Source organism: Pantoea sp. SGAir0430 (assembly GCF_043549295.1).
The window spans coordinates 745,241-801,115 of record NZ_CP039427.1 but is presented as its reverse complement, the minus strand read 5'-3'; the positions used below and the strand labels follow the sequence as shown (position 1 = coordinate 801,115).

The following is a 55,875-nucleotide window of genomic DNA, read 5'->3' as shown; positions in this document are numbered from 1 at the left end:
AAACGAACTAACTATGGGACTGTCTGCTTATCAGACCGGAGATGTATTAACGCACGTCTGGCGGGTAAACACAAGCGCTAATAAAATTTAATGGCCAATTAAAGGCGTAACGAAACGGTGAATGCTCTGCGTTTAAAGTTTTAAGTGGATAGAATCAGTCACTATTTTAATCTCTGAAAGCCTCAGGCATTTAAAATAATTATTTTGCTGCGGCCACGACTGTCATTTTATCTGATAAAGAGCAGATGTCCATGACGTTCAGAGTTTTACTGTGGTGATGATGTCTCGGAGCACCGTGGTGTGCATCTCGATCCACTGATTGGCAGCCCGCAGTGTTTAATGCCAGCTCAGGCGGTCAAGTTCTTTGATGAGGTTGAAGGTGCTGATGCTATAGCGACCGGCAACGTCGCGTTTCACCGCTTGCCTGAAAGCAATTTTGAATTGCAACAATCGCTTAGCACAGAAATAATGTAGCTTGAGACAATAAAAAACTTACTTCAATGCAATCTTTCATGCCATGCTTTACCCGGAGCATTACAGAAGTATCGCGCTGCTGTGTCCGCGCGGCATTGACCCGTTTTATCTTTAAGTTGCAGGAACCGTTGCCTGATGAAATGAACCGGAAGACGCTTAAGGAGCTGTACGACTTTTACATCAGGATGATAAATATACAACGAAATTATGAAGCTAAGAAAAACACAGAATCTGCACACCAACCCGATTTATCATAAGGATGCGTATAAATGAGCATAATTTTTGTTCCCCCGCTTATCACGCTTCTGCTTAGCAGGGAGAGTAAGAAAGGCAGCCCACTGACTGAGGATGAAGTAAATAGCATCAGAGACGATGCGACAGCTCTCAGTCTGGATAGTGAAACTGCGTTGGCGATGGCGGAGAGCCGCGGCTATCGGGATATAGACCCTAAAAATTGCTGGGCAGAATGGTTGGCATTCAGGAGCGATAAGTAGCGTTTAAAAGTCTGGTGCCAGTAAAATACATGCCGCTTATACGCAGCGGAGAATTAGGGAAATTTTGCGCAAAGGTTGCCAGGCTATAAGAACATGTCCAGGACCAAAAAGTATCGGGATTGACGCGGTCAGGAATACGTGATGATTTAACCTGAGTATGAATATTTCGGAAAATTTTCGGACATCTTCGCACAGGCCTGAAAAATATCCTTTAATAACATATAGATAAAAAAAGACCCAATACGATTCCTGTATCGGGTCCAGGGAAATGGCTCGTTGAGAGCCGTGCGCTAAAAGTTGGCATTTTTGCAGGCGAGGACGCCTTGCCTTTTAAAGGTAGACCAGCATCGGTGATTTTCCAGCCAGCGGGCTACGCCGCCGGCAAAAGCTGCCAACTCTGTGATCGCGCTGGCACTAACGGCTGGCAGGCGCAGCGGCAAAAATGTGCGCTACGCCTGAAAATGCAGGGATTATTTACCGCACAGTTGCTGGGCGCGATCGACGATCGGCTGCAGGCTCATTTTTTGTCCCGGATGCGCTTTATCGGCGGCGAGGATGGTATCGATGGACTGCAATGTGCCCTGCCCTGCATTGCCGCGCGCCAGCGCTTTATCATTGAGCGGATACTGCAGCAGTGTGCTGGGGTTGATGGCAAACAGCGCGCCATCTTTCTCGCAGGTCAGCATCACCTCTTCACGGGTGAACGGCCACTTATCTTTGCCAATTTCAAAACGGCTGACGGTGATAATCTGCCCGGCGAACGCCTGGCTACACAACGCCATCAGTAACCCAGCTGGAATCAGTTTCTTCAGCAAAATCTCGACCTCATCTCATCTTTTAACAGATTCAGGCCGGCGAAAGCGTGGCAAACACGCTTACCAGCCCGATAACAATCAACGCCAGCAGCAGCTCGAGCTGCGTCAGACGGATAAAAAGTTTCGGTGCCCGGCTGGCGGCCAGGCGAAAACGCGGCACCAGCAGATAGCGATTAAGCAGCGCAATCAGCACCATCAGTGCCACCAGCAACGCTTTGCTCACCAGCAGCTCGCTCCACAGCGTGGCGGTCCAGTTGAGCGGCGTACCGGCAATCAGCAGACTGTTGACCGTGCCGGTAACAATCGCCAGCGCCACGGCCAGATGACCATAGCGTGAAAAGCGCATCATGCTGCGAATGGCATCGGTGCGCCAGGCAATGTTACGCGCCTCGCGCATCAATAGCAGTAGCGGCAGCAGACCACCGGCCCAGAAGGCGGCCGCGATCAGGTGCAGCGCATGATTCCCCTGCTGCAGCAGTCCCGGCATGCCATCGCGCATCGCCGCATGGCCGACGCCCGCCAGTGCCACCAGCTGCAACAGCGCAGTCGCCAGTAACGCCTGCTGGCGCAGATTACCACGCAGGCGCAGCGCCAGCGTGCTGAGCAGGGCAAACAGGATAACCCAGCGCCACACCGCGCCGAAGCGCGTGCCCAGCACCGCCAGCCAGACGTCGATGCTGGTGATGCTGCGCCAGTCGCCGCTCATCAGCCCGGTCTGCGCCGCCAGCATCAACAGCGCACTGAGTAAACTCAGCACGGCGCTGTATCCCATTAGCCGCCGCCAGCGCTGTGTCAGCACCGGTCGGTAGCGCGCCGGCGCCAGCAGCGCGGTATAAAATGCACTGCCGGTCAGCAGAAACAGCGCCAGAAAATGCAGCGCCCGCAGGCCGATCCAGAACGCGTTAAGACTCATTACTTCACGCTGAAGCTGTAGCTACCTTTGGTTTTGTGGCCGTCCACTGACAGCACGTGCCAGTTGACCTGATAATGGCCCGACGCCAGCGGCTGGGCGATCGGCACAATCAGCTGATCGTGCTGCTGCGGATTCAGCTGGGCTTTCTCCAGCGCCACCGGTTGCTGCTGCGCGTTGATCATTTCCACGCCGCTGAATGCCGGTTCAATATCTTCGGTGAATGTCAGGGTGAGTTGCTGCGGCGCGCGCTCCACCACGGCGTTGTCCGCCGGCACCGGGGCTTTCAGGTGGGCATGTGCCAGAGCCAGCTGGCTGAAGCCCAGCGTCGCGCCCGCCAGCAGTAGCGCGATAACGCGCCTGGATGCAGTTTTCATCATCACGTCTTCCCTTTTAACTGCGGCACTGCGCCGCAAATGTGGCAGCAGGATACGCCGCTGCTTTTAGGCTGTCGAGACTTGCGGTGCGATCCAATTCCCTTGATCCAGCAGGGCGAAACCATTATTTTTGCCCCTGTTTATCAGGAGAAAAGCATGAGCCAAAACCTTGCCCTGCTGTCGCAGGAAGAGAAAGACAAAGTAAACGTCGATCTCGCCGCCGCTGGCGTGGCGTTTAAAGAGCGCTATAACATGCCGGTGATCGCCGAGATGGTGGAGCGCGAGCAGCCGGAAGCGCTGCGCGACTGGTTCCGTCAGCGCCTGATGGCCTATCGACAGGCATCGCTCAGCCTCTCCCGCCTGCCCTACGAACCTAAGCAGAAATAATTTATGTTACGCGTAATCGATACGGAAACCTGTGGCCTGCAGGGCGGCGTGGTGGAAGTGGCGTCGGTGGATGTCATTGACGGCCAGATCGTCAATCCGATGAGCGATCTGATCTGCCCGGACCGGCCCATCAGTCGTCAGGCGATGGCGGTGCACCGCATCACTGAAGCCATGGTGGTGGGCAAGCCGACCATCGAAGAGGCGATTGGCCGCTATCACGGTAGCCCGCACTATGTGGCGCATAACGCCAGCTTTGACCGGCGCATGCTGCCGACGATGCCGGGCGAATGGATCTGCACCATGACGCTGGCGCGCCAGCTGTGGCCGGGCATTAAATACGGTAATCAGGCGCTGCGCCACAGCCTCAAACTTGAGGTGTCGCCGCCGGATGATCTGCACGCGCACCGCGCGCTGTACGATTGCTACGTCACCGCCGCGCTACTGATCCGCATTATGGAAACCTCCGGCTGGAGCGCCAGCGAGATGGTGAGTCGCTGCCAGCCGGCGCCGGTCAGCGACGAAGTGTTCCCGTTTGGTAAATATCGTGGTCAGAGCATCGGCAGCATCGCGCGTAAAGATCCGGGCTATCTGCGCTGGGTACTGGAAAATGTACGTGATTTGCGCGCGCCGCTGCGGCAGACGCTGCGCAAATACGTTAAGGACTCTCAGTAATCGCTGCGCGGCGGCAGCGTACCCTGCGCCAGGGCGATCAGGAAAGTGAACTCCTGCGCCACGCCTTCATAGGATTTATAACGTCCTGATTTGCCGCCGTGGCCGGAATCCATATCGGTGCAGAGTAACAGCAGCGCATCGTTGGTGCGCAGCTCACGCAGCTTTGCCACCCACTTCGCCGGTTCCCAGTACTGTACCTGCGAATCGTGCAGCCCGGTGGTCACCAGCAGGTGCGGATACGCCTGCGCTGTCACGTTGTCATACGGGCTGTACTGGCGGATGTAGCGATAGAATTCCGCCTGCTCCGGATTGCCCCACTCATCATATTCACCGGTAGTCAGCGGAATCGACGGATCGAGCATGGTCGTGACCACATCGACAAACGGCACCTGAGCGATCACGCCGTGAAACAGCTGCGGCGCCATATTCAGCACACCGCCCATCAGCAAGCCCCCGGCACTGCCGCCCATGGCGTACAGCTGCTGCGGGTTACCGTAGCCTTTCGCTACCAGCGCTTCAGTGACATCAATGAAGTCGGTGAAGCTGTTCATTTTATGTTGCAGCCGGCCATCGTCATACCACTGCTGGCCCAGCTCGCCGCCGCCGCGCACGTGGATAATCGCGTAGATGAAACCGCGCTCCAGCAAACTGATGCGGCTGGTGCCGAAGCTGGCCTCCATGCTGCTGCCATACGCGCCGTAGCCGTACGCCAGCAGCGGATTGGCGCCGCGCTGAAAGTGTTTACGGTGATAAACCAGTGAGACCGGCACTTCCGTGCCGTCGCGCACCGTGATCCACAGGTGTTCACTTTTGTAGTCGGCAGAGTCAAAGCCCGGCACCGGGGTTTGCTTGAGAATGCGCCGCTCGCCGGTCTCCATGTTCAGTTCGAACAGTGTAGTCGGCGTCGTCATCGACGAGTAGCCGTAACGCAGCGTGTCACTTTCCGGCGTGGGGTTGTAGGCCAGCCAGGTGACATAGGCCGGATCGTCAAAGGCAATACCGTAACTCTCGCCGCTGGCCCAGTTAATCTGGCGCAGAGTATTTACTCCGCGCTGGCGCTCTTCGACCACCAGCCAGTTACGAAACAGCTGGAAATCTTCCATCACTACGTGGTCGCGCGGCGGAATCAGGGTTTGCCAGCGATCTTCAGCCAGCCACGCGCTGCGGTACAGGCCGAAATTTTTGCCGTCGCGGTTGGAGCGAATGAAGAATTGGTGATCATAGTGATCGATGCTGTATTCATGATCGCGCCGCCGCGGACAAAACACCTGTGGCTGTGCGTCCGGATATTCCGCGTCAATCAGCAGAATTTCACTGGTAGTTGTGCTGAACAGCGCGATCAGGATGAAGTGTTCCGAGGTGGTTTTATGCACGCTGAGGTGGAAAGACTCATCCTGCTCTTCATACACTAGCTGATCTTCCGACTGCGGATGCCCCAGTTCGTGACGCCACACCTGATAAGCCAGCAGCGTTTTCGGATGCTTGCGTACGTAGTAGAGGGTGCGTGAGTCGTTGGCCCACGCCACGCTGGAGGACGCGTCGCGCAGCACCTCCGGATACCAGCTGCCGCTGTTGAGGTTACGAAAGCGGATGCCGTACTGGCGGCGCGATAAAAAATCTTCCGCCAGCGCCATCACCTGGTTATCCGGGCTGATATCCAGCGTGCCCATGGTGTAAAAGTCACTGTGCGCGGCGCGCTGGTTGCCATCTAACAGCAGCTGCCACGGCTGGTCGGCGGGCGCATCCACCGGCTGGCGGAAATAGGCCGCGTACTCATTGCCAGCTTCGTAACGGCTTTGATAGCGATAGCCGCGTTTAACGTACGGTACCGAATGGTCCTGCGCCGGCAGCCGATCGATGATCTCTTTCAGTACCCGATCCTGCAGCGCATCCTGAGAAGCCATCATCGCTTTACCGTAGCGGTTTTCCGCCTCCAGATAAGCCAGTACCTCGGGGTTTTGCCGGTCATCATCACGCAGCCAGAAATAGTTATCGGTGCGCGTTTCGCCGTGTAACGTCATGTGGTGGGGGATTTTTTTCGCTTGCGGCTGATTCATTACAGAGTTTCTCCCTGAAAGACGACATCCTGCAAGCGTGGCACTTCTGGCAGAGGAAGCCAAGCCGGAAACGCACGCGAAGTGTAACCGGAGGCCGCCGCAACCGCCTCCGGCGTGACTCAGGCCGCTTTTTCCGCCGCGATGTCGCGCTGAATACCGTCGCGCACGTCCTGCGGAATTTTTAGCGCATCGCCGAGCGCGGAGAGGTAACTGCGTTCCATGAAATGATCAACATCGATCGCCGCGCAGCTGAGGAAATAGAGCTCCAGCGCTTCCTCTTCGTTTTTCACGTCGGCGGCCAGCCACTGCGGATCGAGTGGACGGTTCATTGCCTGCTGAATCAGCGCTTCCGCCTGCGCACCGTAACCGGCCTGATGGATATTCTGCTCGATGGCCGTGCGCTCGCGATCGTCAATGTGCCCGTCGCTTTTCGCAGCAAACACCAGCGCGGTTACCAGTCGCTCCGCGCGCTGGTCGAGCGGCGTCTGCAGCTGGCCAAACGCAGGTTCATCCTGATGGGTTTCCCGCACGCGCTGCTTGTATTTATTCCACAGCACCGCGCCTGCCGCCGCCCCGCCGCCGACCAGCAGCGCGGTGCCGCCGTATTTGGTTAACAGCTTGCGCGACGATTTGCTGGCAACCAGTAAACCCGCCAGGCCACCCAGCGCGCCGGGTGCCAGCATATCGCTCAGGCCGCCTGATGTGCCGTCACCGCCCTTCTTTGCCAGAACCGATTGAATTTGCTGCAGCCAGTTACTCATCGTTTAACTCCTGTTTAAGTTTCCGCTCACTATGCTGCCGCACGCTGTGTCAGTTAACGTCAGAGCCGGCAAAGTATGGCAAAGCCAGACGTGCGCAATGCGTGAGTACGCAAACGTTTTCGTTTATACTGCGCGCGCATTTTGACTGCTAAGGTGAAATTATGACGACTCTCGGAACCGCGCTGCGACCTGCCGCAACGCGTGTCATGCTGTTAGGTTCAGGTGAATTGGGCAAAGAGGTGGCGCTGGAGTGTCAGCGTCTCGGGGTGGAAGTGATCGCTGTCGATCGCTATGCCGATGCCCCGGCGATGCACGTTGCGCATCGCAGCCACGTCATTAACATGCTGGACGGTGACGCACTGGCGGCGCTGATTGCGCAGGAGCAGCCCCACTTTGTGGTGCCGGAAATTGAAGCCATCGCCACCGAAAAACTGCTGGAGCTGGAAGCGCAGGGGCAAAAAGTGGTGCCGACGGCCCGTGCTGCACGTCTGACCATGAACCGCGAAGGCATTCGCCGTCTGGCGGCAGAAGAGCTGGCGTTACCGACCTCAACCTATCAGTTTGCGGATAGCAAAGCGCGTTTCGTCGCGGCCGCGCACGAGATCGGTTTTCCCTGCATCGTGAAACCGGTAATGAGCTCCTCCGGTAAAGGCCAGAGCTTCATTCGCGAAGCCAGCCAGCTGGATCACGCCTGGGATTACGCGCAGCAAGGCGGACGCGCGGGCGCGGGCCGGGTGATCGTCGAGGGCGTCGTGAAGTTCGATTTTGAAATCACCCTGCTGACCATCAGCGCGGTGGACGGCATCCACTTCTGCGCGCCAATTGGTCACCGTCAGGAAGACGGTGATTATCGTGAATCCTGGCAGCCACAGCAGATGAGCGAACTGGCCCTGCAGCGCGCGCAGGACATCGCCGCTAACGTGGTGAAAGCGCTCGGCGGTTACGGCCTGTTTGGCGTGGAGCTGTTTGTGTGCGGCGACGAGGTGGTGTTCAGCGAAGTCTCTCCGCGTCCGCACGATACCGGTATGGTGACGCTGATTTCGCAGGATCTCTCTGAGTTTGCGCTGCACGTGCGCGCGTTCCTCGGCCTGCCGATTGGCGGCATTCGCCAGTATGGACCGGCTGCTTCGGCGGTGATCCTGCCACAGCTCGATAGCCACAACGTGCAGTTTGTGAATGTGGAAGCCGCACTCGGTGCGGGTCTGCAGCTGCGCCTGTTTGGTAAGCCGGAAATTGCCGGGCAGCGCCGTCTGGGTGTCGCGCTGGCGACCGGTGACAGCACCGATGATGCCGTGGCTCGCGCCATTGCCAGCGCCGCGGCGGTGCAGGTTCAGGGCTGATTGCCCGGGTGGTGAAGCGTTGTCATCACCACCCGTAAAGATGGATTGCTGCCGCGTAGCCTCTGTGCGGCAGCGTTATTACCGATCAGCGGGGGAAGCCGCGCCCGCCACTGCCTCACGCGCCAGCTGCGTAATGCGATCCCAGTCGCCGCTCTCCAGCGCATCGTTTGGCACCAGCCACGAACCGCCAATACACAGCACGCTTTTCAGCGCCAGATAGTCACGATAGTTGGCTGGTGAAATGCCGCCGGTCGGGCAGAAACGCACCTGCGGGAATGGACCACCAATCGCCGCCAGCGCTTTGACGCCGCCGTTCGCCTCTGCCGGGAAGAACTTGAACTCGCGCAAACCATAATCCATACCAACCATCAGTTCCGACACGGTGCTGATGCCAGGAATCAGTGGCACCGGTCCTTCCACCGCCGCCTTGAGCAGCGGTTCGGTGAGCCCCGGGCTAATGACAAACTGCGCACCGGCGTCGGTCACTTCTTTCAGCTGCTGGGTATTGATCACCGTGCCGGCACCCACAATCGCTTCCGGAACTTCTTTGATCATTGCCCGCAGCGCATCCATTGCTACCGGCGTGCGCAGCGTCACTTCCAGCACGCGTACGCCACCTGCGACCAGCGCTTTGGCCATCGGCACCGCATGTTCCAGCTTGTTGACGACAATCACCGGCACAACCGGGCCGGTAGTCAGAATCTGTTCCGCACTCGTTTTCCAGTTCTTCATTACGTTTCCTCAGGAGAGACAGCCCAACGCGCGGTCCGGCTGTCAGAAAGAGAGCCCTACCATACAAGATCGGCCGGACGGACGTCTATTGGATATCATCAATTTTTGAAACCGCGGTTCATTTTTGAATGATTGCCTGGTGCGCATCATTTCGCATCGGTCTGCAGAGTCGCCATTAATGGCGACCAGGATAAACCCTACTGACTGAAAACAAAACGCCCCTGGCGAACAGCGCAGGGGCGTAAATATAAACTTCTCAGTCAGCGATGCAGGAGCGGTTATTCAAACTCGTTCCACGAACGGCCGTCGCGGGTGATCATCGCCACCGAGGCGACCGGGCCCCATGTGCCGGCCTGATACGGTTTGGAGGCGTCGCCATCCGCATTCCACGCTTCAATAATCGAATCGACATAAGTCCACGCCGCTTCGACCTCATCGCGGCGCACAAACAGTGCCTGAATGCCGCGCATGGTTTCCAGCAGCAGACGCTCATAGGCATCCGCCAGATGCGACTGATTGAAGGTTTCGGAGTAGCTCAGATCCAGCTTGGTGGTCTGCAGCTTGTGCTTGTGATCAAGACCCGGCACCTTGTTGAGGATTTCAATATCCACGCCCTCGTCCGGCTGCAGACGAATCGTCAGCTTGTTCTGCGGCAGTTCGGCGTAAGAGTCCTTAAACAGGTTCATTTCCGGGTTTTTGAAGTACACCACCACTTCTGAGCACTTGGTCGGCAGACGCTTACCGGTGCGCAGGTAGAAAGGCACGCCCGCCCAGCGCCAGTTATCGATATCCACGCGGATGGCGACGAAGGTTTCGGTGCTGCTCTGCTTGTTGGCGCCCTCTTCTTCCAGGTAGCCCGGCACTTTTTTGCCCTGCACAAAACCGGCAGTGTACTGACCGCGTACGGTTTTCTCGCGCACGTTGGTCTGGTCGATGCGGCGCAGCGAGCGCAGCACTTTCACCTTCTCATCACGAATCGCGTCAGCACTGAGATCGGACGGCGGCGACATGGCGATCATGGTCAGGATCTGCAGCAGGTGGTTCTGGATCATGTCACGCATCTGGCCGGCTTTGTCGAAGTAACCCCAGCGGCCTTCGATACCCACCTCTTCCGCCACGGTAATCTGCACGTGGTCGATGGTGCGGTTGTCCCAGTTATTGACGAAAATCGAGTTGGCAAAACGCAGCGCCAGCAGGTTGAGCACCGTCTCTTTACCGAGATAATGGTCGATACGGAACACCTGGCTTTCATCAAAGAATTTACCGACGCTGTCGTTAATCTCCTGCGAAGTCTCCAGCGAGGTGCCGAGCGGCTTCTCCATCACCACGCGCGCCGGTTTGGCGTTGAGTTTAGCGGCGCCCAGGCCTTCACAGATGGCGCCAAAGGTGCTCGGCGGCATGGCAAAGTAGTTGATGGTGACGCGGTTTTTCTGATCCAGCATCTTGCCCAGTTTCGAGAAGTGCGAGGTGTCGTTAACGTCGAGGTTGCAGAAGTCGAGACGGCCGCTGAGTTTGTCCCACAGCGCTTCGTCAATCTTCTCCTTCATGAAGGTTTCCAGCGCTTCACGCACCACTTTGGTGTAGGCCTCTTTGTCCCACTCCGCGCGACCCACGCCGATAATGCGCGTAGTATCGTGAATCTGACCGGCTTTCTCCAGCTGATACAGTGAAGGCAACAGTTTCCGGCGTGCAAGATCGCCTTTGGCACCGAAAATCACCAGATCGCATGCCTGGGCTGTTTGTGTTACCGCCATTTTCCTCTCCTCGTTGCAGGATATACCCGGCCTGAGCGTCCTCATCCTGCCGGGTCCTTATTGTAATTTTCTTACAGCACAATGTACTTTTTTCACCGCGCCAGGACAACCCGGCTGCGGTCGGTTACAGGTGATTATCCTGCACCGCCGGGGCGCATTTAACGTGTTGCGAAGTGCGCTAACGCGCCTTTTTCTGTTTCGATGTTTGTCGGGCGAAAACCCGGCAGCGATCAAAGTATGACAAAAAAAGCGCGGTTACATTTGTCCGCCGCTGCGTACGTCAGGCTATTACACGGTATATTCCGCATAATTGGCAGCGATTTCACGCACGGGTGAACGCAAAAAAAGTGATTGATGGTCATCGGGTTAACAACATGCTGGAACAGATACAGGCGCAGCTGGCCGCGCTGAGTAAGTCAGAACGCAAGGTCGCAGAGCAGATTCTCGCCGCGCCGCAGCAGGCGATGCACTCCAGCATCGCTGCACTGGCTCAGGCGGCACAAGTCAGCGAACCGACGGTGAACCGCTTCTGTCACCGCATGGGCACGCGCGGCTTTCCCGATTTCAAGTTGCAGCTGGCGCAGAGTCTGGCGAAAGGCCCGAGCTGGGTAAGCCGCGACGTGGAAGACAGTGACAGCGTGGAACGTTACAGTCACAAAATCTTTGATTCCGCGCTGGCGGGTCTGAGCCGGGTGCGTCAGCAGCTGGATATGCAGGTGATCGATCAGGCAGTGCAGGCACTGTCGCAGGCGCACAAAATTGCCTTTTTCGGCCTCGGTGCTTCAGCAGTGGTGGCGCACGATGCCACCAATAAATTCCTGCGTTTTAATCTGCCGGTCATCTGGTCCGAGGATATTGTGATCCAGCGCATGAGTTGCATAAATAGTGGACCAAATGACGTGTTTGTTCTGATATCGCATACTGGCCGTACCAAAAATATGATAGAACTGGCTCGCCTGGCGCGTGTAAACGCTTCCACCGTACTGGCTATCACCTCGCCCGGATCGCCGCTGGCAGATGAAGCCACGCTGGCGCTGACGCTGGATGTACCGGAAGATACCGACATCTATCTGCCGATGGTTTCCCGCCTGGCCCAGCTCACCGTGGTTGACGTACTGGCAACCGGTTTTACCCTGGAGCGCGGTACCGCTTTCCGTGAGAATCTCAAGCGGGTAAAAGAGGCACTAAAAGCATCGCGCCTCGAAAAGCCGGCACCGGAATCACGTGCACAGCAAAATAATTAACATCACATTCACAATGTGAGTCGAATCACAGCCCCTCGATCATATAGAATGAGTGACCATTGCGTGTCACTTGTGATCGACACGATACTTTGTCAACGGAGTCCTTCATGTCCAGACGTCTCAGAAGAACCAAGATCGTTACAACCCTCGGCCCCGCCACCGATCGCGACAACAACCTCGAAAAAATCATCGCGGCGGGCGCTAACGTTGTGCGACTCAATTTCTCCCACGGCACCCCGGAAGATCATCAACTGCGCGCCGATAAAGTGCGGCAGATTGCGGCCAAACTCGGTCGTCACGTCGCCATTCTTGGCGATCTGCAAGGCCCTAAAATTCGCGTATCAACCTTCAAAGAAGGCAAAGTTTTCCTCAATGTCGGTGACCGCTTTCTGCTGGATGCCAACCTGAGCAAAGGCGAAGGCGACAAAGAGAAAGTCGGTATCGACTATAAAGGCCTGCCGGAAGATGTGGTGCCGGGCGATATCCTGCTGCTGGACGACGGTCGTGTGCAGCTGAAGGTGCTGGAAGTTCAGGGGGTGAAAGTGTTCACCGAAGTGACCGTCGGCGGCCCGCTCTCCAACAATAAAGGTATCAACAAGCTCGGCGGCGGCCTGTCGGCTGAAGCGCTGACCGAAAAAGATAAGCTGGATATCATTACCGCGGCGAAAATTGGCGTCGACTATCTGGCGGTCTCGTTCCCGCGTAACGGCGAAGACATGAACTACGCGCGCCGTCTGGCACGCGATGCCGGCTGCGACGCCAAACTGGTGGCGAAAGTGGAGCGCGCCGAAGCGGTGGCAACGCAGGAAGCGATGGATGACATCATCCTCGCCTCTGACGTGGTGATGGTGGCCCGTGGCGATCTCGGCGTGGAAATTGGCGATCCGGAGCTGGTGGGCATTCAGAAAGCATTGATTCGTCGTGCGCGTCAGCTGAACCGCACCATCATTACTGCTACCCAGATGATGGAATCGATGATCACCAATCCGATGCCGACCCGCGCGGAAGTGATGGATGTGGCAAACGCCGTGCTGGACGGCACCGATGCGGTGATGCTGTCGGCGGAAACGGCGGCCGGTCAGTATCCGGCGGAAACCGTGTCGGCGATGGCGAAGGTGTGTCTCGGCGCGGAAAAAATTCCAAGCGTGAACGTATCCAAACACCGCCTGGACGTGCAGTTCGACAATATCGAAGAAGCGATTGCCATGTCGGCGATGTACGCCGCTAACCATTTGCAGGGCGTGTCGGCCATCATTACCATGACCGAATCTGGCCGTACCGCACTGATGACGTCGCGCATCACTTCCGGTCTGCCGATCTTCGCAATGTCACGTCATGAACGTACCCTGAACCTGACCGCGCTGTACCGTGGCGTGACCCCGGTGTTCTTTGACAGCAACAACGATGGTGTCGCCGCCGCGCACGATGCAGTTAATCTGCTGCGCGACAAAGGGTTCCTCGTCTCCGGCGATCTGGTGATTGTCACCCAGGGCGACGTGATGGCGACCACCGGCACCACCAACACCAGCCGTGTCCTGCGCGTAGACTGAGTTTTACGCACCTCCTGACAGCGGCTGTAACAACATGGACAAACGCGACTGCCTGGCAGTCGCGTTTTATTTTTCACTGACAAGGAGGCCAGATGGCCCGCTATCAACCCATCAGTCAACTCACCGGGCGCGTGCTGCTGTTTCCGCTCGCGCTGGTGTTGTTTGAGTTTGCGACCTACATCGCCCATGACATGATTCAGCCCGGCATGCTGCTGGTCACCGCCGAGTTTAACGTCGGCCCGGAATGGGTATCCACCTCACTCACTGCCTATCTGATGGGCGGCGTGGTGCTGCAGTGGCTGCTCGGTCCGCTGTCGGATAAATATGGCCGACGTCCGGTGTTGCTGTTCGGCATTCTGTTCTTTGCCGTTGCCTGTGTTCTCACCACCTGGGTGAGCAACATCGAGCAGTTCGTCACGCTGCGCTTTATCCAGGGCATCAGCCTGTGCTTCATTGGCGCAGTAAGCTATGCCGCAGTGCAGGAGGCGTTTGACGAGGCGTTAGCTGTGCGCATGATGGCGCTGATGGCTAACGTGGCACTGCTGGCACCGCTGGCGGGTCCGCTGGCCGGTGCCGCCTGGCTCACGGTGGGCGAATGGCGCAGCATGTTCTGGCTGTTTGCGGTTTGCAGCCTGCTGGCGTTTGTGGTGCTGTGGCGCATCATGCCGGAAACCGCCGGCGATCGCAGCCACTCCATTGCATTACCGAACCTGGCGCGCGGCTACGGACGGCTGGCGCGCGATAAACAGGTGATGTACGGCTCCTTCGCTATCGGCCTGGTGTTCATCCCGATTCTTACCTGGGTGGCGCTGTCGCCGGTGATTCTGATGCATGAAGAGGGCTTATCCCGCCTGCAGTACGCATTGCTGCAATTACCGGTGTTTCTGGCAATGATCGCCGGTAACCTGACGCTGGGCAAACTGGCGGGACGCGTGGCCATCGAGCAACCGGTAAAATTTGCCGCCTGGCCGATTCTGCTCGGCCTGAGCATCGCGCTGGTGGCGAACCTGCTCAACAGCCACAGTTACCTGCTTCTCACCGCCGGCCTTAGCCTGTATGCGTTTGGTGCCGGGATGGTCAACGCCGGGCTGTACCGGCTGACGCTCTATTCCAGCAGCGAAGGTAAAGGCAGCATCGCCGCCATGCTGGGGATGATCAGCATTCTGACGCTGGCGGCGGGCATTGAAGTGGCGAAAAGCGGTTATTTCAGCGGCGGTACGCCGTGGTTCAGCGCAATCAACTTCGTCGCCGGCGTGTTGTGGTTTGGCCTGGTGACGCTGTTCCTGCGCGAGCGCAAGCGGCGCAGTCGCCTGACAAGCGTCGAATGAGTGATGACGAACCGTGCCGGGCGGCACGGTTCAGCACGCGTTAGCTATTTACGCGGGTACAAATCCTTTCGCGCGTAAGGCTCAATATCCCCTGCTTTACGCGTCTTCAGCAGCTTAAGAATCCACGTGTACTGCTCCGGATGCGGACGCACGAAGATTTCCACCTCTTCGTTCATGCGCCGCGCCAGCGTGGTGTCATCGGCATCCAGCAAATCGTCCATCGGCGGGCGCACATAAATCTCCAGCTTGTGCGTCGCGCTGTTATACACCGGGAACAGCGGCACTACGCGCGCACGGCACACTTTCATCAGACGTCCGACCGCCGGCAATGTCGCTTTATAGGTAGCAAAGAAATCGACAAACTCGCTGTGCTCAGCACCGTGATCCTGGTCCGGCAGATAGTAGCCGTAATAGCCCTGACGCACCGAGGCGATAAACGGTTTGATGCCGTCGTTGCGCGCGTGCATGCGGCCGCCGAAACGGCGACGCACGGTGTTCCAGATATAATCCATCAGCGGATCGCTTTGATTGTGGAACATCGCCGCCATCATCTGGCCTTCCGAGGCCAGCAGCATCGCCGGAATATCCACGCCCCAGCCGTGTGGCACGAGGAAAATCACGTTCTCATGATTCTCCTGCAGCGCCGTGATGATCTCGCGGCCGTGCCACTCAACGCGCTGGCGCACGCGTTCAGGATTACGCATCCCCAGCTCGGCCATCATCACCATCGCCTGCGGCGCGGTGGCAAACATACGATCAGCAATCTCTTCGCGCTGCGCTTCGCTGAGCTCCGGCAGGCAATAGTAGAGATTGATCAGCGCACGGCGGCGCGCACTTTTCGCCAGCTTGCCGGCAAACTTACCCAGCCCGCCCAGCACCGGATCGCGCACCTTTGCCGGCAGCATCGCCATACCGGCCAGCGCACCAATCGCCAGCCAGCTGCCCCAGTATTTCGGCTTTAAAAAAGAACGTTGAAAAACGGGAATAAACTCACTGTTATTTTTTTTTCGGGTTTCCATGCACTCGCCTCTGACAATGACGGCTCAATAATAGTGACGGCAGGTAATTTTGCAATCTTCACAGGCCAGATAGCAAAAAACCGACGAAGAATTCGTCGGTTTTTGCGCGTTTGCCCGGAAATTAACGTTATTTCAGCGTCAGCTGTGGCAGATAACTCTTCACCTGCGCCAGATAGGTGCTGCGATCTTTACCAGTCAGCCCTTCCATGCGCGGCAGCTTCGCCGTCAGCGGGTTGACCGCCTGGTTGTTGATCCACACTTCATAATGCAGATGCGGTCCGGTAGAGCGACCGGTGTTACCGGAAAGCGCGATGCGATCGCCGCGTTTCACTTTCTGTCCCGGTTTCACCAGCGCTTTGCTCAGATGCATGTAGCGGGTCATATACTGGCGACCGTGACGAATCGCGACGTAGTTACCGGCGGCTCCGCCGTTCTTCGCGATCACCACTTCGCCATCGCCGACGGCCAGCACCGGCGTACCAATCGGCAGCGCAAAATCGACGCCTTTATGCGGCGCGATGCGGCCGGTTACCGGATTGAGACGGCGCGGATTGAAGTTTGACGAGACGCGGTACTGTTTCACCGTCGGGAAGCGCATGAAGCCACGCGCAAGACCGGAGCCGTTGCGGTCGTAGAACTTGCCGTCTTCCGCGCGGAACGCGTAGTAATCTTTACCGCCGGTGCGCAGCCGCACGCCGAGCAGCTGGCTCTGCGCACTTTTACCGTCCAGCATCTCGCGCGACATCAGTACGCTAAAGTCATCGCCGGCGCGCAGTTTGCGGAAATCCATCTGCCACTGCATGGCTTTAATCACGCTGCTGGTTTCGGCGCTGGTCAGGCCGGCGCGCTGGGCGCTGGCGGCGAAACTGCCGCGCACTTCGCCTTTCAGGACGCTGTTCTGCCATTCACCCTTCTGCATCTCCTGCTGCATCTTAAAGCTGCCATTCGGCTGACGCGCATAGGTGCGGGTTTCACGCCGATCGATCTCCCAGGTGAAATCCTGCAGCGCGCCATCAGCATCCAGCGTCCAGCTCAGCTGCTGTCCCACGCGCAGATTACGCAAACTCTTGTCGCTGCTGACCAGCGCGTTGATGTCACCGAGATCGATACCGTACTGATTAAGCGCGCTGCTCAGCGTATCGCCTGAGGAAACGGTGTAGTCATGCTGATCGGGATTGACCGGCACGTCTTTGTCGATGTCATCCGACGGGATTTCGTCTTCCGGTTCCGCCGTGGTTTGATCGATCGGTTCACTGGCTTCCGGCAGCAGCGTGCGCAGCTCGTTTTTGTCCAGCGTGATGTCTTTCACGATGGGCGCAACATCGCGGGGATGATAGACGTAAGGCCGCCAGACAGCGACGGCCAGTGTAACAACGGTGAGTGACCCCAGCATAACGCGGTGGGGGCGCGGCAAATTATTAAATGCGAGGGCGACAGAGCGGGCTATCTGCTGCACTTTTACCTATTCCTCTATGCTCCATTCAGGCAGCTCGCATACTGGCTTGACAGCTGTGAGAGGAATTTCACGTAGCTGTCTTTGGTTAAGCTGATTCCCATGCCTAACGGGTCGAGGGTGCCTTTACGCACGCTGGTTCCGCGAGACACGGCATCGATGACCGCCGGCCTGAATTGTGGTTCAGCAAAAACGCAGACTGCTTTCTGCTCAACCAACTGTGTTCGTATTTGATGTAAACGCTGGGCGCCCGGCTGGATCTCAGGATTGACGGTAAAATGACCTAATGGTGATAAACCGTAATGTTTCTCAAAGTAGCTGTAAGCGTCGTGAAAAACGAAATAACCCTTGTTCCGTACCGGCGCGAGTTGTGCGCCAATCCGTTTGTCTGTGTCCGCCAATTGTGCCTCAAACTGCTGCAGGTTGGCGTCAAGTTTGGCTTTGCTTTGCGGCATAAGTTCCAATAATTTTCCGTGGATTGCAACAGCAGATTGTTTCGCAATCTCCGGCGACATCCACAGGTGCATATTAAACTCGCCGTGGTGGTGATGAGTATGAGACGGGTCCTGGTTCTCAGAATTGTCTGAGTCATGGTCGTGATCGTGACCGTGCTCATGTTCGTCCTCATCTTCACCACCGCTAATCAATAGCGGTTTTACGCCAGGCAAGGCGGCAATTTCAAGGTTTTTACTGGCCGGTAACTCCCCGGCGGGCTTCGTCAGAAAGGCTTCCATCTCCGGACCGGTCCATACTACTAAGTCAGCGTTTTTAATACGTTTTACATCGGATGGCCGTAAGGCATAATCGTGCTCTGAGGCACCATCCGGCAGCAATACTTCAACCGGCGTAATGCCATCGGCAATGGCGGCTGCGATAAATCCGAGAGGCTTGATTGAAGCCACCACCGCAGACTGCGCGGAAAACGTGGTGGCGAGGCCGATCGCCGCCGCAGAAAGGGTAAAAGCCAGGCGCTTTTTATTGTGTAACATAATGCGTCATTCCATCGTGACCAGGTGATGGAATGTGATATTATAACATTCGAAATTCAATGCAACCCGTAAATATCATGTCGTCACTTGTTACACTCGAAAACATTTCGGTGAAGTTTGGCCAGCGCGCGGTGCTGGCAGGCATCAGCCTGTCGCTGCAGCCGGGCAAAATTCTCACCCTGCTGGGTCCCAACGGAGCCGGCAAGTCCACGCTGGTGCGCACGGTACTCGGCCTGCTCACGCCAGATAGCGGCAGCGTCCGACGCGCGCCGGGGCTGCGTATTGGCTATGTGCCGCAAAAGCTGCACATCGATCCGACACTGCCTATCAGCGTTGAGCGCTTTATGCGTCTGACGCACGGCAGTCGCCGTGATGATATTCTGCCGGCGCTGAAGCGGGTGCAGGCCGGCCATCTGTTGCAGTCACCGCTGCAAAAACTGTCTGGTGGCGAAACGCAGCGCGTGCTGCTGGCGCGCGCCCTGCTCAACCAGCCGCAGCTGCTGGTACTGGACGAACCGACGCAGGGCGTGGATGTTAACGGCCAGGTGGCGCTCTACGACCTGATCGATCAACTGCGACGCGAGCTCAACTGCGGCGTGCTGATGGTGTCGCACGATCTTCACCTCGTGATGGCAAAGACCGACGAAGTGCTGTGCCTCAACCATCACATCTGCTGTTCCGGCACGCCGGAAGCCGTCTCGCAGCACCCGGAATTTATCGCCATGTTTGGCCCGCGCGGCGCACAGCAGCTGGCAATTTACCGTCATCACCATAATCACCGTCACGATTTACAGGGACGCATTGTTCTGCGCAAAGGAAACGGCCCGTCATGATTGAACTGTTATTACCCGGCTGGCTGGGCGGCGTATTGCTGGCCCTGGCGGCCGGTCCGCTCGGCTCTTTTGTCGTCTGGCGCCGCATGTCCTATTTCGGCGATACCCTTGCCCACGCCTCTCTGCTCGGCGTGGCGTTTGGTCTGCTGCTCAACGTCAACCCTTATTATGCGGTGATTCTGGTCACCGTCTGTCTGGCGCTCGGGCTGGTGTGGCTGGAGCGACGCCCGCATCTGGCGATCGACACACTGTTAGGGATTATGGCGCACAGCGCGCTGTCGCTGGGTCTGGTGGTGGTCAGTCTGATGCAGGGCGTACGCGTTGATTTGATGGCCTATCTGTTTGGCGATTTGCTGGCGATCACCCCGGACGATTTGTCGCTGATGGCGGGCGGCGTGGCAATCGTGCTGGTGGTGATGGCGTGGCAGTGGCGTTCGCTGCTGTCGATGACCATCAGTCCGGAGCTGGCGCAGGTGGATGGCGTAAACATTCAGCGTACCCGCCTGATGCTGATGCTGGTAACCGCGCTGACCATTGGTGTGGCGATGAAATTTGTTGGCGCGCTGATCATTACTTCACTGCTGATCATTCCGGCCGCCACGGCGCGACGCTTCTCGCGTTCGCCAGAACAGATGGCCGGCTTTGCGGTGCTCATCGGCATCATTGCCGTCACCGGTGGCCTGAGCTTCTCCGCCAGCTACGACACCCCGGCCGGTCCGTCGGTGGTGCTGTGTGCTGCGGTACTGTTCATTATCAGCATGGCAAAAAAACCGGCGGCGTGACGCCGGTTACTCTTCGCGGCTGATGCCGAAATGCTTATAGGCGTGCTGCGTGGCCATCCGGCCGCGCGGCGTGCGCTGAATAAAGCCCTGCTGGATCAGGAAGGGTTCGATAACGTCCTCGATGGTTTCACGCTCCTCACCAATCGCCGCCGCCAGATTATCCAGCCCCACCGGACCGCCCATGAACTTGTCGATGATCGCCAGCAGCAGCTTGCGGTCCATATAGTCGAAGCCCTGATTGTCCACATTGAGCATATCCAGCGCGCTGGCGGCCACTTCGCCACTCATGTTGCCGCTGGCGCGCACTTCGGCGAAGTCACGTACACGGCGCAGCAGGCGGTTGGCGATACGCGGTGTGCCGCGCGCGCGACGCGCCACTTCCAGCGCGCCCTCTTCGCTCAGCGTCAGGCCCAGGCAGGCGGCGCTGCGTCCGACGATGTGCTGCAGATCCGGCACATTGTAGAACTCCAGGCGCTGCACAATCCCAAAGCGATCGCGCAGCGGTGAGGTGAGCGAGCCTGCGCGGGTGGTGGCGCCAATCAGGGTAAACGGCGGCAAATCCAGTTTGATCGAGCGCGCTGCAGGTCCGTCACCGATCATGATATCCAGCTGATAATCTTCCATCGCCGGATACAGCACCTCTTCCACTACCGGCGACAGGCGATGAATTTCATCGATAAACAAGACGTCGTGCGGTTCAAGGTTGGTGAGCATCGCCGCCAGGTCACCGGCCTTTTCCAGCACCGGACCGGACGTGGTGCGCAGATTGACGCCCATCTCATTAGCCACGATGTTGGCCAGCGTGGTTTTGCCCAGCCCGGGCGGACCAAAGATCAGCAGGTGGTCCAGCGCATCGCCGCGCAGTTTGGCGGCCTGGATGAAAATCTCCATCTGCTCGCGCACCTGCGGCTGCCCGACATATTCCGTCAGTAGCTTGGGGCGAATAGCGCGGTCAAGGCCCTCTTCCTCCGTGAAAGAACTGCCCGAGACCAGACGATCGGCTTCAATCATGCATTACCTCAAATAGCTGCGCGCAGAGCTTCGCGAATCAGGGTTTCACAATCCGCATCCGGTTTGCCAACCTTGCTGATCATACGGCTGGCTTCCTGCGGTTTATAACCCAGCGCCACCAGCGCCGCAACGGCTTCAGCTTCGGCGTCGTTGTTATCCTGCTGTGCCGCTGGCGTAGTCAGGGTAAACGCCGAGTCGCCGCCGAACAGGTCACCGTGCATACCTTTGAAGCGGTCTTTCATCTCGACCACCAGACGCTCGGCAGTTTTCTTGCCCACGCCCGGCAATTTCACCAGCGAGGCAATCTCTTCACGCTCTACGGCGGTGACAAACTGCTGCGCCGACATCCCGGAGAGAATCGCCAGCGCCAGCTTGGGCCCAACACCGTTAACTTTTATCAGCTCGCGGAACAGTGCCCGCTCCTGCTTGCTGTTGAACCCGAACAGCAGCTGCGCATCTTCACGCACCACAAACTGGGTGAAGATAATCGCTTCCTGATTAATGTCCGGCAGCTCGTAAAAGCAGGTCATTGGCATGTGCACTTCGTAACCGACGCCGTGCGCCTCAATCAGCACCAGCGGCGGCTGTTTTTCCAGAATAAGGCCTCGTAAACGACCAATCACCTGAGCAGTTCCTTAATGTAGGGGTAAGCGTCCGGGTCATCTGCACCCTGCCATACCGCGATAACCAGCGACAAGCCGCGCGCCTGCCGGATGAAAATGTTGGCTATGTATACCATAAAAAAGGCTGGATGCATATCCAGCCTATTGAACTGCCACGATTTTGCTAACCGGATCGCAAACGTCCGCGCGTGAGCACCAGTTTGCTGTCGCTCATGCGCGCCGCGTTCTGGCTGACGTGGCAATGGGTGATGGCGATGGCCAGCGCATCGGCGGCATCCGCCTGCGGATTGGCCGGCAGTTTCAGCAGCGTGCGCACCATATGCTGCACCTGGCTTTTCTCTGCGCTGCCGATGCCGGTCACCGTCTGCTTCACCTGGCGGGCCGCGTATTCAAATACCGGCAGATCAAGATTAACCGCTGCGACAATTGCCGCGCCACGCGCCTGCCCCAGCTTGAGCGCCGAGTCCGCGTTCTTCGCCATAAACACCTGCTCAATGGCGAAGTAATCCGGCGCGAACTGGGTGATGATTTCGCTGACGCCAGCGTAAATCAGTTTGAGGCGGGAAGGCAGATCGGTGACGTTAGTGCGGATGCAGCCGCTGCCCAGATAGCTGAGCTGGCGGCCGGTCTGGCGGATGACACCGTAGCCGGTGACGCGCGAGCCGGGGTCAATCCCGAGTATTATCGCCATAGCGCGTCTCCGTATTGCAGGGGTTTGCGTAACGCCATTACAGCGTTTCCGCTACCTCATCAGAAATTTCACCGTTATGGTAAACTTCCTGCACATCATCACAATCTTCCAGCATGTCGATCAGACGCAGCAGTTTAGGAGCCGTCTCGGCATCCAGTTCCGCTTTGGTTGATGGAATCATCGACACTTCAGCACTGTCGGCTTTCAGACCAGTGGCTTCCAGTGCATCGCGCACGCTGCCCAGCTCTTCCCACGCGGTAAAGACGTCAATCGCGCCATCGTCATAGCTCACGACGTCTTCTGCACCGGCTTCCAGCGCCGCTTCCATCACGGCATCTTCGTCCTGGCCTGGCGCGAAGGAGATCACACCTTTCTTGCTGAACAGGTAAGAGACCGAACCGTCGGTGCCGAGGTTGCCACCGGTTTTGCTGAAGGCGTGACGCACTTCGCCCACGGTACGGTTACGGTTATCGCTCAGACACTCCACCATGACCGCAGAGCCGCCCGGACCGTAACCTTCATAGATGATGGTTTCCATGTTGCTGTCATCTTCACCGCCGACGCCGCGCGCGATAGCACGGTTCATGGTGTCACGCGTCATGTTGTTGGACAGGGCTTTGTCCATCGCTGCGCGCAAACGCGGGTTGGAGCCGGCATCGCCACCGCCCAGCTTAGCCGCTGTCACCAGCTCGCGAATGATTTTGGTGAAGATTTTACCGCGCTTGGCGTCCTGAGCCGCTTTGCGGTGCTTTGTATTCGCCCATTTACTATGTCCAGCCATCTTACATATTCTCCGATCTTTAACAGGGTGCAGGCTATCTTGCTGGCAATCTTGTTCCCCGGCAGTGCGCGCAATCCTCACGTACTCATGTACGCTCCGGTTGCTGTGCGCTGGCGGTGAACAACCTTGCTGCGCCGATGACGCCTGACTGTTCTATTTTAGCGGTGCAAATCTTTCGACTTACACCGTATGTCTGTAATTTAACGATAAAACCACCGGAAAAACGCGCGGTGGCGGGCATTCAGATAAATTCGTCGATTGCCTGACGATTACTCCACGAGCGGGTTAGTGCGGCGGCGGCGGCCGGTGTCAGCCACTGTGCGGCGAGGTGCTCGCTCAGCACTGGCTGGCGTTCGGCGGGCAGCGCCAGCCGGAACCAGTGTTCCCGGTTATGCGTGATGCCCGGCGCATAGCGATGGCGATAGTGCGGAAAGATCTCAAACTCAATCTGTTTGTGGCAATCTTCCAGCACCAGCCCCTCTGCGGCGATATCAATCGCCAGCTCTTCAGCCACTTCGCGCTGCGCCGTTTGCGCCGGCGTTTCGCCCGGCTCCAGGCTGCCGGTAACCGACTGCCAGAAGCTGGGGTCATCGCGCCGCTGCAGCATTAACACCCGGCCGGTATCTTGCGCAAAAATCACCACCAGCACCGATACCGGGTGTTTATAGCCCATTATTTCGTCTCTGGAGTGACTTTCTTCGGCGCGATCTGGATACCGAGGTCAGCCAGCGCCGCCGGGTTGGCTTCGCTTGGTGCTTCGGTCATCAGACAGGCCGCCGCGGTGGTTTTCGGGAACGCAATCACATCGCGGATATTGTCGGTGCCGGTCAGCAGCATGGTCAGACGGTCAAGACCGAATGCCAGACCTGCGTGCGGCGGGGTACCGAACTTCAGCGCATCCAGCAGGAAGCCAAACTTCTCACGCTGCTCTTCTTCGCTGATGCCCAGAATGCTAAACACCGTCTGCTGCATATTGCCGCTGTGGATACGCACCGAACCGCCGCCCACTTCATAACCGTTGATCACCATATCGTAGGCGTTCGCCACCGCCTGCGTCGGATCGGCCGCCAGCTGTTCCGCCGTCAGCGCTTTTGGCGAGGTGAACGGATGGTGCATCGCCGCCAGGCCGCCCTCGTCGTCCTCTTCGAACATCGGGAAGTCGACCACCCACAGCGGGGCCCAGGCTTTATCATTGGTGATTTGCAGATCACGGCCCACTTTCAGGCGCAGTGCACCCAGCGCATCCGCCACCACTTTGGCGCGGTCGGCGCCGAAGAAGATCAGGTCGCCGTCCTGCGCGTCGGTACGCTGCAGAATAGCTTCAACGATCTCCGGCGTCAGGAATTTGGCCACCGGGCTCTGTACGCCATCGAAACCGCTGGCGCGCGCATTGATCTTCATCCACGCCAGACCTTTGGCACCGTAAATGCCGACAAAGCTGCCGTATTCGTCGATTTGCTTACGCGTCAGCGCGGCACCGCCCGGCACGCGCAGCGCCGCAACGCGCCCTTTCGGGTCGTTTGCCGGGCCAGCGAATACCTGGAATTCAACGCTTTTCAGCAGGTCAGCAACGTCTACCAGCTCCATTGGGTTACGCAGGTCTGGCTTATCGGAGCCGTAACGATTCATCGCTTCGGCGAAGGTCATCTGCGGGAAGTCACCGAGGTCGACGCCTTTGATGTCCAGCCACAGTTCACGGATCATCTGCTCCATCACGCTGCGCACCTGCTCAGCGCTCATGAACGAGGTTTCCACGTCGATCTGGGTGAACTCCGGCTGACGGTCTGCACGCAGGTCTTCGTCACGGAAGCATTTGACGATCTGATAGTAGCGGTCAAAACCAGACATCATCAGCAGCTGTTTGAACAGCTGCGGTGATTGTGGCAGCGCGTAGAATTTACCTTTGTGCACCCGGCTCGGCACCAGGTAGTCACGCGCGCCTTCCGGCGTGGCTTTGGTCAGCATCGGGGTTTCGATGTCGAGGAAGCCTTCACCGTCCATAAAGCGGCGCACGAAGCTGGTAATTCTGGCACGGGTTTTCAGACGCTGCGCCATTTCCGGACGACGCAGGTCGAGGTAGCGATAGGTCAGACGCGCTTCTTCGCTGTTGGTCTGGTTAGAGTCCAGCGGCAGCGGTTCTGCGCGGTTGATGATGTTCAGCTCATGGGCGAACACTTCGATGTCACCGGTGGCCATGTCGCTGTTGCGGTTTTTCTCTTCACGCGCACGCACGGTACCGGTGATCTGGATACAGAATTCATTACGCAGTTCAGACGCCAGCTGGAAAGCCTGCTGATGATCGGCATCGAAAAACACCTGCGCGATGCCTTCGCGGTCACGCATATCGATAAAAATCAGGCTGCCGAGATCGCGACGGCGATTGACCCAGCCGCAGAGAGTAACTTGCTGACCCACATGAGACAGATTGAGCTGTCCGCAATATTCTGTACGCATAACGTATCCTTTTAACTTCGCCGCTGCTGCCAGACAGCATCAGGCCGCGTAACCTTCTGAGATGCTGCCGCAAAAAAGGCAGCTATTATAATGGAAAATGGCAGGCAGGATAAGCAGATCCCGCGCAAAGCGGACAAATCGTCAGCGTTTGCCGCGCGATCGGTTCCTGCCCGTGGCAAAACCACGTAACGTACGGCGCATTTTCCGCGCCACAGCAGGCAGGAGCAGTTTTGACACTTCGTATTGGATTACCACAATGGCAGCACGCCAACTGGAAAGTATTGGGTATCGAAACCCTGGCGGATTACGCCCGGCTGTTCGGCTGCGTTGAAGGCAACACCACGCTTTACGCGCTGCCTAAACCCGAAGTGGTGCAGCGCTGGTATGACATGACTGACGACGCCTTTCGCTTCTGCTTTAAATTTCCTGACACCATCAGCCACAAAGCGGCGCTGAAGAACTGCGATGAGCTGGTGAATGAATTTCTGCGCCTGCTGGATCCGCTCAGCCAGCGCATCGGTCAGTACTGGCTGCAGCTACCCGCCGCCTTTTCACCGGCGCAGCTGACAGATTTATGGGCGTTTCTCGATCGCCTGCCGCGCAGCTTTCACTATGGCGTTGAAGTGCGCCATGCGGCCTTTTTTGCCAAAGGCGAGGCCGAGCGCGCGCTGAATCGCGGCCTGCATCAGCGCGGGGTTAATCGGGTGATTCTCGACAGCCGTCCGGTGCACGCCTCTGCCTCGCTCAGCCCGGCCGCCGTGCATGCGCGCGCGCAAAAGCCGCGCGTGCCGACGCACGCGGTGCGCACTGCCGGTCAGCCGATGGTGCGCTTTATCGGCAGCGACAGCGTGGAGGAGAGCCTGCCGCTGTTTGATGTCTGGCAGCAAAAACTGGCGGACTGGCAGCACGACAGCGACCCGCTGCTGTTCATCCACACGCCGGATATGGGCGCGGTGTTTCCGCTGCTGCAGGCGCTGTGGCCGCAGCTGCAACAGCTGGAGCCGACGCTGCGCCCGCTCCCCGCCTGGCCACAGCAATCCAGCCTGTTCTAAACGCAGGGAAACGGGTGCAGCCTGCGGCAGTTTCTGCCAGAATAGCGCCCTTTCCGTTTTCTCTCCGGATAATTCATTATGTCTGACCGCGATACGCTATTCTCCGCGCCCATCGATAAACTGGGCGACTGGACCTTTGACGAGCGCGTGGCTGAAGTCTTTCCCGATATGATTCAGCGCTCGGTGCCGGGTTACTCCAACATCATTTCGATGATTGGCATGCTGGCAGAACGCTTTGTGCAGCCCAACAGCCAGGTTTACGATCTCGGCTGCTCGCTGGGCGCGGCCACGCTGGCGGTGCGCCGCAATATTCAGGCACCGGGTTGCCAGATTATTGCCGTCGATAATTCGCCGGCGATGGTGGAACGCTGCCGCCGTCACATCGACGCCTTCCGCGCCGCTACGCCGGTGCAGGTGCTGGAAGCGGATATCCGCGATATCCACATCGAAAACGCCTCACTGGTAGTGCTCAACTTTACCCTGCAGTTCCTTGAGCCGGACGCGCGCCTGACGCTACTGCAGAAAATCGCCGCCGGCCTCAATCCGGGCGGTGCGCTGGTGCTGTCGGAAAAGTTCAGCTTTGAGGATGCCGACGTCGGCGAACTGCTGTTCAACATGCACCACGACTTTAAGCGCGCCAACGGCTACAGCGAGCTGGAGATCAGCCAGAAGCGCAGCATGCTGGAGAACGTGATGCTGACGGACAGCGTGGAAACGCATAAGGCCCGCCTGAAAAGCGCCGGCTTTGCCCATGCCGAATTGTGGTTCCAGTGCTTTAACTTTGGCTCACTGGTGGCGTTGAAATGATTGATTTTGGCCGTTTTTATCAGCAAATCGCCACCGGCCCGCTCGCCAGCTGGCTGGAAGTGTTGCCGGCGCAGGTCGCCGCCTGGCAGCGTGAAAACCTGCACGGACATTTTCGCAACTGGGAGAAGTCGGTCGACAATCTGCCGCTGCTGGTGCCGCAGCAGCTCGATCTGCTGCACAGCGTCAGCGCGCAGCATGACGCGTTAACCGATCGCCAGCGCGCCGGCATCGAAAAGCTGCTGCGTAACCTGATGCCGTGGCGCAAAGGGCCGTTTTCGCTCTACGGCTGCGACATCGACACAGAATGGCGCTCCGACTGGAAGTGGGACCGCGTGCTGCCGCATATCTCTTCGCTGGCCGGTCGAACCGTACTGGATGTGGGCTGCGGCAGCGGTTATCACATGTGGCGTATGATTGGTGCCGGCGCGCAGCTGGTGGTCGGTATCGATCCGATGCAGCTGTTCCTGTGCCAGTTCGAAGCGGTGCGTAAGCTGCTGGGTGACGATCGCCGTGCACATCTGCTGCCGCTGGGCATTGAGCAGCTACCGGCGCTGCAGGCGTTCGATACCGTGTTCTCCATGGGCGTGCTCTATCACCGGCGTTCGCCGCTCGACCATCTGCTGCAGCTGAAAAATCAGCTGGTCAGCGACGGCGAACTGGTACTGGAAACGCTGGTGATTGAAGGCGATGAAAACGCGGTGCTGGTTCCGGGTGAACGCTATGCGCAGATGCGCAACGTTTACTTTATTCCGTCTGCAGCGGCGCTGAAAAACTGGCTGGAGAAGTGTGGTTTTGTCGATGTGCGCATCGCCGATTACGCCATCACCTCGGTGGAAGAGCAGCGTCGCACCGACTGGATGACCAGCGAATCGCTGGCGGAGTTCCTCGATTCGCACGACAGCAGCAAAACGATTGAAGGCTATCCCGCCCCGCTGCGTGCCGTGCTGGTGGCGCGCAAACCGTAACGCTTAACGCCGCGACAGCGCCAGCTTCGCGGCGAAACCAATAAACACGCAGCCGGTCAGGCGATCCATCACTTTTAACACTGCCGGACGGCGCAGATGACCAGCAAAGTACTGGCTGCCGCTAATCAATACCGCGTTCCACACTAAGCCAATCACCATGTGGGTGAGCGCCATCAGCGTGCACCACAGCGCCACCGAGCCGCCGGCCGGGATAAACTGTGGCAGGAAAGTGACGTAAAAAACTCCGACTTTGGGATTGAGCAGGTTACCGGTCAGGCCACGCGCGAAGCAGGTCAGATAGCGCTCTTCCCGCTTTTGCCCCTCCTGCCCGCTGGCCACCGTGCTGCGCGGGTTAAGCAGCAGTCTGACGCCGAGATACAGCAGGTACACGGCACCGATGCCTTTCAGCAGGTTATAAGCCATTTCCGAAGCCAGCAGCAGCGCGCCTAAGCCCAGCCCGACCGCCACGCCCCACACCAGACAGCCGAGCGTAACGCCCAATGCTGTCGCTGAGGCACGCTGCCAACCCTGCGCAGCCGCTGAACGCAGCACCAGCGCGGTATCGAAGCCGGGCGTCAGCGTAAGCAGGGTAATGGCGAAAAGGAATGAAATAATCAGTGTCATGATGGGCTCCCGGGTTGTGCACAGAACAGCATACGCGACGGCGCATCAATTGTCCGTCGCCGGACGATCCCAGTACTGATATTTGTAGGCCGAACTCAGATGCCGCTCAATGGTGCCTTTGGCAAACACTTCGGTCTCATGCAAATAGCTCAGCGTGCAATTGCCCACCTCGTCCCACAGCTGGCACTCATCCACCGATCGCAAAGTGCTGACCGGCGTGGTCGAGGTGCCGTGCAGCCGCAGTTCACGCCACTGATTATCGTAGCTATAGGTCTCTTTGCTGCGCGCGCTGGTGGATGCCACCACCAGCCCCTGCGGATTCCAGCGCCAGGTATTCTCGCCGTTAGTCAGTTCATCGCTGCCGCGCGCAATACTTTTTTCCAGCCGGAAGTGTTTATCGTAGCGGTAAGTGGTATCGGTAAAGCCCTCTTTCCCCATGCTGGTAAATTTGTCTGAGGCGCTGATGATGTTGCCGTGTTGCCCCATCTGCCAGCTGATGGTGCCCTGCCGGTTATCCACCACTTCCTCTTTACCCGCACGGGTCACTTTAACCAGATAAACATAGTCAGCCACCCAGCCGCGCTGCACGCGCGCGATATGCTGCTCCATGCTCAGCACCACGTTACCTTCGCTTTTGTCATAGGTGATGTCAGCCACCATCAGATCGCCGCACTGGTCAAACTGCCCGAGCACGCGCTTCTGCGAGTTGACGTCTTTACCAAACTCCCCGGCCACCACCTGGCGCACCGCGCCTTTGGCGTCGCCGCCCAGCATAATCCAGTTGTTGCTGCTGGTGATATTTTTGCTCAGCGGCGGGCAGGTGCTGCTGGCGGCCAGCGCCGCGCCGGCAACGGGGAACAGCAGAATCACAACAGCATAAGGGAGGGATTTCATCAGCGTTATCCGCGCGTTAAGCCATAGAGTAATCAAAGCATCTTTTTCACCAATGCGCTATTCATGGCGAAGCGGCAGACAAAAAGAACCCCAGCAAGGAACTGGGGTTTGGTACTTGCAAACATCACGTCAGGTTTTCGGCGTGCTGCGCGGCAAAATTGGTACGGGTCAGGCGACCCGGTCAACGCTCATCTGCATCATGCTCTTCATGGCTTCGACGACATCGCCATCGACACAGGAGCGGCTGAATTCATCGGTTTCCGCTTCAGAACACATCGAGACACCGGCTTTACGGTAGCGCATCGGTGACGCGACGGCACGGCTGGCGGAGCTGTGGACTTCCTGCAATCCGCTGTCGAGGAACTTTTGCAGATTGCTGAGGCGCACGCCTGCCCCTGCCATAATGATTGGACCGGTGCTGTATTCATTTAGTTCCCGTAATAATGCAATTCCGGTTTCAGCGCTCTGCTGCTGACCGGAAGTCAGAATGCGGGCGATCCCTAAATCAGTCAGCACCTCCAGCGAACGCTTCGGGCTGTGGCACAAATCAAAGGCGCGATGGAAAGTCACCGCCATGCCGTCGCACAGCGCCATAATCTGCTGCATGCGTACCGTGTCGACGTGCGCATCTTCGTCCAGCATGCCAATCACCAGGCCAGGAAAACCCAGCTCGCGGATGCGCGCCACGTCCGATTTCATCACCTCAAATTCGCGTGCGGTGTAACAAAAATCGCCGCCGCGCGGCCGCACGATCGGGTGGACCGGAATGGTCAGTTCACGTTGTGCGGCTTCCAGCATACCCGCCGAAGGTGTCAGTCCGCCTTCACGCGGAGCACTGCACAGCTCCACGCGATCGGCACCGGACGCCTGCGCAGTCATTGCGCAGTCGATGCCATAGCAACAAATTTCCAGTTTCGTCATACCTTGCTCCTTTTCATGACTGCTGGCTCGGGAGGAGTGCATCAGTTAGTCTGCTCATTCAGACAGTTTACGTGGAAAGCGCACTATGGCATTCGATTTTGATCAAGGGATAGACCGTCGTCACAGCGATAGTTTGAAATGGCACAAATATGGTGATCGCGATGTGCTGCCTTTGTGGGTTGCCGACACCGATTTTCGCTCGCCGCCGTGCATCATTGAGGCCATTAAACAGCGTGCCGACCACGGTGTTTTCGGCTACGGCGCGACGCCGCACGGTTTGATTGATATCACTATTTCCCGCTTAGCCCAGCGCTATGGCTGGCAGATTGAGCCGGAATGGATTGTGTTGCTGCCGGGCGTGGTGAGCGGACTGAATTTATCGGTCCGGGCATTTACCGAGTCGTCGCAAAGCACCGTGGCACCGACGCCGATTTATCCGCCGTTTCGCGCGGCGGCGCGGCTGGCGCAGCGCGCTCAGGTCAATCTGCCATTGCAGTTGCAGCAGGAACGCTGGGTGATGCAGCTGGATGACAGCCAGATGCAGGGCAACGAGCGCCTGCTCATGCTGTGCAATCCGCAGAATCCGGGCGGCACCGTCTACCGCCGTGATGAACTGGAGGCGCAGCTGGCCTTTGCCCAACGCCACGATTTGCTGGTGTGCTCCGATGAAATCCATTGTGACCTGCTGTTGACGCCTGGCGTACAGCACATTCCGTTTGCCTCGCTGAGCGAAGACGCCGCCCAGCGCAGCATTACCCTGATTTCGCCGTCTAAAACCTTCAACATCGCCGGGCTGGGTGCGTCCATGGCCATTATCCCTCATCCCGAACTGCGGAAACGCTTTAAGCAGGTGCGTGAAGGCATCGTACCGGGCGTGGATATTCTGGCGCTGGTAGCGGCGGAAGCCGCATGGCGCGGCGGTGATGCATGGCTGGCGGACCAGCTGGCTTACCTGCGCGCCAATCGCGACTGGCTGGTGCAGCAGGTGAATGCGCTGCCGGAACTCAGCATGGTTGCGCCAGAGGCCAGCTACCTCGGCTGGATTGACGCCAGCCAGCTGGATGTCGCCAGCCCGGCGCTGTATTTCGAAAAACACGGTCTCGGTTTCTCGCCGGGCCGTGATTTCGGCGACGATCGCTTCGTGCGCTTCAACTTTGGCTGCACGCACGCCACCCTGCAGCAGGCGGTATCGCGCCTGCTGCAGGCGGTGGCAGCACGGCGCTAAGCCTGTTCGCTGGCAACGATCTCCTCCAGCCGCCACGGATGAAACTTGATGGTAGTTTGCCCGTCCGTCACCGCTAAGGTCGGATTGGGCAGACGTTCATTTTCGCCCTGCGGCGTGCTGGTTTTAAACGCGATGCCCGGCTGCGTCAGCGCCTCGTCTGCCAGCAACGCCATCGCACGCATGCCCAGCGTTTCCGGCTCGCCGCGCAACACAATTTCCACATGCTCCCAGCCTTCATGGCGATACAGCTTCTCACCGGGCCACGGCAGCTCGATCACATCCACCTGCCAGCCCGCGATGCGCAGCGGCTGATGCAGCTTAAACAGGCAGATCGGCCGTCCATTAATCATCGCTTCGGAAAACTGCTCGCCGATTTGCAGTAACCCGGCTTTCCAGCGTTCTGCCGTGGCGAACTGGTGACAGCGCACCGCCACGTGGTCCGCCTCATGCTGCGTGAGGTCAAGGCCGAGGCGTGCCGCAAAGTGTTGCAAAGCCTGTTCAAATCGGGACAGGTCTTGTTTTAAGTCACTCAGTTCTGAAGGAAAATCCAGATTCATACGTTAAATACCTCAAACTCAGTTCAGATCTTTTAATCAATAAAAAAACAGGGCTGCCGCAGCTTTCGCTTGACAAAATGCTCGGATTCATCCGATTTCACGCCAGAAACCTTCAAAAACCGCATAAATCGCCCCTCTCTTTCGGATTAATCGCGTAATCAGGTCCACACGTTACTTTATAAAAGTGCCTTAACCAACTGTTATTATTAACAATAGTTAATACAATGAGATAACTCTTATTTACCCGTCAATCAATTGCAGTAGCTGACCCTTTCTTATAAATTTGGGTTTCACAACTACAAGGAATGGCCCTATGTCTATGCTCATTGTTGTCGCGGTCCTGATAGCCTTGATGGGATTTGCAATTTCCCGCCACTGGAAGGTGCGTGAAGACAAAAGCGTTAAAAATCCCCGTCGCCACCCGCGCCGCCGTTAACCGGCGCGCGGGCCTGCGTCCACCGGCAGCCATAACCGATTGCTGACGCACCCCAACATTTCACGTATACTTCCCCTCTTATTTTTTCCGTCCCGACACGCACGCGGGATGACGACATCGGCTCGCCCTCAGCTGGCGGGCCTTTTCAGCATATGAAGGTAACGCGGTGAATATTCAGGCTCTTCTTTCCGATAAAGTCAGTCAGGCGATGGTGGCGGCAGGCGCACCGGCCGATTGCGAACCGCAGGTTCGTCAGTCTGCAAAAGTGCAGTTCGGCGATTACCAGGCGAACGGTATCATGGCCGTGGCGAAAAAGCTCGGTCAGGTGCCGCGCCAGCTGGCTGAACAGGTAGTTCAGCATCTGGATCTGGCTGGCATCGCCAGCAAAGTCGACATCGCCGGTCCCGGCTTTATCAACATCTTCCTCGACCGCCAGTGGCTGGCACAGCAGGCCGCGCAGGCGCTACAGCTGCCACGCCTGGGCGTCAGCGAAGTGACACCTCAGACTATCGTGATTGACTACTCGGCGCCTAACGTGGCGAAAGAGATGCACGTCGGTCACGTGCGATCCACCATCATCGGTGATGCCGCAGTGCGCACCCAGGAGTTTCTCGGTCATCACGTCATCCGCGCTAACCACGTCGGTGACTGGGGCACACAGTTTGGCATGCTGATCGCCTATCTGGAGAAGCAGCAGAACGAGCATCATGAAGATATCGCGCTGGCCGACCTGGAAGCCTTCTACCGCGAAGCGAAACGCACCTATGACGAAGACGAAGCCTTCGCCGAGCGCGCCCGCGGTTACGTGGTGAAACTGCAGGGTGGCGACGAATATTGCCGCGCCATGTGGAAAAAGCTGGTGGATATCACCATGAGTCAGAACCAGCAGGTGTATGACCGCCTTAACGTCACCCTGACGCGTAAGGATGTGATGGGTGAAAGCCTGTATAACGACATGCTGCCGGGCATCGTCGCCGATCTGCGCGAAAAAGGGCTGGCAGTGACCAGCGAAGGCGCCACCGTGGTCTTCCTTGATGAGTTCAAAAACAAGGAAGGTGAACCGATGGGCGTGATCATCCAGAAGAAGGATGGCGGCTATCTCTACACCACCACCGATATCGCCTGCGCCAAATATCGCTACGAAACGCTGCATGCTGATCGCGTGCTGTACTACATCGATTCCCGCCAGCATCAGCATCTGCAGCAGGCGTGGACCATCGTGCGCAAAGCGGGCTACGTGCCGGAGTCAGTGCCGCTGGAGCACCATGCGTTCGGCATGATGCTGGGCAAAGATGGCCGTCCGTTCAAGACGCGCAGCGGTGGTACCATCAAACTCTCCGATCTGCTGGATGAAGCCGTTGAGCGCGCCCATGCGCTGGTCAGCGAGAAGAATCCGGAGATGAGCGCGGCAGAGCTGAAAGAGCTGGCGGAAGTGGTCGGCATTGGCGCGGTGAAATACGCCGACCTGTCGAAAAGCCGCACCACCGATTACATCTTCGACTGGGACAACATGCTGGCGTTTGAAGGCAACACCGCGCCGTACATGCAGTATGCCTACACGCGTGTGCTCTCGGTATTCCGTAAAGCGGGCATTGAGGCAGACAGCCTGCACGGTGATATCATCCTGACTGACGAGCGCGAAGCGCTGCTGGCGACCCGTCTGCTGCAGTTTGAAGAGACCATCACCCAGGTCGCGCGCGACGGCACGCCGCACGTGATGTGTGCTTATCTGTACGATCTGGCCGGTCTGTTCTCGGGCTTCTATGAGCACTGCCCGATTCTCTCCGCCGAAGAGGAAAACGTACGCAATAGCCGTCTGCAGCTGGCGGCGCTGACGGCGAAAACCCTGAAGCAGGGGCTGGATACGCTGGGCATCAAAACCGTCGAGCGAATGTAAGCTTAAAAAAACCCGCTGCGGCGGGTTTTTTATTGGCTATTGGCTATTTGCTATTGGTAATTGACCATCACTTCACTGCTCACCACCCGCAGGCCGGGCGGCAACGCGCCCTGCCCCTGAAAGCCGAAAGCCAGATGCAGCGTTTCATCGGCTGCCACGTTGGCGAGACCGCGTGTGCTGCCGCTGGCGCCGTCGAGCTCCACGCAGCGCTGGCTGGCGCACAGCCGCACCACCAGACCAGATGGCGCCGGGCGGCTCAGCGTGTAGCGCCAGTTCACCAGCGAAATAGTCCCTGGAGCCGCCGAGGGCGCTTTGAGCGCCGGCGACAGCAGCCAGTTGCCGCGCACGCCAAGGCTCGGGCCGCTGGCGCTGGCCTGCCACGCACCGCTGGCGGCTTTGCCCGTTAGCGGCAGCGCCAGCAGCGCTGCCAGCAGCCATGAGAGCGTCACGCCGCGCATTATTTGCCGCCTATGGTAGCAGTCATGCGGATCTGCCGGTTATCGGTCAGCTCCATATTGGACAGCACCACCAGCTGCGGCAGGTTGCGGCGCAGGAAGCGCGCCAGCAGCGCCCGCAGCGGATGGTTAACCAGCAGCACCGGCGGCGCACCGGTCATCTCCTGCTGCTGCAGCGCGGCCTGCGCCTGCATCAGCAGTCGATCGGCAAGACCCGGTTCCAGACCGCCACCACCCTGCAGCGCCTGCAATAGAAGACGTTCCAGTGTGGCATCCAGTCCAATCACCTGCACTTCGCCGTTGCCCGGGAACCACTGCTGGGTAATCGCGCGGCCCAGCGCGACGCGTACCACGCTGGTCAGTTCCTGCGGATCGTTCTGCACCGGCGCATGTTCGGCCAGCGTTTCGATAATGGTGCGCATGTCGCGGATCGAGACGCGCTCGGTCAGCAGATTTTGCAGCACTTTGTGCAGCGTGGTCAGGGTAATCACGCCCGGCACCAGATCTTCCGTCAGCTTTGGCATCTCCTGGGTGACGCGGTCCAGCAGCTGCTGCGCTTCCTGACGCCCAAACAGCTCGCTGGCGTACTGGCCGATCAGGTGATTAAGGTGGGTAGCCACCACGGTACTGGCTTCCACTACGGTGTAGCCCTGAATCTGTGCCTGCTCTTTCAGCGCGCTGTCGATCCAGATGGCCGCGAGGCCAAACGCCGGGTCAACCGTCGCTTCACCCGGCAGCGTGCCCGCCGCCGTGCCCGGGTTGATCGCCATCCAGCGTCCCGGATAAGCATCGCCGCTGCCAATCTCCACGCCCTTCATCAGGATGCGATAGCGCGCCGGCGGCAACTCCATGTTGTCACGAATGTGCACCACCGGCGGCAGGAAGCCGACCTCCTGCGCCACCTTTTTACGGATACTGCGGATACGCCCGAGCAGCTCGCCGTTTTGCAGATGATCGACCATCGGAATCAGGCGATAGCCCACTTCCATACCGAGCGAATCTTCCAGCTGGACGTCGGTCCACGAGGCTTCGACCGTGGCCGGCGTCTCCTGCGTTTTCACCACGCTGGAGGCTTCACTTTGCTTCTTCGGCTGCATTTCGCGACCGCGCAGCCACCAGGCCAGGCCGAGCAGCGCCGCGGTGAACAGCAGGAACACAAAGTTCGGCATGCCGGGCACCAGGCCCAGCAGGCCAATCACGCCGGCGCTCAGCATCAGCACGCGTGGATTGTTAAACAGCTGGCCCACCATCTGTTCGCCGACGTCCTGATCGGTGCTGACGCGGGTAACGATGACACCGGCAGCGGTAGAGATCACCAGCGCCGGGATCTGCGCCACCAGGCCGTCACCGATGGTCAGCAGCGTATAGGTTTCCCCGGCGTGGCCGAGATCCATACCGTGCTGCACCACGCCCACCAGCAGGCCGCCGATCACGTTGATCACCATGATCAGGATGCCGGCGATGGCGTCGCCGCGCACAAACTTACTGGCACCGTCCATTGAGCCGTAGAAGTCCGCTTCCTGGGTCACCTCGGTGCGCCGGCGTTTGGCTTCGTCTTCACCAATCAGGCCGGCGTTCAAATCGGCATCGATCGCCATCTGCTTGCCGGGCATACCATCCAGCACGAAACGCGCGCCCACTTCGGCGATACGTCCGGCACCTTTGGTGATGACCATGAAGTTGATGATCACGAGGATGATGAATACCACGATACCAATGGCGAAATTACCGCCGACGAGGAAGTGACCAAAGGCTTCAACCACACGCCCGGCGGCATCAGCACCCGTATGCCCTTCCAGCAGGATGATACGCGTTGAGGCGACGTTCAGCGCCAGACGCAGCAGCGTTGAGAACAGCAAAATGGTCGGGAAGGCAGCGAATTCCAGCGTGCGCTGGGTGAACATCGCCACCAGCAGCACCATGATGGACAGCGCAATGTTGAAGGTAAACAGCAGGTCAAGGATGAACGCCGGCAGCGGCAATACCATCATTGACAGAATCAGCATGATCAGCACCGGACCAGCCAGCACCTGCCATTGCGTGTCTTTAAAATTGCCCGGTAAACGCAGCTTTTCGGCCAGATTAGCCATGGTTGGTGTTCTCTCCTGCAAAGTCCATCTCTGCCGGGACCGGCAGATGTTTTGGTTTGTTTGGAATCAGGCCGCCTTCACGCTTCCAGCGTCGCAGCTGCCAGACCCACGCCAGCACTTCTGCCACGGCGGCATAGAGCGCGCCGGGAATAAACTGGCCAATTTCCGTATGACGATAGAGCGCACGCGCCAGCGGCGGCGCTTCCAGAATCGGTACGCGGTGCTCTTTTGCGATTTCACGAATGCGCAGGGCAATGTCACCGGCGCCTTTGGCAATCACTTTCGGCGCGCTCATCTTGCCTTCCTGATACTGCAGCGCCACCGAGTAGTGCGTCGGGTTAGTCACGATGACGTCCGCCTTCGGTACGTCGGCCATCATGCGGCGGCGGGCGGCGGCACGCATCGCCTGGCGGATACGCCCTTTAACGTGCGGGTCGCCTTCGTTCTGCTTGTGTTCATCGCGAATTTCCTGGCGCGTCATGCGCAGCTTTTTGAAGTAGCTGTAGAGCTGCCAGAACACATCAAAGCCAACCATCGGGATCAGACCCAGCATCACCAGCGCGCAGCTGATGGCGGTCATCGACAGGCCATGCTGCAGCGCATTCACAGGCGATTCGCTCATCAGGCGCAGCATCTCCTGCCAGTGACTCCACAGATACCAGCCAGCCACCAGCGCCACCAGCACCGCTTTGAGGATCGCCTTCACCAGTTCCGCCCACGTCTGACCGGAGAACATGCGCGCAATGCCCGGTAACGGGTTGAGCTTTTTGAAATCGAATTTGATGGATTTTCCGCTGATGTTGATTCCGCCCAGAATCATCGGCGCGGCGATGGCAACGATCACCAGCCCGGCCATCAGCGGCAGCAGCGCGATCACCGCCTGCATCACCAGGTTGCCGATGTGCGAGACGATAATTTTATCGTCGTTGACCATGCCGTGGTCGAAGCGGAAGCCGGTGGCCACCATGCTGGCCAGCCGTTGCGCCATATTGTGGCCGCCCAGCCAGATGATCAGCAGCCCGGCCAGCAGCATCAGTACCGAAGTCAGCTCGCGCGAACGCGGAATCTGCCCCTCCTGCCGTGCTTTCTCAAGTCGGTGGGGGGTGGGCGATTCTGTTTTGTCCTCGTTGCTCTCTTCAGCCACGACATACCTCAGCTGGCAGGAATTCTGAGCATAGGATGCCAAAACCCTTCGGGTCTAAAGCGCGGATTAAGCGAGAAAAAGATGGGTTTATTTAGCCATAAGTGAAATCAGGACCTGCGCTAACCTGGTGCGGGCCAATCACCAGCGAACGGTTCCGCGACCTTTGCTGCGTAATACGGTTAAGTGGTGGAGCAAGCAAAAGCCGTGCCGGACTGGCTGGGTTAAAGACGTGGCTGCGCCCGGAAATTCCGAAAATCATAAAATTGTTTCGCCGCGCAATCTTTTTTTATCTGAAAAAATAGATAAATCTTATTTACCAATTCCATTAAGCACCATCAGGGGGCAAATGTCGCGCCGCACACCAGCCGCGCTTGCTTACGCAAATAAATTAATGCAGCTTATCTATCGTCCCAGCCAGAACTATCGCGGCGTGCCGTTAAGGCGTTTTTTCGCCCGGTAGCACGGGATTTGCCGCGGTGCAATGGTTTGAATTCTCAAAAGTCTTAGGTAGACTTAAGTCAGCACTATCTTTCTGTAATTTGACTGTTTTTTAGTGGCCTTCTCACTGCATAATCTGCCCGCCCGCTGAGTGCGTGCCGGATACAACTCTGCAGCGACACTGATGAAAATTTGAGGATCATGGTGAATAAGAGTCTCTTGCTAACGCTGCTGGCGGCTTTAACGCTGGCGGGATGTAAAGCGCCTCCACCGCCCGTGACGGATGACACCCTGGTCACCAGCGAAGTGAACGGCGTAAAACTGGTTCATCGTCATGCAGTGGCAGCACCCGGTGAATTTACCCCGGTGAATGAGAGCTTTCGCGCGCTGTATGCCGCCTCTGTGATGACCCTGCCGGATTACGGCGGCAAAGTGGTCCGTTATCTGGATAACGCCCAAACCTTTGAGGTGCTGGGTCGCGTCGAGCACAACTGGCTGGCGATTGCAGAAGAACCCAGCGGTCAGCTGATTGGCTACGTGCCCCCCAAAGCTGGCGTGGAGAGCAGCCGCTATGATGCCACGCTGCGCAGCGACCGGCCGCGTCCCCGTCGTACTAAACAGGTCTGCGTGGTCGTGGGCGGCGCCAGTAAAGCATGCCGCACCAATGATACCGCGACCTGGATCTTAGACTGATGATGCAATCCGGCGCATATTGCCCGCAGCACACCGCTGCTTTGCGGGCTAACCGTTCCGTTATTGCCAGGATAATCGAGATTTAATGACTCAGGACTCCCTTGCCCGCGATGGCATTGTCGCGGGCAACGATAACCTTTTGCTGAATGCCGCAGCACCGATTCTGAATGCCGTCGTGCGTATACGGCAGGCGGCGACGCACGACGATCCCGCCGGCCTGCGTCAGCTGCTGATTGAAGAGATCCGCCAGTTCGAGCAACGCTGCAAGCAGGCGGGTTTGCCGTTTGAGATGATCATCGGCGCACGCTACTGCCTGTGTAGCGTGCTGGACGAAGCGGCGGCGCAAACCCCATGGGGCACGCGCGGCGTCTGGTCCGGCAATGGCATGCTGGTGACCTTTCATAACGAAAGCTGGGGCGGCGAAAAAGTGTTCCAGCTGCTGTCACGCGTGTCGCAAAGCCCGCAGCAGCATTTATGGCTGCTGGAAGTGATTCACTACTGCCTGCTGCTGGGCTACGAAGGGCGCTATCGCGGCAGCGACAGCGGACGCGCACAGTGTGAAGGCATCCGTAAACGGCTGGCGCAGCTGATTGCGGAAACCCGCCCGGCGGCACCACCGCGCGCGCCGCTGGTGGAAGTGCATCCGCTGGTCAGCACCCTGACGCGACCGATGGTGCCACTGTGGGCCTGCGTCACGCTGGCTACGCTGATTGCCTGTTTGATCTACAGCGGGCTCAACTGGCGGCTGGGCAATGCAGCCGAACCGCTGCTGCGCGCCATCTATCAAACCCCGCTGCCGCAAATCATGCCGGGGCGCCGCCCCACCTCACCGCAGGCACTGCTCGATCTGCATCAGCGTCTTAACGACGTGATTGCCGCAGGCCAGCTGGAAGTGAGCGACGGTGCCTTTGGCAGTAAAGTGATCATCCCTGCGGACAAGCTGTTTGCGCTGGACGGTACGGTGGTGAACCAGGTTGGCCGCGCGCTGCTGGCGCACGTAGCCAGCGCCATGAAGACGGTAAAAGGCACGGTGCTGGTATCGGTCTATACCGATAATCGTCCGGTGGATGGTCGGTTCGCCTCCAGCTATGAATTCTCTTTCGCCCGCGCCCGTGCCGTTACGCAACTGCTGAATACGCAGCTGGCGGACGGTCATAGCGTTAAAGCCGAAGGACGCGGCGACAGCAATCCGCTCTTACCCAATGACAGCAATGAAAACCGCGCCCGCAATCGCCGGGTGGAGATCACCCTGTTTGCGGCACCGGAAACCCTCGGCAACCATCAGGGAGGCCAGTGATGCGCGCATCACTCCAACATCTGTTAACCCATCGCCTGCTGTGGGGCCTGATTGGCGTCACGGCGCTGAGCTGCGTGCTGTGGATGCTCGGTCCGCTGTGGAGCTGGGGCGATACCCGTCCACTGGAGCCGGTATTCCCGCGCCAGCTGGCGGTCGGTCTGCTCTATTTCTGCTGGGTGCTGTTCCAGTTTATTCCCGCCATCTGGCGCGGCTGGTTTAACAGCAAGCTGCTCAATCGCCTGCAGGAGATGAGTCACGAAGAAGCGTCCGATCGCCAGGCGACCGAGACGCTGCTGACCCAGCGCTTCAGCGAAGCGGCGCTGCGGCTGAAACGCACCCAGTTTGGTCGCCGGCATCAGAAAAGCTGGCTGGCGCGTTTTCAGAGTCACTATCTGTATCAGTTGCCGTGGTACGTGATGATCGGCGCGCCCGGTGCCGGTAAAACCACCGCGCTGCTGAATGCTGGCCTGGAGTTTCCGTTAACCGACAGCCTCGGCAAAGAGGCGGTACGCGGCGTCGGCGGCACGCGTCACTGCGACTGGTGGTTCACCGACAGCGCCGTCTTAATCGACACCGCGGGCCGTTACGCACTGCAGGAGAGCCAGCGCGCGCGCGACGGCGCCGAGTGGCATAACTTCATTAAATTGCTAAAGCGCTACCGCACGCGCCAGCCGATCAACGGCGTGATCATGACCATCAGCGTGGCCGACCTGCTGACCGATTCCGCTGAGGCACGTCACGCCCAGGCCAGCGCGCTGCGCAGCCGCATGGTTGAGCTGCATCAGCAAACCGGCATTCATTTCCCGGTGTATGTGATGGTCACCAAAACCGACCTGCTGAAAGGATTTATGAGCTTTTACGGCAACCTGAGTAAGCCGCAGCGCGATGCCATCTGGGGCTTCACCTTCCCGTGGGAACCGGGCAAGCCGCATAAAGATGACTGGCACCGCAGCTTTAGCGAGCGCTTTCAGCAGCTGGAGCAGCGTCTGCAGCAGCAGCTGGCCGACGTGATGGCCGGTGAGCGCGATCTCACCCAGCGCGCCGACAGCTTCCTGTTCCCGCAGGAGTTCAGTTCGCTGCGTCCGTTACTCAACGAATATCTCGACGTGGTGTTTTCCCGCCATCAGGATGAGATTGCCTGGTCGGCGCGCGGCCTGTTCTTCACCAGCGGTACCCAGGAAGGCCTGCCGTTTGACCGCATCATGGGCGAACTCAACCGTAAGCTACAGCTGCCACACACCGGCGAGTCGAGCCTTGCCGCGTGGGACAGCGTTAACCGCAGCAATCCGATTCCGGGTACCAAAGGCCAGAGCTTCTTTATTCGCGACCTGCTGAGCGACCTGGTGTTCCGCGAAAGCGGCCTTGCCGGCAGCAACCGTCACTGGGAGTATCGTAACCGGCTGCTGCACTGGATCGGTTACGGCGCGCTCACCGGCGCGCTGGTGCTGCTCTCCGGTTTGTGGCTCACCAGCTACGTACAGAATCAGCGTTATCTCGATCAGGTCGCGGCGCGCATCGGGCCGATTACCGCGCAAAGTCAGCAGGTTATTCATCAGCCAGCCGATAATATTTTTGATCTGCTACCCTTTTTAAATAACCTGGTGAAACTGCCGCTGTCGGCGCATTTTTCTCTCGACAATCCACCGCTTACCATGCGCGCTGGACTGTATCGCGGTAACCAGGTGAGCGATGCCGCATGGGTGCTTTATCAAAATGCGCTTAAGTCTTTACTGCTGCCGCGTGTGGCCCAGCAAATTACCAACCTGCTGCGTGACGATCCCGGCACCGACAATGACTACAGCCGCAATGCGCTGCGCGCTTATCAGATGTTGTATCAGCCGCGTAACTATGACGGCGAATTTCTGCGCGGCTGGCTGATGCAAAATCTGCAGCGCACGCTGCCGGACAACGTCAGCGCGCGCGATCTGCAGCAGCTTGACTGGCACCTGAGCCAGCTGCTCGATCAGCAGATTCAGTCGTCGCCTTATGCGCGCGACAATGCGCTGATGATGCGTAAGCTTGCGGAAAATCTGAAAAATGCCGGTCAGAATGGCCGTATGCTGGCGGTTGCGCCACACACCGTATCGCAGCGATTGACCGGACACAGTGAGTAATGGTGAGGTAACCATGGCGAGTTACACCGCGCCGGGCTGGTATGGCAAATTACCGGCCACCGGTGATTTTCTGCGCCAGCGGCTCAGTGAAGCCACGGTGACGCCGTGGAGCCACTGGTTTCAACAAGGCTTAATCCACTGGCATCAGCAGGAAGAGGCCAGCACGCAACAGTTTTTACGCGCGCCGGTATGGAATTTTGTCCTGCCGCTATCGCCGCTGCGCCAGCAGGTGCAGCTGGGCTGTCTGCTGCCCTCATGCGATCGCGTCGGCCGTGCGTGGCCGCTGCTGGCGCTGCACAGCATTCCGCTCAGCGCGTGGCATGCTTCACAGCTGGCGATCTCCGGCGACTGGTATCAGGAACTCGGCGCACTGCTGTGGCAGGCGGTGCGCGATCGCCACAGCCCGGACGCGCTGGAGACGCAGATTCAGCAGCTGGCTCCGCTGCTGCTGCCGGATAAGCAGCGCAGCGACATCATGGACGTGATTGGTTTTGACGATTTGCCCTGCACCCTGAGCTGGCGTGAAGTGGCCGACCGTTTTGATCCCCAACAGCACATTAGCTACTGGTGGAGTAATCGCAGTGACGGCTTTGCCCACGCCACGCATAAACACAGTGGCCCGCTCACCGCGCAACTTTTTTCGTTATTGTTTAACCCGGCGGCGGGTGCCCAGCCGGGACGTAATGGCCTCTATCCACCGATGTTTGAGTAGGCCAGTGCGCTTGCCTTGTTAACGGGATGACTCATGCAATTTACCATTGTGCAGTGCAATACGGATGTGCCCGCCAAAACCGTCGCGTTTAGCCCGCCTGGCGGGACTATCGGCCGCAGCCAGGATAACGACCTGGTGCTGCCCGACGAATCGCGCGCTATCTCGCGCCTGCAGGCGCTGGTGCACCTGTCGCCAGACGGCGAGTGCCGCCTGACCAACCAGGGCAGCGTCACTTCAGTGGTGCTGAACGGCGTGGCGCTGCAGCGCGGCTCGCAGGTGCGGCTGCGCCACGGCGATACGCTGCAGATTGGCGAATATGGCCTGGAAGTGCGCGACCCGGCGTGTCAGAACGCACCGCAGGATGATCCGCTGGCGTTTTTTGCTGACAGCGCCGCCGATCCGCTGGGTATGCAGCAGGACGAAAACGTGCCGGAACCGGAAGTCCTGCCGCAGAGCGACAGTCCGCGTCACGAACGCCGCCCGGACGCACGCCTGGCGATCGATCCGCAAAGCGATGCGCCCGTGATGCCAGCCGTGCTGCCGGGCGCCGATCAGGACAAACTGATCGCCGCGCTGCTGGAAGGCATGGGCCTGAATAATGGTCACCAGACGCCGATCACCGAAGAGCAGATGCGCGTCACCGGCCGTATGCTCAGCCTGTTTTCGCAGGGTACGGTTGCCCTGCTCTCTTCGCGCTCCATCCTCAAGCGCGGCGTGAAAGCCGACATGACGATGATCCTTAACGAAGCCAATAACCCGTTTAAAATTCTGCCTTCCGGTAAAACCGTGCTGATGCAGATGTACCAGAGCCAGATGCCTGGCTTTATGCCACCGGAAGCAGCGGTGCGCGATGCGCTGGTGGATTTACAGGCGCATCAGCTGGGGATGATTGCCGGCATTCGCGCCATCATTGCCGCGATGCTGCAGTCGTTTAATCCGCAGCGTCTGGAAGAGGAAGCGCGCAAAGACGGCGTGCTGCCTAAGATGCCGTTCAGCGGCGGACGCAAAGCGGCGCTGTGGGACTATTTTCTCCGTCACTATCAGCGCACCGCGGGCGAGATTGAAGATGACTTCCACACCCTGTTTGGTGAAGCCTTTCTGCATGCCTACGACATGGAAGTGAATCAGTACAAAGATTCCCAGACGCGGACCGAAGACGCATGAAGATGAAGTTTGCCAGCCGCTGCCAGCAGGGTATGCGTGACGAGAACCAGGATCGCACCGGTGCCGAAGTCGATGAACAGAAAGCCTGTTTTCTGGTGTGCGACGGCGTGGCCGGTCTGCCCGGCGGCGATTATGCGGCCCAGCTGGTGCGCGATACCCTGCTGACGCAGCTGCAGCAAAACGACACGTTCACGCCGGAGAGTACACGCGCGGCGATAGAAAAGTGTCAGCAAACGCTGGTCAGCGCCCAGGGGAACAATCCGAATTTTTCGCGCATGAGCACCACCCTTGCCGCCCTGTTTATTGACCGCACAACGCAGCGCGCATGGTGGGCGCACGCTGGTGATAGCCGGGTTTATCACTTCCGCCACGGGGTGCTGCATCAGGTGACGCGTGACCACAGTCTGGCGCAGCAGCTGCGTGAAGCCGGCTATGAAAATACCGGCATTAACAGTAATTTACTTTATAATGCGCTGGGTATTGAGCCGGCCCGACCGGCCACCTTCAGCGAGGTGATTGAGCTGACCGATGGTGACGCATTTCTGGTCTGTACCGACGGCTTCTGGCTCAACCTCACCACCGACGAAATGGAACAGGCACTGCGCATGGTGAACGCCTGCGAAGAGTGGCTGGCATTGATGGAACAGGCCGTAAACCGCAGTGTTAAAAGCGACAATCTCAGCGCTCTGGCAATCTGGATTGGCGAACCGCAGGACGCGACGCTGCTTTATTCCCAGGCTGATGCGGCACGTTTTCTGCCGTCACGTTATTGATTGCAAGGATCATTATGAAACTGTGGTTGCCGGGCGTTGCCGCCCTGTTACTGGCCCTGAATGCTCAGGCGGAAGATTACCGGGTGGTCTACTCGCCCAGCCTGTCGCTGGAAGTCTATATCGATAACGTTGCCAGTAATGCGCCCGACGACTGGTGTAAAGAGACGCTGCCGCTGCGCATCGTGTCCGGCAAAAGCAGCGACACCAGCATTCTTACCAGCTTCCTGCCGCGCGTCGGTACGCTGCTGGCGAACCAGTGCGGCCTGCTGGATGAGATCCCCTGGCAGATGACCAGCAAAGAGGGCAGCGTGCTGGCTAACGGCAGCGCAGCAAAACTGCAGAACTGGCGGCCGATCATCCTTAACGACGCGACCGCCAGCGCCAGCGCCAATACCGCGGCGCCGCTGGATTTATCGCGTCCGGCCGACAGCACGCCGCTGCAGCACTTCGCCCTGCCCGGCGGCTGCCATTTCCGTACCTGGTGGGATGAAAACGGCGGTTCGCTGTTTATTCCTGAGAACCCGCAGCAGCATTGCTCAACCGAGGGCTGGCTGGAAGGTCCGGCGGCGATGACGCTGCTGAGTGACGGCAAAACGCGCAGCCAGACGGTAACCTTCCTGCAGGGTTATCCCATCGCCGATCTTACGCTGACCCGCACGCCGCTGGAGGTGGTGGCGGTGAACAAACAGCGCATGATTGTCACGCGGCCCGATGCCAGCGATAGCTGGCTGGTGCTGCCGTTTGATGCTCAGCAGCACGTCTGGCGCTTCAGCGGCACGCTGCTGATTAAAATGGATAAAAACACCGGCACGGATAGCGAAGCGGTGAAATCGCGGGTTGATAGCTTACGCGGCATCTGGTCGCCGCAGTTTATGCCACAGCAAAAAGTGACTGTGTTACTGATTGACACCCTGCACGCCGATCTGGCCGATCCGGCAATTGGTGCCTGGCGTAACATTAATTAATTAGCGGTTGTTGCCCGCCGTCACCGGCGTGACGGGGCGCTACAGGACGTGTTCAGAGAGCTCACTATGTCGGCAAACGAAAATCATACCCCCAATGCCCTGCCTGCGGGCTACCGGTTTAACGAGTTTGAAATCAAGGAAGTGATCGGCGGCGGCGGCTTTGGCATTGTCTATCGCGCCTGGGATCATCAGCTGGAACGCACTATCGCCATCAAAGAGTACATGCCGGTGTCACTGGCGGTACGCGGTGCGGATCTGGCGCTGGAACTGCGCGGCGAGCGCTTCCAGAAACTGTTTAATGCCGGACGCAACAGCTTTATTCAGGAGGCACGGCTGCTGGCGCGCTTCAATCATCCCGGTCTGCTGCACGTCCTGCGCTTCTGGGAAGAGAACGGCACGGCTTACATGGGCACGCTCTACTACAGCGGCATGACGCTGAAAGAGTGGCAGCTCACCAGCCCGGACAGCATTGACGAAGCGTGGATTCGCCGTCTGTTACCGCCGCTGTTTGGTGCCATTAACACTATTCACACCGCCGGTTACCTGCATCGTGATATTTCGCTCGATAACATTCAGATTCAGGAAAATCAGCTGCCGGTGCTGCTCGACTTTGGCTCGGCGCGCAAAGAGATTGGCAACCTGTCGGATGAAACCGAGATCATGCTCAAGCCGGGCTTCGCGCCGATTGAGCAGTACAGCGAAGAGGGAGAAGTCGAACAGGGACCCTGGACCGATATCTACGCGCTGGGCGCGGTGCTGCATACGCTGATCACCGGCCACGCGCCGCCGGTCAGCGTGGTGCGCTGCATTGAAGATAACTACCAGCCGCTGGTGGAGCGCAAGCCTGAGGGGTATTCGCTGCCGCTGCTGCACGCGATCGACTGCGCGCTGGCGATGAAGCCGGAAGACCGTCCACAGAGTATTGATGCTTTTGCCCGGCTGATCGATCTGCCGGTGAGCGATGTCGAAGCGCTGGTGACGACCTTCCCGGTGACCGCGGAGAGCCAGCCCGTGCCGGAGCCGGTAGCGGCCGTGCCGGAACCGCAGGTAATGGCGGTTAATCATGCCGCCGCCGCGATTGAACCGGTGACGCCGCGCAATGTGCGCCGTTTGTCGCCTGCCCTGCTCGCCGCCGCTGCCGTGGCGTTGCTTGCCGTGGTGGTCGTAGTGTGGAAAGCCAATCGCCCGAGCGACGCACCGCCGGTGGCGGCCAGCAGCGCCCCGGCGGCGACCCCATCAGCGGGCAGCGCGCCCGCCAGCAGCGCACCAACCATGGCGACGGTTTACCTGCAGTTGCAGGCAGGGGAAAATATCGTACTGAACGGCGAAGCGAAGGATGTGAAACCCGCCAGCAGCGGTTTCGCCTCGCTGAATCTGGCGGCAGGCAGCTATCGTATTGAAGTGCATCACGGCAGCCAGGTGCGCAGCCAGATGCTGACGATTAACCAGCCGGGCACCTGGCTGATTAATCCGGGTAATTGAGGTTAGCCGCGCGCGGCGCTCTGCTGCAGCGCGCGCACTTCGGCCGCAAGGCGCGTTAACGCTTCTTCCTGCATGCCGCGTTTGCCCAGCTCCTGTTCCAGCGAGAACAGATACTGCGCGTTGCTGCCGAGCGGGCCGCTGGCCTGAGCGATCAGCGGAGCAATGGTACTGCGGCAGGAGTCGGCTTCATACAGCGGATGACGCGGATCCATGATAAACACCAGCGCCGTAACCGTGCGGCCATCCTCCAGAGTCAGTTCACACCAGGTGGGCAGATAGCAGCCGGTGATCATTTCCCGTTTCCACAGCAGCTCAAGCTCTTCATGCAGGCGCGCTTCCGGCAGGCGAAACGCCAGACCACTGGTAGAACCGCCCTCTTTCAGCGCCAGCATCCGTCCCGGTGCGGCAACGGTGCCGCGTCCGGCGGTCAGCCGCAGGCAAAAAGCACGATGCCAGCCCTCAAGCCGTCCGGTCGCCACCTCTTCCGCTTCAAAAACCGGGTTCCACATCAGGGAACCGTAGCCGAAGATCCACACCGGGCTTTGATCGGGACGACAGGCAAGCGTGGCGCAGAGCGACGCCGCGCGCTTCTCACAGCTCCACAGCAGCGCTTCGTCAATATCACCAAATGAAGTTTTGCAATCCGCTTTTAGTAAGAATTCCCGGGTTAACACTGCGATCTCCTCTACTGCGCTGACCTTCCTGTCGTTATGGCTCCCTGAATCTGCGATTTTACAGGCGGCGCACGCGGCGTCGACTTAAGACAAGACAGTAATGCATTTGCCATAAACGTTTCAAGATTGACCCCGATCACAAAGGGGAAATTATCTGTAAATAGCATCGGCTGCCTGGCAGGATTCTTGAACGAAGCGCGGAGAAGTGTGAAGCGGGCCGCAGTGGCCCGCGCGGGAGCTAGTGTTTAGGATGCCACTTGTCGTCCTCGCCTTTGGCGTACTCTTTTTTGACCGCCGCCCAGGCGACTTTGTGTGCCACCTGCTCGCGCGATTCATCACCGCGACGATCATCTTCATCTTTATACTGATCCCAGGCGCTGTTAAACGCCTTTTGGTAGATGGTTTGCGCATGGCCCGGCAGCACGTGGCGCACGCTGTCCGGCAGTTCCCGGTTCGATGAATAAGGCATAGTTCCTCCTGTTTCAGGTTCCCTGTATAAGTCTGGAAGAGAACGGCAAAAACGCAAACCTGCTATTTCATACTTCTGCCAGCAAATAAGGCTGATAGTGGGGATAAGGCCAGATGATTCAGTTCTGTTCTTCCTCGATTCACGCAGGATAGATGCGAAACACGCACTATTAACCTGCTGATGAAAAGGGTTAATCCGCTGATTAGCGCTAATTTCGCTTCGTTCAGGCAAAAATGACAAAAAGTAAAAACGCGTAAAAAATCTGCGTCAGCAGTGGTGAAAAGTTACACTGCGCTTCGTCAGATGAGTCACTATATTTATCAGGCAGCAATTGCCTGTTTTTGTTCTTTTTGCCGAAGAGGATGGCGCATGGCTGGACATGAGAAGACCCGACACAGCGAGTATTCGCTGATTTTCCCGATTCTGGCGCTGGCGGTGCTGAGCTTTTTTGGCGGCCAGACAGCGCTTCTGCCGGTAATTGGCATCAATCTGCTGGCGCTGGTAGCGATTTTAAGCAGCGCCTTCAGCGTAGTACGTCACGCCGACGTTCTGGCGCACCGGTTAGGTGAACCCTACGGCTCGCTGATTCTCAGCCTGTCCGTGGTAATTCTGGAAGTGAGCCTGATTTCGGCGCTGATGGCGACCGGCGATGCAGCGCCCGCGCTGATGCGCGATACGCTCTACTCCATCATCATGATCGTTACCGCCGGACTGGTGGGCTGTGCCCTGCTGCTAGGCGGGCGTAAATTTGCCACCCAGTACGTTAACCTGGCCGGCGTGAAGCAGTACATGATCGCCATTTTCCCGCTGGCGATTCTGGTGCTGGTGTTTCCCAATGCCCTGCCCGGCGGCAATTTCACTACCGCGCAGGCGCTGATCATTGCTGCGATCTCTGCGGCGATGTACGGCGTGTTCCTGCTGATTCAGACCAAAACCCACCAGAGCCTGTTTGTTTACGAGCATGAAGACGAGAGCGATGATGGCGACCCGCATCACGGTAAGCCTTCCGCGCACAGCTCGCTGTGGCACACCGCGTGGCTGATTGTGCATCTGATTGCGGTGATCAGCGTGACCAAGATGAACGCCAACTCACTGGAAATGCTGCTCACTGAAATGAACGCGCCGGAGCAGTTTACCGGTTTCCTCGTCGCGCTGCTGATTCTGTCGCCGGAAGGTCTGGGCGCAATCAAGGCGGTGCTGATGAATCAGGTGCAGCGCGCGATGAACCTGTTTTTCGGTTCGGTGCTGGCCACCATTTCATTGACGGTGCCGACGGTGACCATTATCGCCACCCTGACCGGTCAGCAATTGATTTTCGGCCTTGAGCCGCCGCATATGGTGGTGATGAGCGCGGTGCTGATTTTGTGCCACATCTCGTTCTCCACTGGCCGCACCAACGTGCTCAACGGCGCAGCGCATCTGGCCCTGTTTGCCGGCTATCTGCTGACGATTATGCTGTGATGTTGAAGTGGGTATACGGGTGATACGGTCGCCATAAATGGCGACCCTACAGCGCAGGGTGCGCATTCATGTGCATCAGGTGAAACGGTCGCCATAAATGGCGACCCAACAACGCTGGGCGCGCATTCATGTGCATCAGGTGAATCGGTCGTCATGAACGGCGACCGTACAATGTAGGGTGCGCATTCATGTGCATCAGGTGAAACGGCCGCCATAAATGGCGACCCAACAACGCTGGGCGCGCATTCATGTGCATCAGGTGAATCGGTCGTCATGAACGGCGACCGTACAATGTAGGGTGCGCATTTATGCGCACCTGGATAGAGGTATCCTAACGGCTCAATGACGGGGATGATTGCAACGTCATCTTGCTGATTGATAACAATCAGTTACTGGTATCCAGCTCCGGAAAACTTTTAACCAGATCGTCAATCGCTTTCATCTGCGCCAGGAACGGTTCCAGCTTATCGAGCGGCAGCGCGGACGGGCCGTCGCATTTGGCGCTGTTCGGCTCCGGGTGCGCTTCGATGAACAGACCGGCGATACCTACCGCCATGCCCGCACGCGCCAGTTCGGCAACCTGCGCACGACGACCACCAGAGGCCGCGCCAAACGGATCGCGCGTCTGCAGCGCATGGGTAACGTCAAAAATCACCGGGCTGTTGTTAGTGACTTTCTTCATCACATTGAAACCGAGCATATCAACCACCAGGTTGTCATACCCGAAGTTGCTGCCGCGATCGCACAGAATCACCTTGTCGTTGCCACCTTCGGCAAACTTATCGACGATATTGCCCATCTGGCCCGGGCTGACGAACTGCGGCTTCTTCACGTTGATCACGGCACCGGTTTTCGCCATCGCTTCCACCAGATCGGTCTGACGCGCCAGGAAGGCCGGCAGCTGAATCACATCCACCACGTCGGCGACCGGCTGCGCCTGCCAGCTTTCGTGCACGTCAGTGATAATTTTCACGCCGAACGCCTGCTTCAGCGCCTGGAAAATTTTCATGCCTTCGTCGAGGCCAGGACCACGGTAAGACTTGATGGAAGAGCGGTTGGCTTTGTCAAAAGAGGCTTTGAACACATACGGAATGCCGAGCTTGTCGGTTACCTTCACGTAATGTTCGCAGATGCGCATGGCGAGATCCTGGGATTCCAGCACGTTCATGCCGCCGAAGAGAACAAATGGCAGATCGTTTGCGACCTTGATATCGCCGATACTCACTACTTTCTGTGTCATGCCCTTTCCTTAAATGTCGGGGGACGCTTAGTGCAGCGTCACCTGTTTCTGTTCAATTGCGTGGATCTGCACTTTAATCATCTCGCTAACCGGGTCTTCAGGACACTGTTCAACGAAATAGGTCAAATCGGTCAGTGCGATATGCTCGCACTCCAGCTGGGCGTAAATCAAACCGCGGTCGCGAATCTCATAGGGATCGTCCGGGTCGATTTGCAATAGCACCTGGCTGACGTTGAGCGCCAGCTCCATCTGCTTCTCATCCATCAGCGCCGCTTTCAGCGTGTCGAGCATTTTGCGCATCACGCTGACGGTTTTCGCTTCATCGAGGTCGTCAGAATAGAGCTTTGCCGTCGGGCTGATGTTGCCCTTCAGCCACACTTCCAGCGTATGGGTGTCGAGCGTTTCACCGTTAAACGGATTGATCAGCCACATTTCACCGTCGAGCCAGTCGGCACGCAGAATAAGCTGCGTCGGGAAAATCACCGGCATCAGCGGCAGCTCTAGCTCATCCGCAATGTGCAGCAGAATCACGCCGAGTGATACCGCCGTTCCCTGCCGGCTCTTCAGCACTTTATCGATCCACAGCGCGTCTGACAGATTGTAGACGCCGCTGGCACCGCCAAAGCCCCACTGCTGGTAAAACAGATCGAGCAGCTTCTCCAGCTGCAGATCCGCATCCTGTTCGCTACTGACATAGCGCCGCGCCTCTTCAACCAGGTCAGCCAGCTGCTGCTGGACGGAAGGCGCGGAAAAATCATTGCGTATGGCGCAGGTCGCGCCGATCACCGCTTCACTTAACGGTGTTTCACTGTAATCAAGTTGCACTGGCGAGGTCATACTATCCCCAATAACGGCATTTTGGTCATCGCCAGTTTAATCACCAGCAACAATGCGACCACGGCGACTAAACAGGCGACCCAGCGGGTCGCCATGCTGCGCGGGCGACGACTCAATGCCACGGAACCTAAGGCGATGTAGATGATAACCGCTAACAGCTTCTCCGTCAGCCAGCTTCCTTGTGGGGTAAACGGATAAAAGTGGGTAATCAGCACCAGCAGTGCACCGCTGAGCAGCAGGAATGTATCGTTGACGTGCGGCGCAATGCGCACCCAGCGGCGCTGCAGCAGGGCAGATCCGGTGGTCAGCCAGTAAAAACGCAGCAGAAACAGTGTGATGGTGATCGCGACTGTCAGCAGATGGAAATTTTTAATCAGCGGATACCAGCTGGCCATAGTGCTTCCTTAAGTAAGTTGTCCAAGAGTGACGCGCGGATTGCCGCCGTAATCCTCAACGGTGGTGACCGCCAGGAAACCGTGATGGGTCAGCAGCGCGCGTACAGCCTCGCCCTGCTGCCAGCCGTGTTCCAGCAGCAGCCAACCCTGCGGCTGCAACCAGTGCGGCGCGCGTTCAATGATTAATCGTAAATCGGCCAGCCCAGCCTCTTCCGCTACCAGCGCGCTGAGCGGCTCAAAACGCACGTCGCCCTGCTGCAGATGTTCATCGGCGGCATCAATGTAAGGCGGATTGCTGACAATCAGATCGAAACGTTGGGCGGGCAGATCTTCGAACCAGTGGCTGAGCACAAATCCGGCGTTGGTGAGGTGCAGGCGCTGGGCGTTGTCCTGCGCCAGCGCAACCGCGGCGGCGATGCGGTCGCAGCCGGTAATCTGACAATCGGGCCGCTCGCTGGCCAGCGCCAGCGCAATGGCGCCGGTGCCGGTACCAAGATCGAGCACCTCGGACGGCGTCGCGGGCAGCCGCAGCAGCGCCTGCTCTACCAGCACTTCGGTATCCGGACGCGGAATCAGCGTGGCATCACTGACGCGCAGCGGCAGCGACCAGAACTCGCGTTCGCCCACCAGATGCGCAATCGGCTCACCGCGCACGCGGCGTGCCAGTAACGTCTCCAGCTGCGCCAGTTGCGCATCATCAAGCGGGCTGTCATCAAACGCAACCAGCCAGCTGCGCGACTTGCCGGTGACAAAACCCAGCAGAATCTCCGCGTCGCGCTTCGGGCTATCGCCTCCGCACAACGCAGCCTGCGCCTGCTGCAGCCAGCGCCGGACGTTCATCACTCCTGCCCGGCCAGTGCGGCCAGCTGGTCAGCCTGATACTCCTGCACAATCGGCTCGATCAGCGTATCCAGCTTGCCTTCCATGGTTTCGTCGAGGCGGTAGAGCGTCAGGTTGATGCGGTGATCGGTGACGCGCCCCTGCGGGAAGTTATAGGTACGGATTCGGTCGGAACGGTCGCCGCTGCCCAGCAGGTTACGCCGCGTTGAGGCTTCCGCCGCCTGGCGCTTCGCCATTTCCGCCGCGTGAATACGTGCGCCCAGCACCGCCAGCGCTTTGGCTTTGTTTTTGTGCTGCGAGCGCTCATCCTGGCACTCCACCACGATGCCGGTTGGCAGGTGGGTGATACGGATCGCCGAATCGGTGGTGTTAACGTGCTGACCGCCCGCGCCGGAAGAGCGGAAAGTGTCGATTTTCAGATCGCCCGGATTGATGTCCGGCAGCTCGGCTTCCGGCAGCTCCGGCATCACCGCCACGGTACAGGCGGAAGTGTGAATGCGCCCCTGCGATTCGGTTTCCGGCACGCGCTGCACGCGATGACCGCCGGATTCAAACTTCATGCGACCGTAAGCCCCGTCACCGGTGATACGCGCAATCACTTCTTTGTAGCCGCCATGCTCGCCATCGTTGGCGCTCATGATCTCCACCTGCCAGCGACGCGCTTCGGCATAGCGGCTGTACATGCGGAACAGATCGCCGGCGAAAATCGCCGCTTCGTCGCCACCGGTGCCGGCGCGCACTTCGATAAAGCACGGACGTTCATCGTCGGGATCTTTCGGCAGCAGCAGCACCTGAAGTTGCTGTTCCAGCACCTCGCGCTTGTCGCGTGACAGCTTTAACTCTTCCTGCGCCATGTCGCGCATTTCCGCATCGTCGAGCAGCATTTCAGCCGTCTCGACATCTTCCTGCACCTGCTGCCATTCGCGGAAACAACGGGTGACGTCGCTCAGCTGGGCATATTCACGTGATAACGCGCGGAAACGGTCCTGATCGCCAATTACGCCGGCATCGCCCAGTAACGCTTCAACTTCTTCATGGCGTTCCTGCAGCGCTTCCAGCTTGGCAACAATCGAGCTCTTCATCTAATAGAGGGTATCCCAGTGATAGGTCGTGACAGACCAGATTACTCTAAACCGAGGCTGTCACGTAAGATCTGCAGGCGTTCGCTGTCGCCGTCGCGCGCGGCCTGCTGCAGTGATTTGGTTGGTGCATGAATTAAACGGTTGGTGAGCTTGTGTGCCAGCTCCTGTAAGACTTTTTCGGCGTCAGCACCCTGACGCAACGCCGCCAGCGCGCGATCCTGCAGCTCGGCACGCACGTCATCGGCCTGCGCGCGGTATTCGCGGATGGTCTCACCGGCGCTTTGCGCGCGCAGCCAGGCCATGAATTCACCGCTCTCCTGCACCACAATGCTTTCCGCCTGCACCGCCGCTGCTTTGCGCTGCGCCATGTTCTGCTCGATGATCGCCTGCAGATCATCCACGCTGTACAGGTAGGCGTTAGCCAGCTTGCCCACTTCCGGCTCAACATCGCGCGGCACGGCGATATCGACCAGTAGCATGGGCTGGTTGCGGCGCGCCTTCAGCGCCCGTTCCACCATGCCTTTGCCAATAATCGGCAGCGGACTGGCGGTGGAGGAGATAATGATATCAGCATCGGCCAGACGGGTTTCGATATCGGCGAGACCGATCACTTCGGCACCCACTTCGTCCGCCAGCAGCTG

55 protein-coding genes (1 of these 55 running past the window's edge) are annotated in these 55,875 nt (G+C 58.5%); 24 read left to right on the top strand and 31 right to left on the bottom strand.

The genetic code is table 11. The annotated features are described in order from the left end of the window. Positions 1 to 1,438: 1,438 nt before the first annotated feature. The 3 genes from E7738_RS03860 to copC are packed head-to-tail and all read right to left on the bottom strand — an operon-like array spanning position 1,439 to position 3,073. Complete coding sequence (locus E7738_RS03860) at positions 1,439 to 1,786, bottom strand: YebY family protein (RefSeq protein WP_031280196.1); 348 nt, start codon at positions 1,784 to 1,786, stop codon at positions 1,439 to 1,441. 28 nt (positions 1,787 to 1,814) lie between these two features. Next, positions 1,815 to 2,696: a copper homeostasis membrane protein CopD gene (gene copD, locus E7738_RS03855; RefSeq protein ID WP_211724382.1), complete on the bottom strand. Its 882-nt coding sequence runs from the start codon at positions 2,694 to 2,696 to the stop codon at positions 1,815 to 1,817. Continuing rightward, positions 2,696 to 3,073 (bottom strand): copper homeostasis periplasmic binding protein CopC, encoded by a 378-nt coding sequence (gene copC / locus E7738_RS03850; protein ID WP_058757520.1) that lies wholly within the window; start codon positions 3,071 to 3,073, stop codon positions 2,696 to 2,698. The genes copD and copC overlap by 1 nt, the downstream gene beginning before the upstream one ends. Positions 3,074 to 3,226: 153 nt before the next feature. Here copC and E7738_RS03845 point away from each other — a divergent pair, with 153 nt between their 5' ends. After that, positions 3,227 to 3,457, top strand: coding sequence for a DNA polymerase III subunit theta (locus tag E7738_RS03845; protein WP_010616356.1), 231 nt, complete (start codon positions 3,227 to 3,229; stop codon positions 3,455 to 3,457). 3 nt (positions 3,458 to 3,460) lie between these two features. Then, positions 3,461 to 4,129, top strand: a complete 669-nt coding sequence (gene exoX, locus E7738_RS03840; RefSeq protein ID WP_104093225.1) for an exodeoxyribonuclease X — start codon at positions 3,461 to 3,463, stop codon at positions 4,127 to 4,129. Here the strand turns inward: exoX and E7738_RS03835 are convergent. Both E7738_RS03835 and E7738_RS03830 read right to left on the bottom strand, forming a co-directional pair. Further along, positions 4,123 to 6,186: a prolyl oligopeptidase family serine peptidase gene (locus E7738_RS03835; RefSeq protein ID WP_088518142.1), complete on the bottom strand. Its 2,064-nt coding sequence runs from the start codon at positions 6,184 to 6,186 to the stop codon at positions 4,123 to 4,125. The genes exoX and E7738_RS03835 overlap by 7 nt on opposite strands. A 119-nt stretch (positions 6,187 to 6,305) precedes the next feature. Next, entirely contained in the window at positions 6,306 to 6,947 is a 642-nt protein-coding gene (locus E7738_RS03830; RefSeq protein ID WP_394516117.1) for a tellurite resistance TerB family protein, read from the bottom strand. Positions 6,948 to 7,108: 161 nt separating this feature from the next. Here E7738_RS03830 and purT point away from each other — a divergent pair, with 161 nt between their 5' ends. Continuing rightward, entirely contained in the window at positions 7,109 to 8,287 is a 1,179-nt protein-coding gene (purT, locus tag E7738_RS03825) for a formate-dependent phosphoribosylglycinamide formyltransferase (protein WP_031280195.1), read from the top strand. Between the two features lie 78 nt (positions 8,288 to 8,365). Here purT and E7738_RS03820 read toward each other — a convergent pair whose 3' ends face one another. Beyond that, entirely contained in the window at positions 8,366 to 9,019 is a 654-nt protein-coding gene (locus E7738_RS03820) for a bifunctional 4-hydroxy-2-oxoglutarate aldolase/2-dehydro-3-deoxy-phosphogluconate aldolase (protein ID WP_211724379.1), read from the bottom strand. Positions 9,020 to 9,297: 278 nt separating this feature from the next. Continuing rightward, positions 9,298 to 10,773, bottom strand: coding sequence for a glucose-6-phosphate dehydrogenase (zwf, locus tag E7738_RS03815; RefSeq protein ID WP_021509979.1), 1,476 nt, complete (start codon positions 10,771 to 10,773; stop codon positions 9,298 to 9,300). A gap of 374 nt (positions 10,774 to 11,147) precedes the next feature. Here zwf and E7738_RS03810 point away from each other — a divergent pair, with 374 nt between their 5' ends. The 3 genes from E7738_RS03810 to E7738_RS03800 all read left to right on the top strand — a co-directional run bounded on the left by E7738_RS03810 (position 11,148) and on the right by E7738_RS03800 (position 14,895). Next, on the top strand, positions 11,148 to 12,017 hold the full coding sequence (locus E7738_RS03810; RefSeq protein WP_394516116.1) for a MurR/RpiR family transcriptional regulator: 870 nt from the start codon (positions 11,148 to 11,150) through the stop codon (positions 12,015 to 12,017). Positions 12,018 to 12,124: 107 nt separating this feature from the next. Further along, complete coding sequence (pyk, locus tag E7738_RS03805; protein ID WP_021509977.1) at positions 12,125 to 13,567, top strand: pyruvate kinase; 1,443 nt, start codon at positions 12,125 to 12,127, stop codon at positions 13,565 to 13,567. A gap of 92 nt (positions 13,568 to 13,659) precedes the next feature. After that, complete coding sequence (locus tag E7738_RS03800; RefSeq protein WP_394516115.1) at positions 13,660 to 14,895, top strand: MFS transporter; 1,236 nt, start codon at positions 13,660 to 13,662, stop codon at positions 14,893 to 14,895. A gap of 44 nt (positions 14,896 to 14,939) precedes the next feature. Here the strand turns inward: E7738_RS03800 and lpxM are convergent, their stop codons facing one another. From lpxM to znuA, 3 genes are all read right to left on the bottom strand, one after another. After that, positions 14,940 to 15,914 (bottom strand): lauroyl-Kdo(2)-lipid IV(A) myristoyltransferase, encoded by a 975-nt coding sequence (lpxM, locus tag E7738_RS03795; RefSeq protein ID WP_021509975.1) that lies wholly within the window; start codon positions 15,912 to 15,914, stop codon positions 14,940 to 14,942. Positions 15,915 to 16,041: 127 nt separating this feature from the next. Continuing rightward, on the bottom strand, positions 16,042 to 17,370 hold the full coding sequence (gene mepM, locus E7738_RS03790; protein ID WP_031280193.1) for a murein DD-endopeptidase MepM: 1,329 nt from the start codon (positions 17,368 to 17,370) through the stop codon (positions 16,042 to 16,044). A gap of 14 nt (positions 17,371 to 17,384) precedes the next feature. Next, entirely contained in the window at positions 17,385 to 18,356 is a 972-nt protein-coding gene (gene znuA / locus E7738_RS03785; RefSeq protein WP_338671066.1) for a zinc ABC transporter substrate-binding protein ZnuA, read from the bottom strand. A 77-nt stretch (positions 18,357 to 18,433) separates the two neighbouring features. On the opposite strand from znuA, the gene znuC reads away from it, so the two are divergent. Together znuC and znuB are read left to right on the top strand one after the other, a co-directional pair. Then, positions 18,434 to 19,189: a zinc ABC transporter ATP-binding protein ZnuC gene (gene znuC / locus E7738_RS03780; protein WP_338671065.1), complete on the top strand. Its 756-nt coding sequence runs from the start codon at positions 18,434 to 18,436 to the stop codon at positions 19,187 to 19,189. Next, complete coding sequence (gene znuB, locus E7738_RS03775) at positions 19,186 to 19,971, top strand: zinc ABC transporter permease subunit ZnuB (protein ID WP_059009754.1); 786 nt, start codon at positions 19,186 to 19,188, stop codon at positions 19,969 to 19,971. Before znuC ends, znuB begins: the two co-directional genes overlap by 4 nt. 6 nt (positions 19,972 to 19,977) lie before the next feature. Here znuB and ruvB read toward each other — a convergent pair whose 3' ends face one another. The 6 genes from ruvB to aspS all read right to left on the bottom strand — a co-directional run bounded on the left by ruvB (position 19,978) and on the right by aspS (position 25,531). Then, the gene (ruvB, locus tag E7738_RS03770) at positions 19,978 to 20,982 is read right to left on the bottom strand and encodes a Holliday junction branch migration DNA helicase RuvB (RefSeq protein ID WP_059009756.1); all 1,005 of its coding nucleotides are present in this window, start codon (positions 20,980 to 20,982) and stop codon (positions 19,978 to 19,980) included. 8 nt (positions 20,983 to 20,990) lie between these two features. Further along, on the bottom strand, positions 20,991 to 21,605 hold the full coding sequence (gene ruvA / locus E7738_RS03765; protein ID WP_394516114.1) for a Holliday junction branch migration protein RuvA: 615 nt from the start codon (positions 21,603 to 21,605) through the stop codon (positions 20,991 to 20,993). A gap of 163 nt (positions 21,606 to 21,768) precedes the next feature. Further along, the gene (gene ruvC, locus E7738_RS03760; RefSeq protein ID WP_021509968.1) at positions 21,769 to 22,296 is read right to left on the bottom strand and encodes a crossover junction endodeoxyribonuclease RuvC; all 528 of its coding nucleotides are present in this window, start codon (positions 22,294 to 22,296) and stop codon (positions 21,769 to 21,771) included. 37 nt (positions 22,297 to 22,333) lie between these two features. Beyond that, a complete protein-coding gene (locus E7738_RS03755; protein WP_021509967.1) occupies positions 22,334 to 23,077 on the bottom strand; it encodes a YebC/PmpR family DNA-binding transcriptional regulator in 744 nt (247 codons plus the stop codon). Between the two features lie 241 nt (positions 23,078 to 23,318). Then, a complete protein-coding gene (gene nudB, locus E7738_RS03750; protein ID WP_059009760.1) occupies positions 23,319 to 23,750 on the bottom strand; it encodes a dihydroneopterin triphosphate diphosphatase in 432 nt (143 codons plus the stop codon). Next, on the bottom strand, positions 23,750 to 25,531 hold the full coding sequence (gene aspS / locus E7738_RS03745) for an aspartate--tRNA ligase (RefSeq protein WP_058757509.1): 1,782 nt from the start codon (positions 25,529 to 25,531) through the stop codon (positions 23,750 to 23,752). Before aspS ends, nudB begins: the two co-directional genes overlap by 1 nt. Positions 25,532 to 25,761: 230 nt before the next feature. On the opposite strand from aspS, the gene E7738_RS03740 reads away from it, so the two are divergent. From E7738_RS03740 to cmoB, 3 genes are all read left to right on the top strand, one after another. After that, positions 25,762 to 26,583, top strand: a complete 822-nt coding sequence (locus E7738_RS03740) for a DUF72 domain-containing protein (protein ID WP_058757508.1) — start codon at positions 25,762 to 25,764, stop codon at positions 26,581 to 26,583. Between the two features lie 78 nt (positions 26,584 to 26,661). Continuing rightward, a complete protein-coding gene (cmoA, locus tag E7738_RS03735) occupies positions 26,662 to 27,390 on the top strand; it encodes a carboxy-S-adenosyl-L-methionine synthase CmoA (RefSeq protein WP_058757507.1) in 729 nt (242 codons plus the stop codon). Continuing rightward, positions 27,387 to 28,355, top strand: coding sequence for a tRNA 5-methoxyuridine(34)/uridine 5-oxyacetic acid(34) synthase CmoB (gene cmoB, locus E7738_RS03730; protein WP_278708214.1), 969 nt, complete (start codon positions 27,387 to 27,389; stop codon positions 28,353 to 28,355). The genes cmoA and cmoB overlap by 4 nt, the downstream gene beginning before the upstream one ends. Before the next feature lie 3 nt (positions 28,356 to 28,358). On the opposite strand, the gene E7738_RS03725 is transcribed toward cmoB, so the two are convergent. The 3 genes from E7738_RS03725 to cutC all read right to left on the bottom strand — a co-directional run bounded on the left by E7738_RS03725 (position 28,359) and on the right by cutC (position 30,794). After that, on the bottom strand, positions 28,359 to 28,979 hold the full coding sequence (locus E7738_RS03725) for a LysE family translocator (protein WP_058757506.1): 621 nt from the start codon (positions 28,977 to 28,979) through the stop codon (positions 28,359 to 28,361). A 45-nt stretch (positions 28,980 to 29,024) separates the two neighbouring features. Continuing rightward, positions 29,025 to 29,873, bottom strand: coding sequence for a hypothetical protein (locus tag E7738_RS03720; protein ID WP_394516113.1), 849 nt, complete (start codon positions 29,871 to 29,873; stop codon positions 29,025 to 29,027). A gap of 168 nt (positions 29,874 to 30,041) precedes the next feature. Continuing rightward, the gene (cutC, locus tag E7738_RS03715) at positions 30,042 to 30,794 is read right to left on the bottom strand and encodes a copper homeostasis protein CutC (RefSeq protein ID WP_021509959.1); all 753 of its coding nucleotides are present in this window, start codon (positions 30,792 to 30,794) and stop codon (positions 30,042 to 30,044) included. 85 nt (positions 30,795 to 30,879) lie between these two features. Here cutC and E7738_RS03710 point away from each other — a divergent pair, with 85 nt between their 5' ends. Further along, a complete protein-coding gene (locus E7738_RS03710; RefSeq protein ID WP_278708211.1) occupies positions 30,880 to 32,019 on the top strand; it encodes a MalY/PatB family protein in 1,140 nt (379 codons plus the stop codon). Here the strand turns inward: E7738_RS03710 and E7738_RS03705 are convergent. Continuing rightward, positions 32,016 to 32,576, bottom strand: a complete 561-nt coding sequence (locus E7738_RS03705) for a VOC family protein (protein ID WP_058757503.1) — start codon at positions 32,574 to 32,576, stop codon at positions 32,016 to 32,018. The genes E7738_RS03710 and E7738_RS03705 overlap by 4 nt on opposite strands. A 313-nt stretch (positions 32,577 to 32,889) precedes the next feature. Here E7738_RS03705 and E7738_RS03700 point away from each other — a divergent pair, with 313 nt between their 5' ends. Both E7738_RS03700 and argS read left to right on the top strand, forming a co-directional pair. Continuing rightward, a complete protein-coding gene (locus tag E7738_RS03700; RefSeq protein ID WP_007889544.1) occupies positions 32,890 to 33,012 on the top strand; it encodes a hypothetical protein in 123 nt (40 codons plus the stop codon). 166 nt (positions 33,013 to 33,178) lie between these two features. Then, on the top strand, positions 33,179 to 34,909 hold the full coding sequence (gene argS / locus E7738_RS03695) for an arginine--tRNA ligase (RefSeq protein ID WP_031280190.1): 1,731 nt from the start codon (positions 33,179 to 33,181) through the stop codon (positions 34,907 to 34,909). A gap of 50 nt (positions 34,910 to 34,959) precedes the next feature. Here the strand turns inward: argS and E7738_RS03690 are convergent, their stop codons facing one another. The 3 genes from E7738_RS03690 to flhB are packed head-to-tail and all read right to left on the bottom strand — an operon-like array spanning position 34,960 to position 38,598. After that, positions 34,960 to 35,367 carry a flagellar protein FlhE gene (locus E7738_RS03690; protein WP_104188954.1) on the bottom strand — a complete coding sequence of 136 codons (408 nt, stop codon included), beginning with the start codon at positions 35,365 to 35,367 and terminating at the stop codon, positions 34,960 to 34,962. Continuing rightward, positions 35,367 to 37,454, bottom strand: coding sequence for a flagellar biosynthesis protein FlhA (gene flhA / locus E7738_RS03685; RefSeq protein ID WP_021509954.1), 2,088 nt, complete (start codon positions 37,452 to 37,454; stop codon positions 35,367 to 35,369). The genes E7738_RS03690 and flhA overlap by 1 nt, the downstream gene beginning before the upstream one ends. Beyond that, entirely contained in the window at positions 37,447 to 38,598 is a 1,152-nt protein-coding gene (flhB, locus tag E7738_RS03680) for a flagellar biosynthesis protein FlhB (protein ID WP_021509953.1), read from the bottom strand. The genes flhA and flhB overlap by 8 nt, the downstream gene beginning before the upstream one ends. Before the next feature lie 163 nt (positions 38,599 to 38,761). On the opposite strand from flhB, the gene E7738_RS03675 reads away from it, so the two are divergent. The 9 genes from E7738_RS03675 (at position 38,762) to E7738_RS03635 (ending at position 48,236) form a co-directional block, all read left to right on the top strand. After that, on the top strand, positions 38,762 to 39,058 hold the full coding sequence (locus tag E7738_RS03675; protein ID WP_150057867.1) for a hypothetical protein: 297 nt from the start codon (positions 38,762 to 38,764) through the stop codon (positions 39,056 to 39,058). Positions 39,059 to 39,237: 179 nt separating this feature from the next. Continuing rightward, the gene (locus tag E7738_RS03670; RefSeq protein WP_394516112.1) at positions 39,238 to 39,729 is read left to right on the top strand and encodes an SH3 domain-containing protein; all 492 of its coding nucleotides are present in this window, start codon (positions 39,238 to 39,240) and stop codon (positions 39,727 to 39,729) included. A gap of 85 nt (positions 39,730 to 39,814) precedes the next feature. Then, positions 39,815 to 41,026 carry a type IVB secretion system protein IcmH/DotU gene (icmH, locus tag E7738_RS03665; RefSeq protein ID WP_394516111.1) on the top strand — a complete coding sequence of 404 codons (1,212 nt, stop codon included), beginning with the start codon at positions 39,815 to 39,817 and terminating at the stop codon, positions 41,024 to 41,026. Further along, positions 41,026 to 43,140 carry a type VI secretion system membrane subunit TssM gene (gene tssM, locus E7738_RS03660; RefSeq protein ID WP_021509950.1) on the top strand — a complete coding sequence of 705 codons (2,115 nt, stop codon included), beginning with the start codon at positions 41,026 to 41,028 and terminating at the stop codon, positions 43,138 to 43,140. Before icmH ends, tssM begins: the two co-directional genes overlap by 1 nt. A 13-nt stretch (positions 43,141 to 43,153) precedes the next feature. Then, the gene (gene tagF / locus E7738_RS03655) at positions 43,154 to 43,852 is read left to right on the top strand and encodes a type VI secretion system-associated protein TagF (protein ID WP_058771215.1); all 699 of its coding nucleotides are present in this window, start codon (positions 43,154 to 43,156) and stop codon (positions 43,850 to 43,852) included. A 33-nt stretch (positions 43,853 to 43,885) separates the two neighbouring features. Beyond that, positions 43,886 to 45,016 (top strand): type VI secretion system-associated FHA domain protein TagH, encoded by a 1,131-nt coding sequence (gene tagH, locus E7738_RS03650; RefSeq protein WP_215787715.1) that lies wholly within the window; start codon positions 43,886 to 43,888, stop codon positions 45,014 to 45,016. Continuing rightward, positions 45,013 to 45,789, top strand: a complete 777-nt coding sequence (locus tag E7738_RS03645) for a PP2C family protein-serine/threonine phosphatase (RefSeq protein ID WP_058757495.1) — start codon at positions 45,013 to 45,015, stop codon at positions 45,787 to 45,789. The genes tagH and E7738_RS03645 overlap by 4 nt, the downstream gene beginning before the upstream one ends. A 14-nt stretch (positions 45,790 to 45,803) precedes the next feature. After that, the gene (locus tag E7738_RS03640) at positions 45,804 to 46,754 is read left to right on the top strand and encodes a hypothetical protein (protein WP_058757494.1); all 951 of its coding nucleotides are present in this window, start codon (positions 45,804 to 45,806) and stop codon (positions 46,752 to 46,754) included. Positions 46,755 to 46,820: 66 nt separating this feature from the next. Beyond that, entirely contained in the window at positions 46,821 to 48,236 is a 1,416-nt protein-coding gene (locus E7738_RS03635; protein WP_058771211.1) for a serine/threonine protein kinase, read from the top strand. Positions 48,237 to 48,238: 2 nt separating this feature from the next. Here E7738_RS03635 and E7738_RS03630 read toward each other — a convergent pair whose 3' ends face one another. Then, positions 48,239 to 48,910 (bottom strand): gamma-glutamylcyclotransferase, encoded by a 672-nt coding sequence (locus E7738_RS03630; protein ID WP_021508695.1) that lies wholly within the window; start codon positions 48,908 to 48,910, stop codon positions 48,239 to 48,241. Positions 48,911 to 49,148: 238 nt separating this feature from the next. Continuing rightward, positions 49,149 to 49,379, bottom strand: a complete 231-nt coding sequence (gene chaB / locus E7738_RS03625) for a putative cation transport regulator ChaB (protein ID WP_021313035.1) — start codon at positions 49,377 to 49,379, stop codon at positions 49,149 to 49,151. Between the two features lie 369 nt (positions 49,380 to 49,748). Between chaB and chaA the strand changes: the two genes are divergently transcribed. Then, on the top strand, positions 49,749 to 50,840 hold the full coding sequence (chaA, locus tag E7738_RS03620) for a sodium-potassium/proton antiporter ChaA (protein ID WP_021508693.1): 1,092 nt from the start codon (positions 49,749 to 49,751) through the stop codon (positions 50,838 to 50,840). Positions 50,841 to 51,225: 385 nt separating this feature from the next. On the opposite strand, the gene kdsA is transcribed toward chaA, so the two are convergent. The 6 genes in view from kdsA to hemA are tightly spaced (at most 41 nt apart) and all read right to left on the bottom strand, a layout consistent with a single transcriptional unit that may run on beyond the window. After that, entirely contained in the window at positions 51,226 to 52,080 is an 855-nt protein-coding gene (gene kdsA, locus E7738_RS03615; RefSeq protein WP_021509944.1) for a 3-deoxy-8-phosphooctulonate synthase, read from the bottom strand. A gap of 27 nt (positions 52,081 to 52,107) precedes the next feature. Continuing rightward, a complete protein-coding gene (gene sirB1 / locus E7738_RS03610; protein WP_021509943.1) occupies positions 52,108 to 52,917 on the bottom strand; it encodes an invasion regulator SirB1 in 810 nt (269 codons plus the stop codon). Next, positions 52,914 to 53,312: a SirB2 family protein gene (locus tag E7738_RS03605; RefSeq protein ID WP_021509942.1), complete on the bottom strand. Its 399-nt coding sequence runs from the start codon at positions 53,310 to 53,312 to the stop codon at positions 52,914 to 52,916. The genes sirB1 and E7738_RS03605 overlap by 4 nt, the downstream gene beginning before the upstream one ends. 9 nt (positions 53,313 to 53,321) lie before the next feature. Continuing rightward, positions 53,322 to 54,152: a peptide chain release factor N(5)-glutamine methyltransferase gene (prmC, locus tag E7738_RS03600; protein WP_127834222.1), complete on the bottom strand. Its 831-nt coding sequence runs from the start codon at positions 54,150 to 54,152 to the stop codon at positions 53,322 to 53,324. Further along, positions 54,152 to 55,234: a peptide chain release factor 1 gene (gene prfA, locus E7738_RS03595; protein ID WP_058780680.1), complete on the bottom strand. Its 1,083-nt coding sequence runs from the start codon at positions 55,232 to 55,234 to the stop codon at positions 54,152 to 54,154. Before prfA ends, prmC begins: the two co-directional genes overlap by 1 nt. Positions 55,235 to 55,275: 41 nt before the next feature. After that, positions 55,276 to 55,875, bottom strand: partial view of a glutamyl-tRNA reductase gene (gene hemA, locus E7738_RS03590; RefSeq protein ID WP_394516110.1) — the final stretch only. The gene runs 657 nt beyond the window's last position; the window shows 600 of its 1,257 coding nt (coding positions 658-1,257); the start codon falls outside the window, past its right edge; the stop codon is at positions 55,276 to 55,278.

Excerpts from the sequence above, each read along its gene's own strand:
- E7738_RS03835 (WP_088518142.1), bottom strand. The coding sequence starts at position 6,186 with ATGAATCAGCCGCAAGCGAAAAAAATCCCCCACCACATGACGTTACAC.
- znuC (WP_338671065.1), top strand. The coding sequence starts at position 18,434 with ATGTCGTCACTTGTTACACTCGAAAACATTTCGGTGAAGTTTGGCCAG.
- E7738_RS03645 (WP_058757495.1), top strand. The coding sequence starts at position 45,013 with ATGAAGATGAAGTTTGCCAGCCGCTGCCAGCAGGGTATGCGTGACGAG.
- E7738_RS03810 (WP_394516116.1), top strand. The coding sequence starts at position 11,148 with ATGCTGGAACAGATACAGGCGCAGCTGGCCGCGCTGAGTAAGTCAGAA.
- E7738_RS03755 (WP_021509967.1), bottom strand. The coding sequence starts at position 23,077 with ATGGCTGGACATAGTAAATGGGCGAATACAAAGCACCGCAAAGCGGCT.
- aspS (WP_058757509.1), bottom strand. The coding sequence starts at position 25,531 with ATGCGTACAGAATATTGCGGACAGCTCAATCTGTCTCATGTGGGTCAG.
- zwf (WP_021509979.1), bottom strand. The coding sequence starts at position 10,773 with ATGGCGGTAACACAAACAGCCCAGGCATGCGATCTGGTGATTTTCGGT.
- flhA (WP_021509954.1), bottom strand. The coding sequence starts at position 37,454 with ATGGCTAATCTGGCCGAAAAGCTGCGTTTACCGGGCAATTTTAAAGAC.
- copC (WP_058757520.1), bottom strand. The coding sequence starts at position 3,073 with ATGATGAAAACTGCATCCAGGCGCGTTATCGCGCTACTGCTGGCGGGC.
- E7738_RS03845 (WP_010616356.1), top strand. The coding sequence starts at position 3,227 with ATGAGCCAAAACCTTGCCCTGCTGTCGCAGGAAGAGAAAGACAAAGTA.
- icmH (WP_394516111.1), top strand. The coding sequence starts at position 39,815 with ATGACTCAGGACTCCCTTGCCCGCGATGGCATTGTCGCGGGCAACGAT.
- kdsA (WP_021509944.1), bottom strand. The coding sequence starts at position 52,080 with ATGACACAGAAAGTAGTGAGTATCGGCGATATCAAGGTCGCAAACGAT.
- cutC (WP_021509959.1), bottom strand. The coding sequence starts at position 30,794 with ATGACGAAACTGGAAATTTGTTGCTATGGCATCGACTGCGCAATGACT.
- E7738_RS03830 (WP_394516117.1), bottom strand. The coding sequence starts at position 6,947 with ATGAGTAACTGGCTGCAGCAAATTCAATCGGTTCTGGCAAAGAAGGGC.
- nudB (WP_059009760.1), bottom strand. The coding sequence starts at position 23,750 with ATGGGCTATAAACACCCGGTATCGGTGCTGGTGGTGATTTTTGCGCAA.
- exoX (WP_104093225.1), top strand. The coding sequence starts at position 3,461 with ATGTTACGCGTAATCGATACGGAAACCTGTGGCCTGCAGGGCGGCGTG.
- cmoA (WP_058757507.1), top strand. The coding sequence starts at position 26,662 with ATGTCTGACCGCGATACGCTATTCTCCGCGCCCATCGATAAACTGGGC.
- chaB (WP_021313035.1), bottom strand. The coding sequence starts at position 49,379 with ATGCCTTATTCATCGAACCGGGAACTGCCGGACAGCGTGCGCCACGTG.
- prmC (WP_127834222.1), bottom strand. The coding sequence starts at position 54,152 with ATGAACGTCCGGCGCTGGCTGCAGCAGGCGCAGGCTGCGTTGTGCGGA.
- E7738_RS03725 (WP_058757506.1), bottom strand. The coding sequence starts at position 28,979 with ATGACACTGATTATTTCATTCCTTTTCGCCATTACCCTGCTTACGCTG.
- E7738_RS03635 (WP_058771211.1), top strand. The coding sequence starts at position 46,821 with ATGTCGGCAAACGAAAATCATACCCCCAATGCCCTGCCTGCGGGCTAC.
- tagF (WP_058771215.1), top strand. The coding sequence starts at position 43,154 with ATGGCGAGTTACACCGCGCCGGGCTGGTATGGCAAATTACCGGCCACC.
- ruvB (WP_059009756.1), bottom strand. The coding sequence starts at position 20,982 with ATGATTGAAGCCGATCGTCTGGTCTCGGGCAGTTCTTTCACGGAGGAA.
- tssM (WP_021509950.1), top strand. The coding sequence starts at position 41,026 with ATGCGCGCATCACTCCAACATCTGTTAACCCATCGCCTGCTGTGGGGC.
- E7738_RS03720 (WP_394516113.1), bottom strand. The coding sequence starts at position 29,873 with ATGAAATCCCTCCCTTATGCTGTTGTGATTCTGCTGTTCCCCGTTGCC.
- E7738_RS03800 (WP_394516115.1), top strand. The coding sequence starts at position 13,660 with ATGGCCCGCTATCAACCCATCAGTCAACTCACCGGGCGCGTGCTGCTG.
- cmoB (WP_278708214.1), top strand. The coding sequence starts at position 27,387 with ATGATTGATTTTGGCCGTTTTTATCAGCAAATCGCCACCGGCCCGCTC.
- znuB (WP_059009754.1), top strand. The coding sequence starts at position 19,186 with ATGATTGAACTGTTATTACCCGGCTGGCTGGGCGGCGTATTGCTGGCC.
- tagH (WP_215787715.1), top strand. The coding sequence starts at position 43,886 with ATGCAATTTACCATTGTGCAGTGCAATACGGATGTGCCCGCCAAAACC.
- ruvC (WP_021509968.1), bottom strand. The coding sequence starts at position 22,296 with ATGGCGATAATACTCGGGATTGACCCCGGCTCGCGCGTCACCGGCTAC.
- chaA (WP_021508693.1), top strand. The coding sequence starts at position 49,749 with ATGGCTGGACATGAGAAGACCCGACACAGCGAGTATTCGCTGATTTTC.
- E7738_RS03690 (WP_104188954.1), bottom strand. The coding sequence starts at position 35,367 with ATGCGCGGCGTGACGCTCTCATGGCTGCTGGCAGCGCTGCTGGCGCTG.
- E7738_RS03670 (WP_394516112.1), top strand. The coding sequence starts at position 39,238 with ATGGTGAATAAGAGTCTCTTGCTAACGCTGCTGGCGGCTTTAACGCTG.
- sirB1 (WP_021509943.1), bottom strand. The coding sequence starts at position 52,917 with ATGACCTCGCCAGTGCAACTTGATTACAGTGAAACACCGTTAAGTGAA.
- pyk (WP_021509977.1), top strand. The coding sequence starts at position 12,125 with ATGTCCAGACGTCTCAGAAGAACCAAGATCGTTACAACCCTCGGCCCC.
- prfA (WP_058780680.1), bottom strand. The coding sequence starts at position 55,234 with ATGAAGAGCTCGATTGTTGCCAAGCTGGAAGCGCTGCAGGAACGCCAT.
- E7738_RS03820 (WP_211724379.1), bottom strand. The coding sequence starts at position 9,019 with ATGAAGAACTGGAAAACGAGTGCGGAACAGATTCTGACTACCGGCCCG.
- E7738_RS03605 (WP_021509942.1), bottom strand. The coding sequence starts at position 53,312 with ATGGCCAGCTGGTATCCGCTGATTAAAAATTTCCATCTGCTGACAGTC.
- lpxM (WP_021509975.1), bottom strand. The coding sequence starts at position 15,914 with ATGGAAACCCGAAAAAAAAATAACAGTGAGTTTATTCCCGTTTTTCAA.
- E7738_RS03700 (WP_007889544.1), top strand. The coding sequence starts at position 32,890 with ATGTCTATGCTCATTGTTGTCGCGGTCCTGATAGCCTTGATGGGATTT.
- E7738_RS03640 (WP_058757494.1), top strand. The coding sequence starts at position 45,804 with ATGAAACTGTGGTTGCCGGGCGTTGCCGCCCTGTTACTGGCCCTGAAT.
- E7738_RS03705 (WP_058757503.1), bottom strand. The coding sequence starts at position 32,576 with ATGAATCTGGATTTTCCTTCAGAACTGAGTGACTTAAAACAAGACCTG.
- E7738_RS03710 (WP_278708211.1), top strand. The coding sequence starts at position 30,880 with ATGGCATTCGATTTTGATCAAGGGATAGACCGTCGTCACAGCGATAGT.
- znuA (WP_338671066.1), bottom strand. The coding sequence starts at position 18,356 with ATGTTACACAATAAAAAGCGCCTGGCTTTTACCCTTTCTGCGGCGGCG.
- copD (WP_211724382.1), bottom strand. The coding sequence starts at position 2,696 with ATGAGTCTTAACGCGTTCTGGATCGGCCTGCGGGCGCTGCATTTTCTG.
- purT (WP_031280195.1), top strand. The coding sequence starts at position 7,109 with ATGACGACTCTCGGAACCGCGCTGCGACCTGCCGCAACGCGTGTCATG.